The sequence below is a fragment of the Streptomyces carpinensis genome (genome assembly GCF_002154505.1).
GTDB classification, from domain to species: Bacteria; Actinomycetota; Actinomycetes; order Streptomycetales; family Streptomycetaceae; genus Streptomyces; species Streptomyces carpinensis.
The window spans coordinates 1-52,988 of sequence record NZ_MUBM01000021.1; the positions used below are offsets into that span (position 1 = coordinate 1).

At 72.5% G+C, this 52,988-nt stretch carries 48 protein-coding genes; 33 read left to right on the forward strand and 15 right to left on the reverse strand.

Going from position 1 to position 52,988, the window contains the following annotated elements; translation table 11 throughout:
- A partial coding sequence (locus BZY54_RS04045; protein ID WP_086723148.1) for a hypothetical protein occupies nt 1-467 on the reverse strand: 467 nt, incomplete at its 3' end.
- Between the two features lie 69 nt (nt 468-536).
- The gene (locus BZY54_RS04050) at nt 537-1,883 is read right to left on the reverse strand and encodes a DUF2252 domain-containing protein (protein ID WP_086723149.1); all 1,347 of its coding nucleotides are present in this window, start codon (nt 1,881-1,883) and stop codon (nt 537-539) included.
- Between the two features lie 276 nt (nt 1,884-2,159).
- On the opposite strand from BZY54_RS04050, the gene dnaE reads away from it, so the two are divergent.
- On the forward strand, nt 2,160-5,699 hold the full coding sequence (dnaE, locus tag BZY54_RS04055; RefSeq protein ID WP_086723150.1) for a DNA polymerase III subunit alpha: 3,540 nt from the start codon (nt 2,160-2,162) through the stop codon (nt 5,697-5,699).
- A 161-nt stretch (nt 5,700-5,860) separates the two neighbouring features.
- Here dnaE and BZY54_RS51540 read toward each other — a convergent pair whose 3' ends face one another.
- Nucleotides 5,861-6,034 carry a hypothetical protein gene (locus BZY54_RS51540; protein WP_167413942.1) on the reverse strand — a complete coding sequence of 58 codons (174 nt, stop codon included), beginning with the start codon at nt 6,032-6,034 and terminating at the stop codon, nt 5,861-5,863.
- A gap of 250 nt (nt 6,035-6,284) precedes the next feature.
- On the opposite strand from BZY54_RS51540, the gene BZY54_RS04060 reads away from it, so the two are divergent.
- The 4 genes from BZY54_RS04060 (at nt 6,285) to BZY54_RS04075 (ending at nt 10,396) form a co-directional block, all read left to right on the forward strand.
- Nucleotides 6,285-7,496, forward strand: coding sequence for an NYN domain-containing protein (locus tag BZY54_RS04060; protein WP_086723151.1), 1,212 nt, complete (start codon nt 6,285-6,287; stop codon nt 7,494-7,496).
- Between the two features lie 195 nt (nt 7,497-7,691).
- Nucleotides 7,692-8,666 (forward strand): ABC transporter ATP-binding protein, encoded by a 975-nt coding sequence (locus tag BZY54_RS04065; RefSeq protein WP_086723152.1) that lies wholly within the window; start codon nt 7,692-7,694, stop codon nt 8,664-8,666.
- A gap of 148 nt (nt 8,667-8,814) precedes the next feature.
- A complete protein-coding gene (locus BZY54_RS04070) occupies nt 8,815-9,642 on the forward strand; it encodes an ABC transporter permease (protein WP_167413943.1) in 828 nt (275 codons plus the stop codon).
- A gap of 34 nt (nt 9,643-9,676) precedes the next feature.
- Nucleotides 9,677-10,396, forward strand: coding sequence for a hypothetical protein (locus BZY54_RS04075; protein ID WP_086723154.1), 720 nt, complete (start codon nt 9,677-9,679; stop codon nt 10,394-10,396).
- A 52-nt stretch (nt 10,397-10,448) separates the two neighbouring features.
- Here the strand turns inward: BZY54_RS04075 and ybaK are convergent, their stop codons facing one another.
- The 4 genes from ybaK to BZY54_RS04095 all read right to left on the reverse strand — a co-directional run bounded on the left by ybaK (nt 10,449) and on the right by BZY54_RS04095 (nt 14,530).
- Entirely contained in the window at nt 10,449-10,952 is a 504-nt protein-coding gene (ybaK, locus tag BZY54_RS04080) for a Cys-tRNA(Pro) deacylase (protein ID WP_086723155.1), read from the reverse strand.
- Between the two features lie 15 nt (nt 10,953-10,967).
- Nucleotides 10,968-11,708: an LON peptidase substrate-binding domain-containing protein gene (locus BZY54_RS04085; RefSeq protein ID WP_086723156.1), complete on the reverse strand. Its 741-nt coding sequence runs from the start codon at nt 11,706-11,708 to the stop codon at nt 10,968-10,970.
- 45 nt (nt 11,709-11,753) lie between these two features.
- Nucleotides 11,754-12,740: a hypothetical protein gene (locus BZY54_RS04090; protein ID WP_425276259.1), complete on the reverse strand. Its 987-nt coding sequence runs from the start codon at nt 12,738-12,740 to the stop codon at nt 11,754-11,756.
- Between the two features lie 212 nt (nt 12,741-12,952).
- Entirely contained in the window at nt 12,953-14,530 is a 1,578-nt protein-coding gene (locus BZY54_RS04095; RefSeq protein ID WP_086723158.1) for an oxidoreductase, read from the reverse strand.
- 229 nt (nt 14,531-14,759) lie between these two features.
- Here BZY54_RS04095 and hisD point away from each other — a divergent pair, with 229 nt between their 5' ends.
- The 10 genes from hisD (at nt 14,760) to BZY54_RS04140 (ending at nt 22,621) form a co-directional block, all read left to right on the forward strand.
- On the forward strand, nt 14,760-16,085 hold the full coding sequence (hisD, locus tag BZY54_RS04100; RefSeq protein WP_086723159.1) for a histidinol dehydrogenase: 1,326 nt from the start codon (nt 14,760-14,762) through the stop codon (nt 16,083-16,085).
- Nucleotides 16,082-17,197 carry a histidinol-phosphate transaminase gene (locus BZY54_RS04105; protein ID WP_086723160.1) on the forward strand — a complete coding sequence of 372 codons (1,116 nt, stop codon included), beginning with the start codon at nt 16,082-16,084 and terminating at the stop codon, nt 17,195-17,197. Before hisD ends, BZY54_RS04105 begins: the two co-directional genes overlap by 4 nt.
- Nucleotides 17,194-17,796 carry an imidazoleglycerol-phosphate dehydratase HisB gene (hisB, locus tag BZY54_RS04110; RefSeq protein ID WP_086723161.1) on the forward strand — a complete coding sequence of 201 codons (603 nt, stop codon included), beginning with the start codon at nt 17,194-17,196 and terminating at the stop codon, nt 17,794-17,796. The genes BZY54_RS04105 and hisB overlap by 4 nt, the downstream gene beginning before the upstream one ends.
- Nucleotides 17,797-17,893: 97 nt before the next feature.
- Nucleotides 17,894-18,058 (forward strand): hypothetical protein, encoded by a 165-nt coding sequence (locus tag BZY54_RS51545; RefSeq protein WP_167413944.1) that lies wholly within the window; start codon nt 17,894-17,896, stop codon nt 18,056-18,058.
- A complete protein-coding gene (hisH, locus tag BZY54_RS04115; protein WP_086723162.1) occupies nt 18,049-18,705 on the forward strand; it encodes an imidazole glycerol phosphate synthase subunit HisH in 657 nt (218 codons plus the stop codon). Before BZY54_RS51545 ends, hisH begins: the two co-directional genes overlap by 10 nt.
- A complete protein-coding gene (priA, locus tag BZY54_RS04120; RefSeq protein ID WP_086723163.1) occupies nt 18,705-19,433 on the forward strand; it encodes a bifunctional 1-(5-phosphoribosyl)-5-((5-phosphoribosylamino)methylideneamino)imidazole-4-carboxamide isomerase/phosphoribosylanthranilate isomerase PriA in 729 nt (242 codons plus the stop codon). Before hisH ends, priA begins: the two co-directional genes overlap by 1 nt.
- On the forward strand, nt 19,430-19,822 hold the full coding sequence (locus BZY54_RS04125) for a RidA family protein (protein ID WP_086723164.1): 393 nt from the start codon (nt 19,430-19,432) through the stop codon (nt 19,820-19,822). The genes priA and BZY54_RS04125 overlap by 4 nt, the downstream gene beginning before the upstream one ends.
- Before the next feature lie 37 nt (nt 19,823-19,859).
- The gene (gene hisF, locus BZY54_RS04130) at nt 19,860-20,615 is read left to right on the forward strand and encodes an imidazole glycerol phosphate synthase subunit HisF (protein WP_086723165.1); all 756 of its coding nucleotides are present in this window, start codon (nt 19,860-19,862) and stop codon (nt 20,613-20,615) included.
- 147 nt (nt 20,616-20,762) lie between these two features.
- On the forward strand, nt 20,763-21,350 hold the full coding sequence (locus tag BZY54_RS04135; RefSeq protein WP_086723166.1) for an ArsR/SmtB family transcription factor: 588 nt from the start codon (nt 20,763-20,765) through the stop codon (nt 21,348-21,350).
- A gap of 14 nt (nt 21,351-21,364) precedes the next feature.
- The gene (locus tag BZY54_RS04140; RefSeq protein ID WP_107419657.1) at nt 21,365-22,621 is read left to right on the forward strand and encodes an MFS transporter; all 1,257 of its coding nucleotides are present in this window, start codon (nt 21,365-21,367) and stop codon (nt 22,619-22,621) included.
- 23 nt (nt 22,622-22,644) lie between these two features.
- Here BZY54_RS04140 and BZY54_RS04145 read toward each other — a convergent pair whose 3' ends face one another.
- A complete protein-coding gene (locus BZY54_RS04145; RefSeq protein ID WP_086723167.1) occupies nt 22,645-23,280 on the reverse strand; it encodes a TIGR03085 family metal-binding protein in 636 nt (211 codons plus the stop codon).
- 82 nt (nt 23,281-23,362) lie between these two features.
- Between BZY54_RS04145 and hisI the strand changes: the two genes are divergently transcribed.
- The 11 genes from hisI to lgt all read left to right on the forward strand — a co-directional run bounded on the left by hisI (nt 23,363) and on the right by lgt (nt 32,498).
- The gene (gene hisI / locus BZY54_RS04150) at nt 23,363-23,797 is read left to right on the forward strand and encodes a phosphoribosyl-AMP cyclohydrolase (protein ID WP_086723190.1); all 435 of its coding nucleotides are present in this window, start codon (nt 23,363-23,365) and stop codon (nt 23,795-23,797) included.
- Nucleotides 23,798-23,808: 11 nt separating this feature from the next.
- Nucleotides 23,809-25,287 (forward strand): anthranilate synthase component I, encoded by a 1,479-nt coding sequence (locus BZY54_RS04155; protein ID WP_086723168.1) that lies wholly within the window; start codon nt 23,809-23,811, stop codon nt 25,285-25,287.
- 95 nt (nt 25,288-25,382) lie between these two features.
- Nucleotides 25,383-26,030, forward strand: a complete 648-nt coding sequence (locus BZY54_RS04160) for a TIGR02234 family membrane protein (RefSeq protein WP_086723169.1) — start codon at nt 25,383-25,385, stop codon at nt 26,028-26,030.
- Nucleotides 26,031-26,192: 162 nt separating this feature from the next.
- Entirely contained in the window at nt 26,193-26,438 is a 246-nt protein-coding gene (locus tag BZY54_RS04165) for an HGxxPAAW family protein (RefSeq protein WP_086723170.1), read from the forward strand.
- Between the two features lie 136 nt (nt 26,439-26,574).
- Complete coding sequence (locus BZY54_RS04170; protein WP_086723171.1) at nt 26,575-27,081, forward strand: DUF2752 domain-containing protein; 507 nt, start codon at nt 26,575-26,577, stop codon at nt 27,079-27,081.
- Nucleotides 27,082-27,276: 195 nt separating this feature from the next.
- Complete coding sequence (gene trpC / locus BZY54_RS04175; RefSeq protein WP_086723172.1) at nt 27,277-28,086, forward strand: indole-3-glycerol phosphate synthase TrpC; 810 nt, start codon at nt 27,277-27,279, stop codon at nt 28,084-28,086.
- 22 nt (nt 28,087-28,108) lie between these two features.
- Complete coding sequence (trpM, locus tag BZY54_RS04180; RefSeq protein WP_086723173.1) at nt 28,109-28,357, forward strand: tryptophan biosynthesis modulator TrpM; 249 nt, start codon at nt 28,109-28,111, stop codon at nt 28,355-28,357.
- 55 nt (nt 28,358-28,412) lie between these two features.
- On the forward strand, nt 28,413-29,696 hold the full coding sequence (gene trpB, locus BZY54_RS04185; protein ID WP_086723174.1) for a tryptophan synthase subunit beta: 1,284 nt from the start codon (nt 28,413-28,415) through the stop codon (nt 29,694-29,696).
- Nucleotides 29,693-30,529, forward strand: coding sequence for a tryptophan synthase subunit alpha (gene trpA, locus BZY54_RS04190; RefSeq protein ID WP_208640546.1), 837 nt, complete (start codon nt 29,693-29,695; stop codon nt 30,527-30,529). Before trpB ends, trpA begins: the two co-directional genes overlap by 4 nt.
- Nucleotides 30,530-30,661: 132 nt before the next feature.
- A complete protein-coding gene (locus BZY54_RS04195) occupies nt 30,662-31,435 on the forward strand; it encodes a DsbA family protein (RefSeq protein ID WP_086723175.1) in 774 nt (257 codons plus the stop codon).
- A gap of 85 nt (nt 31,436-31,520) precedes the next feature.
- Entirely contained in the window at nt 31,521-32,498 is a 978-nt protein-coding gene (gene lgt, locus BZY54_RS04200; RefSeq protein ID WP_086723176.1) for a prolipoprotein diacylglyceryl transferase, read from the forward strand.
- 76 nt (nt 32,499-32,574) lie between these two features.
- Here lgt and BZY54_RS04205 read toward each other — a convergent pair whose 3' ends face one another.
- From BZY54_RS04205 to BZY54_RS04230, 6 genes are all read right to left on the reverse strand, one after another.
- Nucleotides 32,575-33,441: an HpcH/HpaI aldolase/citrate lyase family protein gene (locus BZY54_RS04205; protein ID WP_086723177.1), complete on the reverse strand. Its 867-nt coding sequence runs from the start codon at nt 33,439-33,441 to the stop codon at nt 32,575-32,577.
- Nucleotides 33,438-34,652 (reverse strand): CaiB/BaiF CoA transferase family protein, encoded by a 1,215-nt coding sequence (locus tag BZY54_RS04210; RefSeq protein ID WP_086723178.1) that lies wholly within the window; start codon nt 34,650-34,652, stop codon nt 33,438-33,440. Before BZY54_RS04210 ends, BZY54_RS04205 begins: the two co-directional genes overlap by 4 nt.
- Entirely contained in the window at nt 34,649-36,019 is a 1,371-nt protein-coding gene (locus tag BZY54_RS04215) for an ADP-ribosylglycohydrolase family protein (RefSeq protein ID WP_086723179.1), read from the reverse strand. The genes BZY54_RS04210 and BZY54_RS04215 overlap by 4 nt, the downstream gene beginning before the upstream one ends.
- Complete coding sequence (locus tag BZY54_RS04220; RefSeq protein WP_086723180.1) at nt 36,007-37,194, reverse strand: ADP-ribosylglycohydrolase family protein; 1,188 nt, start codon at nt 37,192-37,194, stop codon at nt 36,007-36,009. Before BZY54_RS04220 ends, BZY54_RS04215 begins: the two co-directional genes overlap by 13 nt.
- 8 nt (nt 37,195-37,202) lie before the next feature.
- Complete coding sequence (locus BZY54_RS04225) at nt 37,203-38,324, reverse strand: ADP-ribosylglycohydrolase family protein (RefSeq protein WP_086723181.1); 1,122 nt, start codon at nt 38,322-38,324, stop codon at nt 37,203-37,205.
- Nucleotides 38,325-38,493: 169 nt separating this feature from the next.
- Nucleotides 38,494-39,603 (reverse strand): ADP-ribosylglycohydrolase family protein, encoded by a 1,110-nt coding sequence (locus BZY54_RS04230; RefSeq protein ID WP_244216950.1) that lies wholly within the window; start codon nt 39,601-39,603, stop codon nt 38,494-38,496.
- A 272-nt stretch (nt 39,604-39,875) separates the two neighbouring features.
- Between BZY54_RS04230 and BZY54_RS04235 the strand changes: the two genes are divergently transcribed.
- The 4 genes from BZY54_RS04235 (at nt 39,876) to BZY54_RS04250 (ending at nt 47,944) form a co-directional block, all read left to right on the forward strand.
- On the forward strand, nt 39,876-40,607 hold the full coding sequence (locus BZY54_RS04235; protein WP_086723182.1) for a VIT1/CCC1 transporter family protein: 732 nt from the start codon (nt 39,876-39,878) through the stop codon (nt 40,605-40,607).
- Nucleotides 40,608-41,084: 477 nt separating this feature from the next.
- Nucleotides 41,085-45,596 (forward strand): glutamate synthase large subunit, encoded by a 4,512-nt coding sequence (gltB, locus tag BZY54_RS04240; protein ID WP_086723183.1) that lies wholly within the window; start codon nt 41,085-41,087, stop codon nt 45,594-45,596.
- Nucleotides 45,589-47,052 carry a glutamate synthase subunit beta gene (locus BZY54_RS04245; protein WP_086723184.1) on the forward strand — a complete coding sequence of 488 codons (1,464 nt, stop codon included), beginning with the start codon at nt 45,589-45,591 and terminating at the stop codon, nt 47,050-47,052. The genes gltB and BZY54_RS04245 overlap by 8 nt, the downstream gene beginning before the upstream one ends.
- A 172-nt stretch (nt 47,053-47,224) precedes the next feature.
- Nucleotides 47,225-47,944, forward strand: coding sequence for a vWA domain-containing protein (locus BZY54_RS04250; protein ID WP_086723185.1), 720 nt, complete (start codon nt 47,225-47,227; stop codon nt 47,942-47,944).
- Between the two features lie 16 nt (nt 47,945-47,960).
- On the opposite strand, the gene BZY54_RS04255 is transcribed toward BZY54_RS04250, so the two are convergent.
- Nucleotides 47,961-48,860, reverse strand: coding sequence for a hypothetical protein (locus BZY54_RS04255; RefSeq protein ID WP_086723186.1), 900 nt, complete (start codon nt 48,858-48,860; stop codon nt 47,961-47,963).
- 137 nt (nt 48,861-48,997) lie between these two features.
- Between BZY54_RS04255 and BZY54_RS04260 the strand changes: the two genes are divergently transcribed.
- From BZY54_RS04260 to BZY54_RS04270, 3 genes are all read left to right on the forward strand, one after another.
- On the forward strand, nt 48,998-49,348 hold the full coding sequence (locus BZY54_RS04260; RefSeq protein WP_086723187.1) for a chorismate mutase: 351 nt from the start codon (nt 48,998-49,000) through the stop codon (nt 49,346-49,348).
- Between the two features lie 403 nt (nt 49,349-49,751).
- Complete coding sequence (gene pepN / locus BZY54_RS04265) at nt 49,752-52,280, forward strand: aminopeptidase N (RefSeq protein ID WP_167413945.1); 2,529 nt, start codon at nt 49,752-49,754, stop codon at nt 52,278-52,280.
- 187 nt (nt 52,281-52,467) lie between these two features.
- Nucleotides 52,468-52,988: SDR family oxidoreductase (locus BZY54_RS04270; RefSeq protein WP_143667991.1), on the forward strand; the 521-nt coding region annotated here is incomplete at its 3' end.

A 52,988-nucleotide genomic window follows, 5' to 3' on the forward strand; every position in this document is an offset into this window, starting at 1 on the left:
GCCGCGAGGAGGCCGACGCCGACGTGCGCGGCGAGCAGCAGCCAGGCGGTCGCCGGGTCGGCGTGGGCCAGCAGGGCCGCGAGGCGGTCGGTGTCCGTGCCCGTCATGCGGGCCAGCGGTGTGCCGAGGGCCGTGCCGTTGCCGCACAGAACGTCCCAGCCGACCGAGCGCAGCGGCCCGGCGACCGGGCCGCCCGCGGGGCCGTAGCAGACGTGCTGGCCGGTGGTGAAGACGGTGTCGGCGGCCAGCTCCAGCGGGATCAGCAGGGCGGCGATCCGCCCGAAGCCGCGCTCGCGGCCGGCCAGGGCGTAGGCGAGCAGGAACACGGCGACCGCGACGGCGGCCACCGTGTTCAGCGGCAGCGGGACCCGGGACAGCAGCACGTGCGACGCGGTGCTGAGCGTCACGACCACGGCCGTGAACAGCGCCGCGCGTACGGCTCTGAGCTGGGTCCCGGATATGTCCATAGCGATTGAAGAGTGTGTCACGTGGGCCGGTAAGGGTCCCTTAAAGGATCCCTGTGTGCGGCCGTCTCGTCACAGACCCGGAATCCGTCCGTTGCGGAACAGGTCCAGGAAGATCTGGTGGTCACTGCGTGCGCGTGCGCCGTAGCCGTGCGCGAAGTCCACGAGCAGCGGTGCGAAGCCCTCCTCGTCGGCCGCGATCGCCGCGTCGATGGCCCGCTCGGTGGAGAACGGCACCAGGGACTCGCCCGACTGGTCGTCCGCCGCGTGCATGGTCGCCGTGGCCCGGCCGAGGTCGGCGACGACCTGCGCGATCTCCTCGGGGTCGTCGAGGTCGCCCCAGTCCAGGTCGACGGCGTACGGGGACACCTCGGCGACCAGCTGGCCCGAGCCGTCCAGCTCGGTCCAGCCCAGCCACGGGTCCGCGTGCGCCTGCAGGGCGCGCTGGGAGATCACCGTGCGGTGGCCCTCGTGCTCGAAGTAGTCGCGGATCGCCGCGTCCGTGATGTGCCGGGAGACGGCCGGGGTCTGGGCCTGCTTGATGTAGATCACGACATCGTTCTCCAGGGCGTCGCTGTGGCCCTCGAGGAGGATGTTGTACGACGGCAGGCCCGCCGAGCCGATGCCGATGCCGCGGCGGCCCACGACGTCCTTCACGCGGTAGGAGTCCGGGCGGGCCAGCGAGGTCTCCGGCAGCGTCTCCAGATAGCCGTCGAAGGCGGCGAGGACCTTGTAGCGGGTGGCCGCGTCCAGCTCGATGGAGCCGCCGTCGGGCGCGAAGCGGCGCTCGAAGTCACGGATCTCCGTCATGGAGTCCAGCAGCCCGAACCGGGTCAGCGAGCGGGCGTCACGCAGCGCGTCCAGGAGCGGCCCCTGCGCGGTGTCCAGGGTGAAGGGCGGCACCTCGTCGCTCTTGGCGCCGGTGGCCAGGGCGTGGACGCGCTCCCGGTAGGCGGCGGCGTAGACCGTCACCAGCTCGGTGATCTGGTCGTCGCTCAGCGCCTTGGCGTACCCCACCAGCGCGATGGACGCGGCGAAGCGCTTGAGGTCCCAGGTGAAGGGGCCGACGTAGGCCTCGTCGAAGTCGTTGACGTTGAAGACCAGACGGCCGTTCGAATCCATGTACGTGCCGAAGTTCTCCGCGTGCAGGTCGCCGTGGATCCACACCCGCGAGGTGCGCTCGTCCAGGTACGGCCCGCTGATGCCCCTCCCGCCGCCCCACCCGGCGTTCTCGGCGTCGAGGTCGTGGTAGAAGAGGCAGGCCGTGCCCCGGTAGAACGCGAAGGCCGAGGCCGCCATCTTCCGGAACTTCACGCGGAACGCGGCCGGGTCGGCGGCCAGGAGCTCGCCGAAGGCGGTGTCGAAGACGGCGAGGATCTCCTCGCCGCGCTGCTCGTCGCTGAGCTGGGGGACCGACATCGCTGGGTGCCTCCTGGTACAGGTGGTACGAGATGTGTGGACTGATCCTTCGCGGATCCTCCCTCACCCCAACGTCCGGTGGCGCGGTGGAGTGCCCGCGGATTCCGCTCGCACGAAGGTACGCGGCGCCGGCCTCCGAGTGTCAGTGCCGGGGCATAGACTTCGACGCTGTCCCCCAGACTGTCCGCACCCCGTCGCCGATTGCCCTCCCGTCGCCCGACCACCACCCCTCAACGAGGCGCTTCGCGCCACCGTATTGATTTTGGAGGCCGAACCGTGTCGAAGCCGCCGTTCACGCACCTGCACGTCCACACCCAGTACTCGCTGCTGGACGGTGCCGCGCGGCTGAAGGACATGTTCGACGCGTGCAACGAGATGGGCATGACGCACATCGCCATGTCCGACCACGGCAACCTCCACGGGGCGTACGACTTCTTCCACTCCGCGAAGAAGGCCGGAATCACCCCGATCATCGGCATCGAGGCGTATGTCGCCCCCGAGTCCCGGCGCAACAAGCGCAAGATCCTCTGGGGCCAGCCGCACCAGAAGCGGGACGACATCTCCGGTTCGGGCGGTTACACCCACAAGACGATGTGGGCCGTGAACAGGACCGGCCTGCACAACCTCTTCCGCCTCTCCTCCGACGCCTACGCCGAGGGCTGGCTGCAGAAGTGGCCCCGGATGGACAAGGAGACCATCTCGCAGTGGTCCGAGGGCATCGTCGCCTCCACCGGCTGCCCTTCCGGCGAGGTGCAGACCCGGCTGCGCCTCGGCCACTTCGACGAGGCCCTGAAGGCCGCCGCCGACTACCAGGACATCTTCGGCAAGGACCGCTACTTCCTGGAGCTGATGGACCACGGCATCGAGATCGAGCGCCGGGTCCGCGACGGACTGCTGGAGATCGGCAAGAAGCTCGGCATCCCGCCGCTGGTCACCAACGACTCGCACTACACCTACGCGCACGAGGCGGGCGCGCACGACGCGCTGCTGTGCATCCAGACCGGCAAGAACCTCTCCGACCCCGACCGCTTCAAGTTCGACGGCACCGGCTACTACCTGAAGTCCACGGACGAGATGTACGCCATCGACTCCTCGGACGCCTGGCAGGAGGGCTGCGCCAACACGCTCCTGGTGGCCGAGATGGTCGACACCACCGGCATGTTCGAGAAGCGCGACCTCATGCCGAAGTTCGACATCCCCGAGGGCTACACCGAGGTCACCTGGTTCCAGGAGGAGGTCCGCCGCGGCATGGAGCGCCGCTTCCCGGGCGGCATCCCCGAGGACCGCCAGAAGCAGGCCGAGTACGAGATGGACGTCATCATCCAGATGGGGTTCCCGGGCTACTTCCTCGTGGTCGCCGACTTCATCATGTGGGCCAAGAACAACGGCATCGCGGTGGGCCCGGGCCGTGGCTCCGCGGCCGGCTCGATCGTCGCCTACGCCATGGGCATCACCGACCTCGACCCGATCCCGCACGGCCTGATCTTCGAGCGCTTCCTCAACCCCGAGCGCATCTCCATGCCCGACGTCGACATCGACTTCGACGAGCGCAGGCGCGTCGAGGTGATCAGGTACGTGACCGAGAAGTACGGCGCCGACAAGGTCGCCATGATCGGCACCTACGGCACCATCAAGGCCAAGAACGCGATCAAGGACTCCGCGCGCGTACTCGGCTACCCGTACGCCATGGGCGACCGGATCACCAAGGCCATGCCCGCCGACGTCCTCGGCAAGGGCATCCCGCTGTCCGGCATCACCGACCCCGCGCACCCCCGCTACTCGGAGGCCGGCGAGGTGCGCGGGATGTACGAGAACGAGCCGGACGTGAAGAAGGTCATCGACACCGCCCGCGGTGTGGAGGGCCTGGTCCGGCAGATGGGCGTGCACGCGGCCGGCGTGATCATGTCCAGCGAGACCATCACCGAGCACGTCCCGGTCTGGGTGAGGCACACCGACGGCGTGACCATCACGCAGTGGGACTACCCGAGCTGCGAGTCGCTCGGCCTGCTGAAGATGGACTTCCTCGGCCTGCGCAACCTCACGATCATGGACGACGCCGTGAAGATGGTGAAGTCCAACAAGGGGATCGACATCGATCTCCTCAGCCTCCCGCTGGACGACCCCACGACCTTCGACCTCCTCCAGCGCGGCGACACCCTCGGCGTCTTCCAGTTCGACGGCGGCCCCATGCGCTCCCTGCTGCGCCTGATGAAGCCCGACAACTTCGAGGACATCTCCGCCGTGTCGGCCCTGTACCGGCCGGGCCCGATGGGCATGAACTCCCACACCAACTACGCGCTGCGCAAGAACGGCCAGCAGGAGATCACGCCGATCCACCCCGAGCTGGAGGAGCCGCTCAAGGAGGTCCTGGACGTCACCTACGGCCTGATCGTCTACCAGGAGCAGGTGCAGAAGGCCGCCCAGATCATCGCCGGCTACTCGCTCGGCGAGGCCGACATCCTCCGCCGCGTCATGGGCAAGAAGAAGCCCGAGGAACTGGCGAAGAACTTCACCATCTTCCAGGCCGGCGCCCGCAAGAACGGCTACAGCGACGAGGCCATCCAGGCCCTGTGGGACGTGCTGGTCCCGTTCGCCGGCTACGCCTTCAACAAGGCCCACTCGGCCGCGTACGGCCTGGTGTCGTACTGGACCGCCTACCTGAAGGCCAACCACCCCGCCGAGTACATGGCCGCCCTGCTGACCTCCGTCAAGGACGACAAGGACAAGTCGGCGATCTACCTCAACGAGTGCCGCCGCATGGGCATCCGGGTGCTCCCGCCGAACGTCAACGAGTCCGAGTCGAACTTCGCCGCCCAGGGCGACGACGTGATCCTCTTCGGCCTCTCCGCCGTGCGCAACGTCGGCACCAACGTCGTCGAGTCGATCATCAAGTGCCGCAAGGCCAAGGGGAAGTACGCATCCTTCCCCGACTACCTCGACAAGGTCGAGGCCGTGGTCTGCAACAAGCGCACCACGGAGTCGCTGATCAAGGCCGGCGCCTTCGACACCATGGGGCACACCCGCAAGGGCCTCACCGCGCAGTACGAGCCGATGATCGACAACGTGGTCTCGGTCAAGCGCAAGGAGGCCGAGGGCCAGTTCGACCTCTTCGGCGGGATGGGCGAGGAGACCAGCAGCGAGCCCGGCTTCGGACTCGACGTGGAGTTCTCCCCCGACGAGTGGGACAAGACCTACCTGCTCGCCCAGGAGCGGGAGATGCTCGGCCTGTACGTCTCCGACCACCCGCTGTTCGGCCTGGAGCACGTGCTCGCCGACAAGGCCGACGCCGGCATCTCGCAGCTCACCGGCGGCGAGCACGCCGACGGCGCGGTCGTCACCATCGGCGGCATCATCTCCGGTCTGCAGCGCAAGATGACCAAGCAGGGCAACGCCTGGGCGATCGCCACCGTCGAGGACCTGGCCGGCTCCATCGAGTGCATGTTCTTCCCGGCGACCTATCAGCTGGTCTCCACCCAACTCGTCGAGGACGCCGTCGTCTTCGTCAAGGGCCGCCTCGACAAGCGCGAGGACGTGCCGCGCCTGGTCGCGATGGAGCTGATGGTCCCCGACCTGTCCAACGCGGGCGCCAACGCGCCGGTGGTCCTCACCATCCCCGCCCTCAAGGTCACGCCGCCGATGGTCAGCCGCCTCGGCGAGATCCTCAGCCACCACAAGGGCGACAGCGAGGTGCGGATCAAGCTCCAGGGCCCGCGCAAGACGACGGTGCTGCGCCTGGACCGGCACCGGGTGAAGCCCGACCCCGCCCTCTTCGGCGACCTGAAGGTCCTGCTCGGCCCGTCCTGTCTGGCCGGCTGAGGTGTGACAAACGGCGGTCACTGATGCCTGAGTGAGCAAAGGGGCTGCAGCGCCCCGGAGGCGGACCGAGCCACAAAAACGAGGGGCGTGCCCGTGCGCATCGGGCGCGCCCCTCTTCGCTACCAGGTTCAGGGCTCAGTCAACGGCCCGTGCACCGGGCCTCAGTTGTGGCCGAAGCGCTTCTGACGCCCCTTGCGGGACATGTCCGTCGGATTGACCTGCGGGGCGTGGTGCTCGGGCTGCGACTCCGTCACGGAGTGCTCCGTCTCCCGCGGGCCGTTCGCGGCCACGGACGCCTTCTGTCGGCTGCGGTCCTGCTTACGGTTCTTGGCCATGGTGATCAGCCTCCTGTGGGGGATCTAGGGGCCAGGGCCGGGACCAGATTCACATACGCCGACAATGAACGCATGTCGGATAATTACCGTATGTAACAAGGCTCATCGGACCACGAGCCCTCGAAACGCCACGCCGAAGATCGAGTTCGGGCCGTTAACCCCGGCGAGGTCGGGCAGACTCGAACCAAGCCCGAAGCAAACCCCGAACCATCAAGCCCGAAGCAACCTCCCCGGAAAGAGGGTGGATCGCGTGGACCGCTGCATCGTCCTGGTGGACGCCGGGTATCTGCTGGGGGCCGCCGCGAGCCTCCTGGCCGGGGAGCCGTCGCGGTCCCGGATCACCGTCGACCACACCGCGCTCATCCACGGTCTGCGCGAACAGGCCGAGTCCGACACCGAGCGCCCCCTGCTGCGCATCTACTGGTTCGACGGCGCGCCCGACCGCGTCCCGCAGCCCGAACACCGCAGACTCCGTGTGATGCCCCGGGTCACCGTCCGGCTCGGCGCCCTGACCCGCAGCGACGGACGCTGGGCGCAGAAGGGCGTGGACGCCGCCATGCACGCCGAACTGACCGAGCTGGCCCGCAACCGCGCCTGTTCCGACGTCGTACTCGTCACCGGCGACGGCGACCTGCTGCCCGGCATGATGGCCGCCAAGGAGCACGGCGTGGCCGTCCATCTGTGGGCCGTGCAGGCCGCCGACGGCGACTACAACCAGTCCGAGGACCTGGTCGCCGAGGCCGACGAGCGGCGCGTGCTGGACCGTACGTGGATCACCAAGGCGGTGCGGGCCAAGGAACTCGGCGGCATCTGCGCGCCGCCGCCCGCGCCCCGCCCCGAGATCGCCGCGATCCTGTCCGCGCCGCCCGAGTCCTCCCTCTCCGCGACCGCCGAGCGCCCCGCCGAGGAGCGCCCGCACCCGGCCGCCGCGGCAGCCCGGGGCGGGGTCGAGGAGCGGATGCCCGCCAAGGGCGTCCCCACCCCCAAGGACCTCGCCGCCCTGCGTGCCCCCGGCGCCCACGCCGCCCAGCACCCCACCACCGCGACCCTGCGCTGGTCCTCCGACAAGGGCTGGGTCGACCGCCCCGGCGTCGCCGCCGAGCCCCCCGAGGCCGCCTCCATGCCGACCCTCGCCCAGCTGACCACGGCCGAGCAGCGGTGGGCGGACCGGGAGGAGGACATCACGACCGTCGGGGGCGACCCGTACGAGGTCGGGCAGGTCTTCGCCCGGCGCTGGGTGGAGCGGCTGGGCGACCCCACCCAGTTGCAGAGGTTGTCGTCGATGTACCCGCGCGTCCCGCACCGCATCGACGGCGAGCTGCTGCGCTACGCCGTCCGGTTCGGGCTGCTCGCGCACAAGGACGACCAGATCGACGAGCACGACCGGTACGCCATCCGGGCCGGCTTCTGGCGGGAGATCGACGTGCGCACGGGCGCCGAGCACTCCCCGGCGGGCGACTGAGCCCCGAACGAGGGCGGACGAGGCCGCGAGGGCGGACGGGGTCCGGACAGGGGCGGATGCGGTTGGCCGTCCCGACGGGCGGCCGGGAAGAGCCGGGAGAGGTCGCCCCAAGGACGAGTAAAGCCCACGGACCCCGTACTCTCGTCCTTTGTGAGTACGCGCGCGGGACAGGCACTTCGACACGGAGACGACGTCGTGTGCGCGGTGCGCGGACTGACCAAGACCTACCCGGCGGCCCGCGGCCGGCGCGGCGCTCCCGCCACGCCCGAGGTACGGGCCACCGACGACGTCGAGCTCGACGTCCGGCGCGGCGAGATCTTCGGGCTGCTCGGCCCGAACGGCGCCGGCAAGTCCACCCTCGTCAGGCAGCTCACCGGGCTGATGCGACCCGACCGCGGCACCGTCGAGATCCTCGGCCACGACATCGTGGCGCACCCCGAGCGGGCCGCGCGGATCCTCGCCTATCTCGGGCAGGAGTCCAGCGCCCTCGACGAGCTGACCGTCTCGCTGGCCGCCGAGACCACCGGACGGCTGCGCGGCCTGGACGTCCGGCGGGCGCGGGCCGAGCGGGACGCCGTCCTCGACGAGCTGGGCCTCGCGCCGATCGCCGACCGCCCGCTGAAGAAGCTCTCCGGCGGCCAGCGGCGGCTCGCCTGCTTCGCCGCCGCGCTGGTCGGCGATCGACCCCTGCTCGTCCTGGACGAGCCGACCACCGGCATGGACCCCGTGGCCCGGCGAGCGGTGTGGTCCGCCGTGGACCGGCGGCGCGCCGAGCGCGGCACCACGGTCCTGCTGGTCACCCACAACGTCATCGAGGCCGAGACCGTCCTCGACCGGGTCGCCGTCCTCGACCGGGGCCGGGTCATCGCCTGCGACACCCCGGCCGGCCTCAAGGAGCGCGTCTCCGGTGAGGTGCGGGTCGAGCTGGTGTGGCGGGAGAGGGCGCCGCTGGAGGTGGCGGAGATCGCCGCGCTGCGGGAACGGGCGGTGGAGTCCGGGCGCCGCTGGACGCTGCGGCTCGCCCCCGAGGAGGCCCGAGCCGCCGTCGCCACCGTCACCGGCGGTGCCGCCTTCGCCGCCCTGGACGACTTCACCCTCGCCACGCCCAGCCTGGAGGATGTGTACCTGGCGCTGGGCGGCGCGGCCCGGCAGGGACTGGTGAAGGCGTGAACGGCGCGTGGAGCGGCCCCGGCGGGCACGACGGAGGCGGTGACGCTGTGGGCGTACGGGCCGCAGACGGTGAGTGGGTGAGCGTGCGGACCGGCGTGTCCGTACGGTCCGTGGGGCAGTACGCCGTAGCGAAGAGGAGCAGTTCGACGTGAGTGTCGTACCCGCCGACGTGCTGGCCGGCGCGACGGCCGTGCAGGAACGCGGCGCCGGTCGGACGGCGGCCGCCGAGCTCGGGCCGCGGGCACGGCTGTGGCCGTCCCTCGCGGCCGTGTACCGGGCGCAGCTGTCCCGGGCGCGGGTGGCGCGGATCCCGCTGCTGTTCGTGGCGACCTTCCAGTCCGTCGGCATCATGATCATGATGCGGGGCGTGGTCGGCGGCGGCGGCGAGGCCCGGTCCGTGGTGGCCGGCGCGTCGATCGTCGTCGTCGCCTACGTCGCCCTGAACCTGCTCGCCCAGTACTTCGGCCAGCTGCGGGCCAGCGGCGGGCTCGACCACTACGCGACGCTGCCGGTGCCGCCGGCGGCCGTGGTGCTGGGCGCGGCGGCCGCGTACGCGTCCTTCACGGTGCCGGGGACCCTGGTCACCGCGGTCTTCGGCTGCGTGCTGTTCGGGCTGCCGCTGGGCAACCTGTGGGTGCTGGTGGCGGTGATCCCGCTCGCCGGCGCCGCGCTCTCCGGGCTGGGCGCCGCCTGCGGACTGCTCGCCCCACGGCCGGAACATGCGACCCTGCTCGGTCAGTTGGGCATGTCGGCGGCCCTGCTGCTGGGCGTGCTGCCGCCCGACCACATGCCGGGAGTGGTACGGCTCGCCCGCGATCTGCTGCCGTCGACGTACGGCGTGGAGGCCTACGCGCGCACCTTCGCCCCCCGGCCCGACTGGGCGTTCGTGGGCATCGACATGGCGGTGTGCGCCGGGGTCGGGGTGGTCTCGCTGGCCGTGGCCACCTGGGCGTACCGCCGGGCCGCCGTCCGATGACGCGGCTGACAGACTCACCTGGCACGATGACAGGGTGACCTCACCGTTGACTCCACCACCACCGCCGCATCGGCGGCCTTCGCAGGCCTCCCGGCCCGGCGAGGCCGCGCAGCCCCAGCAGCCCCCTCAGCCGGTGCCGGGCGCGCAGCCCGCGCACGGGCAGGCCTGGCAGATGCCGGCCGCAGGGGCAGGAGCGACGGGAACCGCGTACGGACAGGACGGCCCCGGGATGAAGACCGAAGTCCGGGAGGCCTCCGTGATCACGGTGGCCGTGGCGCTCGGCGGCGTGCTGCTGGGCCTGCTGTGGCTGTGGCTGGCACCGCGGGTGCCGCTGGTCGGGGACGTCACCGGGAACAGCTGGGTGGTCTATCTCAAGGACTCCGAGGGCGAGCAGGCGATCGGCGTGGACGGAACGTTCACGCTGCTGGCCCTGGCCTTCGGGGTGCTCAGCGCGGTGGCCGTGTTCCTGCTGCGGCGGCGCGGGGGAGTGCCGCTGGTGGTGGCGCTGGGTGTCGGCGGGCTGCTCGGGTCGCTGCTGGCGTGGCGCCTCGGGGTGTGGCTCGGACCCCAGCAGGACGTGATCGCGCACGCCAAGGCCGTGGGCAAGGGGGCGACGTTCTCGGCGCCGCTGAAGCTGGGGGCCAAGGGGGCGCTGCTCGCGTGGCCGGTGGCGGCGCTCGTGGTGCATCTCGGCATCACGGCACTGTTCGGGCCGCGGGATCCGGAGCCGTACGGGGAGTCTCCGGCGGCCTGAGGCCGTACCTCCCGGGTGTCGGGCACCGGGGGAGAGGCACGCCGGCCCGCGGTTACGAGGCCCGTCCGATCGGGGCCAGGACCGCCTCCGTCAGCTTCGCCAGGTCCTCCGGGGCCAGCTCGACCTCCAGGCCCCTGCGGCCCGCCGAGACGCAGATCGTGCGGTGGTTCGTGGCGGAGGCGTCGAGGACCGTGGGCAGCTTCTTGCGCTGGCCCAGGGGACTGATGCCGCCGCGCACGTAGCCCGTGGTGCGTTCGGCGAGCGCCGGGTCCGCCATCGCCGCGCGCTTGCCGCCCACCGCCGACGCCAGGGCCTTCAGGTCCAGGGAGCCCGCGACCGGGACCACGGCCACCGTCAGCGAGCCGTCGACGTCCGCGACCAGCGTCTTGAACACCCGCTCCGGCGAGACGCCCATCGCCTCGGCCGCCTCCTCGCCGTAGGAGGGGTGGGAGGGGTCGTGGTCGTAGGAGTGGACGGTGTGGTCGACGCCCGCCGCGGTCAGGGCCACCGTCGCGGGGGTTCCCCCGTACTGCTGCTTCTTCGTCTTCTTCGCCATCCCGCCCTGCTCTCCTCAGTTGAAGCTCGTCGGCGCGCGTGTCAGGTCCTGCGCCGGCAACGACGGCAGACTACGGATGATCGCCGTCTCCGAGCGAAGCAGTTTCAGCTCGTCACGCAGGCGCGAGGAGGTGTCGGGCGCCTGGAGCAGGCGCTGCTTGGTCGGCGTGTCCAGCACCATCGCCGCCGCCACCAGGTACGACACCACACTCGGTTCGTCCGGCAGCTCGGCGCCCGTGGACAGGGACCGCTCCCGCGCGCCCGCCAGCCGTTTCTGGTACTGCCGGAAGGACCGCAGCACCCCCTGGGCCAGAGCGCCCGCCTCGTCGCCGGGCTCCTCGGTCAGCTCCTGGAGCTCCGCGGTGAGGAACGGCCCGGAGGAGTCCACCGACAGCAGCCGCACCCGGGTCGTGCCGGTCGCCAGCACCTCGAAGGTGCCGTCGGCCCGCTCCCGTATGGTCGCGGCGTCGGCCACGCAGCCCACGCCGTGGAACGCCCTGGCCGGGTCGGGGCCGAACCCGGCCGCGGGGCCGCGTTCGGGCCGGGCCGTCGGATCGGGCATGCCGGGGGCGCTCGGTGCCACCTCGTGGCCGTCGCGGATCGCCACGACGGCGAACCGGCGCGGTTCGTCCTCGGGCGTCTTCAGCAGGGCGCGCATCATGGCGCGATAGCGCTCCTCGAAGATGTTCAACGGGAGCACCAGCCCCGGGAACAGCACCGAGTTCAGCGGAAAGAGCGGGAGCCGGACGGTCGTCACGGCGCAAAAGCCTAATGGTCGCGCGGACCGGCACGTCCGCCGCGCTCACTTTCGGGGGCGAGGGGACCGCTGTGCGAGCGGTGCCGCGTGCACGTCGGCGCGCAGCTTGAGGAACAGGCCCAGCGGGTCGTCCGACACCCGGTCCCAGGGGAAGGACGTGGCGAACGGGCCGATGAGGCGCAGCTGGACACGGGCGTCCTCCCGGCGGTCGAGCCGGATCAGGACGTACGTCAGCAGGTTGCGGATCTCCGCCGGCCAGGGCGTGGCCGTGGGGAACCGGACGGAGAGCGCGATGGCCCGGTCCGCCGCCGCGTCCAGCCGCTCGCGCGGCACCTCGGGCCCGCAGCCGTCGGTCAGGTAGGAGAAGGCGGCCCGCACGGGCAGGGCCTGCACCAGCGAGTCGGCGGGGGCGTCCTGGGCGGCCCGGTCGGCGAAGTCGAAGCACTCGTGGTGGGAGCCGTGCCAGGAGGCGGCCAGATACCGCAGGGCCGCCACGTGGCAGCCGTAGTGGTGCGGGGCGCGGCGGACCGCGGCCTCCCACAGCTCCTCGAAGTAGGTGTGCCCGGCGCGGCTGCCGCGCGCGTGGTCCAGCGCGACCCGCCACGGCACCGGGTCCCGGTCGTCGGCGCGGGCGGCGGCCGTGATCAGCGGGCTTACCTCGCGCAGCAGCTCGGTCCGGCCCGGCGAGGGCCAGGCGCGGTCCACGGCGAGCTGGGCCGCGACCAGCAGCGCGTCCGGGTCGTGCGGGGCGGCGGCGCGCCAGGCGTCCAGCCACTGTGCGCGGGAGCGCGCGAACGCGGCCAGCCGCAGCGCGTACCGGTCGCGGTCCTCCCACCGGGCCCCCTGCCGGGTGGCGGCGAGCAGCTCGGCGGCGGGCCCGTAGGTGCCCTGGGCGGCCGCGACCAGCGCCGGGCCCAGCCGTTCGTCGGGCGCGTCGAGCAGCACCTCGTCGTCGGCGGGGAGTCCGGCGAGGGTATGGGGGGCGGTTCTTGCCATCCGGGTGGGGCGGATGAAGGGGGGCAGCAGAGCCATGGTGCGGACCATTGAAAGTCCGCAGGTCGGGGGAGCGCCAGAGGGTGCGGGCACGCCGGGGAAAGTTGTACGCCGCCCGGTCAAGGTCGAGTAAAAAGATGAGACTTCAACAATGTCTCTCCCGGCGTCCGTGGCCACATCGGCCGCTCGGGACCCGCTGAACACGCCTGCCTCCGCCGCGGTGGCCGGGTGAGCTCCGCCGCGCGGCCGGGTCAGCTGCGCCGCAGCAGCCGGGTGGCGCCCGCCGCCACCGTCGTGGCCAGGGTCCATCCCAGCAGGACCAGCACCGCCGCCAGCCACTGCCAGCCGCCGGTCAGCTGCCACTGGCCGGCCTGGCCCAGGTCGACGACCGGCAGCAGCAGGTCCAGGGCGAACAGCGCGGGGTTCCACTGCGGGTGCTGACCGGGGGTGACCGGGGGATGGGCGGCGTGCGCGAAGGCGAGCGAGCCGGCCGCCCACAGCACCGCCATCCACACCGCGGCCCGGCCCGGCCGGTACCCGTAGGCCACGGCGCCGTCCTGGACGTACCCCCAGAGCTTGCCCGCCGGCGGCAGGGTCTCGCGGCGGCGGCGCTGCTTGGCGAGGAGCACCTCGCGCGCGTCCTCGTCCTCACCGGCCTCGCGCAGCACCGCGGCCAGTCGCTCGTACGGCTCCGGGTTGTACTCGGCGGTCGCCGCCGCCACCCAGTTCAGGCGCTCGACGAGCGGGAACGGGCCGCGCGGCACCAGGTTCTCGTAGACGAAGCCGCCCATGTGCAGACCTCCCGGACCGGGCCAGCTGGTCGCCCGGTCGACGAGGGTGACGATCCGCGCGCCGGACAGCAGCACCTGGCCCCGCCGTGGCCGTTCCCCGAGGAAGCGCAGTTCGGGGGCCTGCATCCGGCGCAGCGACAGCACCTGCTCGTCGGTGAAGGAGAACCGGGCGCGGTCCAGGTCGACCGCGTCGCCGAACCGCCCGTCGTCCAGCCGCACCCCGCCCTGGCACTCGAAGTTCTCGATCCGCGTCCCGCGCGCCGGGGTCACCCCGCTCAGCAGGGTGCTGCCGACCCCGGCGGGCGTGAGGTACAGCGTGCGTTCCACGGTCAGCTGCGGGGCGTTCAGCGCCCACGGCGTGTACGGGCTGGCGAGCTTCGCACCGCGCAGGCTCAGTGACACGCCGATCTTGGCGCCGCGCAGGCTCACCTCGCCGTGCGACCGGAGCAGCTCCGCCTGGAGGTCCTGGCCCACCGTCATCCCGTCCGCGGCGATCGACCGGCCGGTGCGGTCCCGGTGCACGATCGCCTGGTTGAGCAGCAGGTCCGTGCCGATGTGCGCGTCGGTGAGCCGTATCCCGCCCAGGAAACGGCAGCGGGGCAGGTGCAGGTCGCCCTCCGTGTGCACCCGGGCCGCCTCCAGCCGGGGCACCGAGCAGTCCACCAGCCGCACGGTCGTGAAGTGCGCCTCCGGCAGCCGGACCTCCTGCTCGAACCGGCAGCCCTTCAGCTCCACGTACGGCACCACCGTGCCCCCGGCCAGGTCCACGGTCCCCGCTATCCGCAGCCCGGTCAGCTTCAGTGACGACACCCGCCCGGCGAGCGCGGGCGGCCCGTCCAGCAGCAGCCAGCACACGACCCGCGCCCGGACCGTCCGCTCGGGCCCCCACGGACGCCCGCCGTGCGGATCGTCCACCGCCGTGTCCCCGCTGCGCAGGTCGTACACGCTGCCGTTGCGGAAGGCCTGCCACATCCCGGCCTCGACGTCGGTCAGGTCGTCCGGCAGGTCCCCGGCGCGGCCGCCGGTCCCCTCGGTCACGGATCTTCCCTTCTTCCCCAGCTACTCGTGGGTCAGGTCGTTTGTACAACCGGTGATGCCCGTTGCGTGACGGTCTGAACGCGCAAGGTGAAGAGAGTCCTCCGCCGTGACGGCGGACGGCCGGAACGCGGCGGCCGCAAGGTTCCGTATCGGCCATTGACGCGACGTTCTGTATCAGCCATTGATACAGGCGGACGGGGCTCGTGTGCGGTCTGAGAGAATTGGAACCGTGATCTCCCGAATCGATCTGCGCGGCGACGCCCTTCCCGAGGGCCCCGCCCTGCGCGACCTGCTGCCCCGAGCCGACTTCGACGTCGCGGCCGCCCTGGAGAGGGTGCGTCCGATCTGCGAGGCCGTGCATCATCGTGGCGACGCGGCGCTGATCGACTTCGCCGAGAAGTTCGACGGAGTGCGCCTGGAATCGGTACGGGTTCCGGTCCAGGCCCTCAAGGACGCGCTGGAGCAGCTGGACCCGGCCGTGCGCGCCGCCCTGGAGGAGTCCATCCGCCGCGCCCGCCTCGTCCACCGCGAGCAGCGCCGCGCCACGCACACCACCCAGGTCGTGCCCGGCGGAACGGTGACCGAGAAGTGGGTGCCGGTGGAGCGCGTCGGGCTGTACGCGCCCGGCGGCCGGTCGGTCTACCCCTCCTCTGTGGTCATGAACGTCGTGCCCGCCCAGGAAGCCGGTGTCGAGTCCATCGCGCTCGCCTCCCCGGCCCAGGCCGAGTTCGGCGGCCTGCCGCACCCGACGATCCTGGCCGCCTGCGCCCTGCTGGGCGTCGACGAGGTGTACGCCGCCGGCGGCGCGACCGCCGTCGCGATGTTCGCCCACGGCACCGAGTCCTGCCCGCCCGCGAACATGGTCACCGGCCCGGGCAACATCTGGGTCGCCGCCGCCAAGCGCTACTTCACGGGCAAGATCGGCATCGACGCCGAGGCCGGCCCGACCGAGATCGCGATCCTCGCCGACTCCACGGCCGACCCGGTGCACGTCGCCTCCGACCTGATCAGCCAGGCCGAGCACGACCCGCTGGCCGCCGCCGTCCTCGTCACCGACTCCGTCGACCTCGCGGACGCGGTGGAGAAGGAGCTGGAGCCCCAGGTCGCGGCCACCAAGCACATCGAGGACCGGATCCGTCCGGCCCTGTCCGGCAAGCAGTCCGCGATCGTCCTGGTCGACGGCATCGACGAGGGCCTGCGCGTGGTCGACGCCTACGGCGCGGAGCACCTGGAGATCCAGACGGCCGATGCCGCGGCGGTCGCCGACCGCGTCCGCAACGCCGGTGCGATCTTCATCGGCCCGTGGGCGCCGGTCTCCCTCGGCGACTACGCGGCCGGCTCCAACCACGTGCTGCCCACCGGCGGCTGCGCCTGCCACTCCTCCGGCCTGTCCGTCCAGTCCTTCCTGCGCGGCATCCACGTCGTCGACTACACGAAGGACGCCCTGGCCGAGGTCGCCCACCATGTGGTGACGCTGGCGGAGGCGGAGGACCTGCCGGCGCACGGCGCGGCGGTCAAGGCCAGGTTCGGGTGGAAGGTACCGACGAGCAAGTGAGCTTCGGAATCGACGATCTTCCCGTACGGGACGAGCTGCGCGGCAAGTCCCCCTACGGCGCGCCCCAGCTGGACGTCCCCGTACGGCTGAACACGAACGAGAACCCCTACCCGCTGCCGGAGCCGCTCGTCGAGCGGATCGCCGAGCGGGTACGCGAGGCGGCCCGCGGCCTGAACCGCTACCCGGACCGGGACGCGGTCGAGCTGCGCACCGAACTCGCCAAGTACCTGACGAAGACCGGCGGCCACCGGGTCGGCGTGGAGAACGTCTGGGCGGCCAACGGCTCCAACGAGGTCATCCAGCAACTGCTGCAGGCCTTCGGCGGGCCGGGCCGCACCGCGATCGGCTTCGAGCCGTCGTACTCGATGCACGCGCTCATCGCGCGCGGCACGGGCACCGGCTGGATCTCCGGTCCGCGGGGCGAGGACTTCACGATCGACCTCCCCGCCGCCCGGCGGGCGATCGCGGAGCACAAGCCGGACGTGGTCTTCATCACCACCCCCAACAACCCCACCGGCAACGCGGTCGCGCCCGAGACGGTCCTCGCCCTGTACGAGGCCGCACAGGCGGCCAAGCCGTCCATGGTGATCGTCGACGAGGCGTACATCGAGTTCAGCCACGGCGCCTCGCTGCTGCCGCTGCTGGCGGGCCGGCCGTACCTCGTCGTCTCGCGCACCATGTCGAAGGCGTTCGGCGCCGCCGGCCTGCGCCTGGGCTACCTCGCCGCGCACCCGGCGGTCGTGGACGCCGTCCAGCTGGTGCGGCTGCCGTACCACCTGTCGGCGATCACCCAGGTCACCGCGCTGGCCGCCCTCGAGCACACCGACACGCTGCTGAAGTACGTCGAGCAGCTCAAGTGCGAGCGGGACCGGCTGGTGGCCGAGTTGCGGGCGATCGGCTACGCGGTCACCGAGTCGGACGCGAACTTCATACAGTTCGGACGGTTCACGGACGCCCAGGCGGCCTGGCGGCAGATCCTCGACCGGGGCGTCCTCGTCCGCGACAACGGCGTGCCGGGATGGCTGAGGGTCACCGCCGGCACCCCGGCCGAGAACGACGCGTTCCTCGATGCGGTACGCGATCTCAAGAAGGAACAGGAGCAGAGCGGATGACTCGCGAGGGACGCCTTGGAAGGGTCGAGCGCACCACCAAGGAGACCTCCGTCCTGGTCGAGATCGACCTCGACGGCACCGGGAAGACCGACATCGCCACCGGTGTCGGCTTCTACGACCACATGCTCGACCAGCTCGGCAGGCACGGTCTGTTCGACCTGACCGTGAAGACCGACGGCGACCTGCACATCGACTCCCACCACACCATCGAGGACACCGCCCTCGCGCTCGGTGCCGCCTTCAGGCAGGCGCTCGGCGACAAGGTGGGCATCTACCGCTTCGGCAACTGCACGGTCCCGCTGGACGAGTCCCTCGCCCAGGTCACCGTCGACCTCTCCGGCCGCCCCTACCTCGTGCACACCGAGCCCGAGAACATGGCGCCGATGATCGGCGAGTACGACACGACCATGACCCGGCACATCCTGGAGTCCTTCGTCGCCCAGGCGCAGGTCGCGCTGCACGTGCACGTGCCCTACGGACGCAACGCCCACCACATCGTTGAGTGCCAGTTCAAGGCACTGGCACGGGCACTGCGCTACGCCAGCGAGCGGGACCCGCGCGCGGCGGGCATCCTCCCCTCGACGAAGGGCGCGCTGTGAGCGACGCGCGCGCGGCCGCCGGGCCGCAGACGACGATGGCAGCACCTCTGCGCCGCGCGGGCGGAGAAGCGAACGAAGAATTGAACGGAGAAGCGCTGTGACCGGGCTGTCGACCCTGCTGATCGTCGTCGGCCTCTTCCTGGTCGGCGGCATCGTCTCCTTCGTCAAGCAGCAGATGCCGAGGAGCCTGATCGTGCTGCTGTCCATCGGCGCGGCGATGTGCCTCGTCGCGGGCGTGATGCGGCTGGAGGTGTGGAATTGAGCAGCCCCGCCAAGGCCAAGAAGGTCGTCGTCTTCGACTACGGCTTCGGCAACGTCCGCTCCGCCGAGCGCGCCCTGGCCCGTACCGGTGCCGAGGTCGAGATCACCCGGGACTTCGACACGGCGATGAACGCCGACGGTCTGCTGGTGCCGGGCGTGGGCGCCTTCGCCGCCTGCATGCGCGGCCTGAAGGAGGCCCGCGGCGACTGGATCATCGACCGCCGGCTGTCCGGCGGGCGCCCGGTCATGGGCATCTGCGTCGGCATGCAGATCCTCTTCGCGCGCGGCATCGAGCACGGCGTGGAGGCCGAGGGCCTGGACGAGTGGCCGGGCACGGTCGCGCCCCTGGAGGCCGACGTGGTGCCGCACATGGGCTGGAACACCGTCGACGCCCCGGCCGACTCGGAGCTGTTCGCCGGCGTGGGCGGCGACGCCCGCTTCTACTTCGTGCACTCCTACGCCGTGCACGACTGGCAGCTTCAGGCGCACCACCCGGCGATGCACGCCCCCAAGGTCACCTGGGCCACGCACGGCAAGCCCTTCGTGGCGGCCGTGGAGAACGGCGCCCTGTGGGCCACCCAGTTCCACCCCGAGAAGTCCGGCGACGCCGGAGCGCAGCTGCTGAACAACTGGATCGGAACCCTGTGATGGCTTCGAAGCTCGAACTCCTCCCCGCCGTCGACGTCCGTGACGGCCAGGCCGTCCGTCTCGTGCACGGCGAGTCCGGGACCGAGACCTCCTACGGCTCCCCGCTGGAGGCCGCGCTGGCCTGGCAGCGCTCGGGCGCCGAGTGGCTGCACCTGGTGGACCTGGACGCCGCGTTCGGTACCGGCGACAACCGGAAGCTGATCGCCGAGGTCGCCAAGGCGATGGACATCAAGGTGGAGCTGTCCGGCGGCATCCGCGACGACGACACCCTCGCCGCCGCCCTGGCCACCGGCTGCACCCGGGTCAACCTCGGCACGGCCGCCCTGGAGTCCCCCGAGTGGGTCGCCAAGGTCATCGCCGAGCACGGCGACAAGATCGCGGTCGGTCTCGACGTACGCGGCACGACCCTGCGCGGCCGCGGCTGGACCCGCGACGGCGGCGACCTGTACGAGACGCTGGAGCGCCTGAACAAGGAGGGCTGCGCCCGCTACGTCGTCACCGACATCGCCAAGGACGGCACGCTTCAGGGCCCCAATCTGGAGCTGCTGAAGAACGTCTGCGCGGCCACCGACCGCCCGGTGGTGGCCTCCGGAGGCGTCTCGTCCCTCGACGACCTGCGGGCCATCGCCGACCTCGTCGCGCTCGGTGTCGAGGGGGCCATCGTCGGGAAGGCCCTGTACGCGGAGGCGTTCACTCTGGAAGAGGCCCTGGAGGCAGTGTCGTCATGACGTCCGATGCCGTACGGCGGGTGCAGAGCGGAGTTCCCTGGGAAGAGACGTTCGGCTTCGCACGCGCCGTGGCGGCGGGCGACCGGGTCCTGGTGGCGGGCACGACCGCCTTCCGGGGCGACGTCCTGTACGGCGAGGGCGACCCGTACGAGCAGGCCAAGGTGGCCTTCAGCAGCGCGATCGAGGCGATCGGCGAGTTCGGGCTCGGCGTGGGCTCCGTGATCCGCACGCGGATGTACCTGAGCCACGCGCGGGACGTGGACGACGTGGGCCGGGCCCACAAGGAGCTGTTCGACGCGGTGCGCCCGGCGGCGACCCTGCTGGTCGTGGAGGGCTTCGTCGACCCGCGCGTGCTGGTGTCGGTGGAGCTGGAAGCCTACAGAGGCTAGAAGATTTCCCAGAATGTTGTTGAGGAGCCGTGGAGTCATGACCCTGGCGGTCCGAGTCATCCCCTGCCTGGACGTGGACAACGGCCGGGTCGTCAAGGGTGTCAACTTCCAGAACCTGCGCGACGCGGGCGATCCCGTCGAGATGGCGAAGGTGTACGACGCCGAGGGCGCCGACGAGCTGACGTTCCTGGACATCACCGCGTCCTCGGGCGACCGGGAGACGACGTACGACGTGGTGCGCCGCACCGCCGAGCAGGTGTTCATCCCGCTGACGGTCGGCGGCGGCGTCCGCACGGCCGAGGACGTGGACCGGCTGCTGCGGGCGGGCGCCGACAAGGTGGGCGTCAACACGGCCGCGATCGCCCGCCCGGACCTGATCCGGGAGATCGCGGAACGTTTCGGCCGCCAGGTGCTGGTCCTGTCGGTCGACGCGCGCCGGACCCCGTCCGGGAGTTTCGAGGTGACGACCCACGGCGGCCGGCGCGGCACCGGTATCGACGCGGTGGAGTGGGCGCACCGGGCGGCCGAGCTGGGCGCGGGCGAGATCCTGCTGAACTCCATGGACGCGGACGGCACGAAGGACGGCTACGACCTGGAGATGATCAGCGCCGTCCGCAAGCACGTCACCGTCCCGGTCATCGCCTCGGGCGGCGCCGGCAAGCTCGCCGACTTCCCCCCGGCGATCGCGGCGGGCGCGGACGCCGTCCTGGCGGCCTCGGTCTTCCACTTCGGCGATCTGCGCATCGGCGAGGTGAAGGGGGCGCTGCGGGAGGCGGGCCACCCGGTGAGGTGACGCCTCAGCCATGAGGTGACCGCGCGCCGGTTCGCGGGCGAGCCCTGGTCTCCCTGGAGGGGGCCGGGGCTTTCTCCTGGGCAGATGGGAAAGAGAAGTTGCGCAAAATCAATTGTGCAACTTTCCTTTTGTATCTAGCCTGGGTGCATGGCCGAGCAACAGGACCGCCGGATCACGGACGTGGGCACCCTCAAGGCGCTGGCCCATCCGCTGCGGATGAAGCTGTACCGGGCGCTCTACCTGGAGCGCGCGGCGACCGCCTCGCGGCTGGCCGACATCGTCGACGAGGCCGTGTCCCTGGTCAGCTACCACCTGCGCAAACTCGCCGAGCACGGCCTGATCGAGGAGGCCGAGGGGCAGAGCGAGGACGGGCGGGAGCGCTGGTGGCGGCCGGCCTCGGAGGGCGTCACCATCCACGACGAGGACTTCCGGGACGCACCCGAGAAGGCGGCCGCGCACACCGCCGCCTCCCGCCTCTTCTACCAGCAGCGCAGCGAGCTGTACCACCGCCACCTCGACGAGCGGGCCCACTGGAGCCCCGAGTGGAACGGCGCCTCCTTCGACTCCGAGTACCTGGCCCAGCTGACCGCGCCCGAACTGGCCGACCTCTGCGGCGAGATGCATGCACTGATCAAGAAGTACGAGGCGAAGGGGCGCGCCGCCGAGGAGGCCGGGGACACCGAGGGGCGCGAGCACGTCGCGCTGCACGTGTACGGATTCCCGTTCCACGTCTGAGAGAGGCCACCGCAGTGACCACCGTGTCCGCGACACCCGCCGACGCAGCAGCCGCCGAACGACCCGCGCACCGCGACACCAACGTGCTGCGCTGGCTGTCCGCCTACACCGCGTCGATGGTGGGCGACAACGTCTACTACCTCGCGCTGTCCTGGGCGGCGGTCCGGGCCGGATCGCCCGCGCAGGCCGGAGCCGTGATGGCGGTGAGCGCGCTGCCCAGGGCCCTGCTGATGCTGGGCGGGGGAGTGGTCGCCGACCGGCTCGGACCGCGCAGGGTCGTCATAGGCAGCGACGCGGTGCGGTGCGCCGCCGTCCTCGCCGTGGCCGCCCTGCTGGCGTTCACCAGCCCCGGGCTGTGGCCGCTGGCCCTGCTCGCCCTCGTCTTCGGCACCGTCGACGCGGTGTTCATGCCCGCCGTGGGCGCCCTGCCCGCACGCGTGACCAACCGGGGCCAACTCGCCCGCGTGCAGGGCATGCGGGGACTGGCGATCCGGTTCGCGAGCGTCGTCGGCGCCCCGCTCGGCGGCCTCGGCGTCGCGCTCGGCGGCGCGGCGGCGGCGTTCGGGATCGCGGGAGTACTGATCGCCGTGTCCGTGCCGCTGCTGGTGTGCGTACGGATGCGCGACCTGCCCCCGGACGACACCGCCGGCAGCGGCGACACCACCGCCTGGCGCGACCTGGTGGGCGGCCTGCGCCACATCCGGCGGCACCGGGTCCTGGCCCCGCTGATGCTGGCCATCGCCCTGGGCGACCTCGGCTTCGTCGGCCCGCTCAACGTCGGGCTCACCCTCCTGGCCGACGAACGGGGCTGGGGTGCCTCCGGCATGGGCTGGGTGATGGCCGGGTTCGGCACCGGGGCCGGCGCCGCCTCCCTGCTGCTCACCGTGCGCGGACGCCTGCCGCATGCCGGTCACCTGGCCGCGTACGCGATCCTCGCGAGCTCCGTGGCCATCGGCGCGCTCGCCTATGCCCCGGGCGTTCTCGCCGCCGTCGCGGTGGCCCTGCTCATCGGCCTGCTCGCCGGGCTCAGCGGCGCCCTGTGCGGCGCGCTGCTGCAGACCCAGGCCGAACCGGCCTACCTCGGGCGGGTCACCGCCGTCGCCGGTCTGGTCAGCCTCGGTTTCGCCCCGCTCAGCATGCCGATGTCCGCCGCCGCGATCGGGGCGTGGGGAACCGGACCGGTGTTCGTCGTCAGCGCGGCGGTGTGCGCCCTGGGCGGCGTCGTCGCCCTGGCCGCCCCCGGTCTGCGCCGCGCCGAACTGCCCCACTGACCGCCGGACACCGGCCCCCGGCTTCAGAACCCCAGCTGCTTCGTCTCCGACACCTTCGCGATCGCCTCCTGCTCGCCCTCCAGCTCCACGCGCGCCGCGTTCTGCCGGCCGAACGCGAACAGCAGCAGCTCCGACGGCTCGCCCGTCGCCGTCACCACCGGCGTGCCCCGGTGCGCGACGGCCGTCTGACCGTTGGGCCGGCGCAGGACCAGACCCGTCGGAATGCCCCGGCCCAGCAGCCGGGCGGTGCGCTCCAGGCGGGACCACAGGGCCTCCTGGAAGACGGGGTCGAGCTCGCGCGGTGTCCAGTCCGGCTGGGCGCGCCGTACGTCCTCCGTGTGGACGTAGAACTCGACGGTGTTGGCCGCCTCGTCGACCTGCTTGAGCTGGAAGGGGGAGAAGCGCGGCGGGCCGGTACGGATCAGCTGGATCAGCTCCTCGTACGGCTTCGCGGCGTACTCCTGGAGCACCTTCTCCAGGCGGGACGCCAGCGGCTTGATCAGCGCGCCCCCGGCCGCGTCGGGACGCCGCTCGCGCACCACCACGTGCGCGGCGAGATCACGGGTGAGCCAGCCCTCGCAGAGGGTGGGCGCCTCCGGGCCGGCGGTCTCCAAGAGGTCGGCGAGGAGAAGCCGTTCACGCTTGGCAAAGGTCGACATGAAGTCAGCCTACGACCACACAGAGCGTCCGCCCACCGGACCGAGGGCCTGCCTGTCGCCCCCGCGCGGCACAATGGCACCCATGACCAGCACGCCCGGCACTCCCGCCCGTCACCCGACTGTTCCCTCCAGCAGCCTCGACCCCGAGATCGCCGCGCGACTCAAGCGCAGCGCCGACGGACTCCTCCCCGCGATCGCCCAGCAGTACGACACCGGAGAGGTACTGATGCTGGGCTGGATGGACGACGAGGCGCTGCACCGCACGCTGACCACCGGCCGCTGCACCTACTGGTCGCGCAGCCGCCGTGAGTACTGGGTCAAGGGCGACACCTCCGGGCACGTCCAGCACGTCAGGTCCGTCGCGCTCGACTGCGACGCCGACACCGTGCTGGTCAAGGTCGACCAGGTCGGCGCCGCCTGCCACACCGGCGCGCGCACCTGCTTCGACGCCGACGTGCTGCTCGAGGACGCCGACTTCGGCGCCCCGAAGGCCCACTCGGGCGACACGGCTCAGTAAGGTCGGCGGCCATGGACCTCGAGACCTTCCGCAAGCTCGCCACCGACCGGCGCGTCATCCCGGTCACGCGCAAGCTCCTCGCCGACGGCGACACCCCGGTCGCGCTCTACCGCAAGCTCGCCGCCGAGCGGACCGGCACCTTCCTCCTGGAGTCCGCGGAGAACGGCCGCTCCTGGTCCCGGTACTCCTTCGTCGGCGTCCGCAGCGCCGCCACGCTCACCACGCGGGACGGCCAGGCCCGCTGGCTCGGCACCCCGCCCGTCGGGGTCCCCCTCGACGGCGACCCCCTGGCCGCCCTGCGCGCCACGATCCAGGCCCTGCACACCCCGCACCAGGAGGGCCTGCCGCCCTTCACCGGCGGCATGGTCGGCTACCTGGGCTACGACATCGTGCGCCGCCTGGAGAAGGTCGGCCCCGGCGAGCGGGACGACCTGAAGCTGCCCGAGCTGACCATGTTGCTCACCTCCGACCTCGCCGTCCTCGACCACTGGGACGGCACCGTGCTGCTGATCGCCAACGCGATCAACCACAACGACCTCGAGACGGGCGTCGACGAGGCCTACGCGGACGCCGTCGCCCGCCTCGACGCCATGGAGGCCGACCTCTCCCGCCCGGTCGCCCAGCCGCCCGCCGCGCTGCCGCCCTCGGAACTGCCCGAGTACACCGCGCTGTGGGGCGGCAAGGACTTCCAGGCGGCCGTCGAGGACGTCAAGGAGCGCATCCGCGCGGGCGAGGCCTTCCAGGTCGTCCCCTCACAGCGCTTCGAGACGCCGTGCACGGCGAGCGCGCTGGACGTCTACCGGGTGCTCAGGGCCACCAACCCCTCGCCGTACATGTACCTGTTCCGTTTCGACGGCTTCGACGTCGTCGGCTCCTCGCCCGAGGCCCTGGTCAAGGTCGAGGACGGGCGGGCCATGGTCCACCCCATCGCCGGCACCCGTCCCCGCGGCGCCACCCCGCAGGAGGACCAGGCGCTCGCCGAGGAGCTGCTCGCCGACCCCAAGGAACGCGCCGAGCACCTGATGCTCGTCGACCTCGGACGCAACGACCTGGGCCGGGTCTGCGAGCCGGGCTCCGTCGAGGTCGTCGACTTCATGTCCATCGAGCGCTACTCGCACGTGATGCACATCGTGTCCACCGTGACCGGACGGGTCGCCGAGGGCCGTACCGCCTTCGACGTGCTGACCGCCTGCTTCCCGGCGGGCACCCTGTCCGGCGCGCCCAAGCCGCGCGCCCTGCAGATCATCGACGAACTCGAGCCGTCCCGGCGGGGGTTGTACGGCGGCTGCGTCGGCTACCTCGACTTCGCCGGCGACTCCGACACCGCGATCGCCATCCGCACCGCCCTGCTGCGCGACGGCACGGCGTACGTCCAGGCGGGCGCCGGGATCGTCGCCGACTCCGACCCGGTGGCCGAGGACACCGAGTGCCGCAACAAGGCCGCGGCCGTGCTGCGCGCGGTGCACACCGCCAACCGGCTGGGGCAGTAGGCGGCCGTCGGAGAGCAGTTGGGCACGGGCGTCCGGGCGGGTGGGGTGTTTCTCACGGAACCCCGGGTGACGGTTCGCCCCGGGTTCACGCGATAGTGGACTACGTGACTGCCGTACCTCACCCCCGCACCGAAGCCGCCGCCACCGCCCGGTCCGGCCGCCGCAGCCTCGCCGTAGCCCTGCTGTGCGGCGCGCTCGGCGCGGCCGTGGCGCTGCTGGCCTCCCGGCAGCGCTGGGCGGAGGGCACCGCGGCGGTGGCCGGCGGCGCCTTCCCCCTGACCGCCAAGGGCAGCGACGTCACGGGCGTGCCCGCGGCGCTCGCCATAGTGGGCCTGGCCGCGCTCGTCGCCGTCTTCGCCGTCCGCCGCTCCGGCCGCCTGCTGGTCGCCCTCCTGCTCGCGCTCTCCGGCGCCGGCACGATCGCCGCCGCCCTGGCCGGTGCCTCCGACGGCGGAGCGCTCGACGAGAAGGCCGCCCAGGCCTCCGGCGACACCGCCGCGACCGCCGCCTCGCTCAGCCATACCGGCTGGCCCTACGTCGCGGCCGCCGGCGGGGCGCTGATCCTCCTCGCCGGACTGCTCGCCCTGCGCTTCGGCCGCCTGTGGCCGGCCATGTCAGGCCGCTACGAGCGCTCCGGCGCGCCCCGCACGCGCGCGTCCCGTCCCGTCGACCCCGACCGCCCCGAGGACCTCTGGAAGGCCCTCGACCGAGGCGAGGACCCGACCGGCACCGAACCGTCCTGAGGGCGGCCCGCCCCGGCCCGGCGGGGGCGGCCCTCACCCCACGCCGACGCCACGGCGAAACGGGTACGCCGGGAGCCACCCCCGCTCACATCGCGTGCACGCGTACGGGACAATGGGTGCGAGCGTCCGGCTCAGACACGTACAAGCAACGAGGAGCAAGTCATGGCGGGCAGCAGCCACGGTCACACCCCGGCCGCCTGGACCGGTGTCATCATCGCTTTCATCGGTTTCTGTGCCGCGGGCGCCTTCATGGTGGCGGCTCAGCCAATCGGCTTCTGGGTCAGCATCGCCGTCGTGCTGCTCGGCGGTGTCGTCGGCGGCATCATGCGCATGATGGGCCTCGGCCAGAAGAACGAGCACCCGGTGCACCAGGTCGCCAAGAGCGAGCCGGCCGGCGCCAAGAGCTGACGACCCGGCGACGCCGGCCGCCCGGCCGGCCCGCGCGACCCGGCACGAGGGGCGGCCCACTGCCGCCCCTCACGCGCACCCGGGCCCCCGCGCACCCGCCCGGCCGCCCGCGCGCGTGCGGACCGTGCACGGCAGAATGCGTGGTGTGAACGCCGACAGTCGCAGAGGGACGCGCGGCCGCACGGCCGTGCCCGGTCCGAGGCGCGCGTACGACGACCCGGTGGTGGCACCGCCGATGCGCCCGGGGGCCGTCCTGGGGCGGCTCGCCGTGCCCGCCGCCGTGCTGGCCGCCGTCGCCGGGTCCTTCGCCTACGTCGGGGCCGTGGACCCCAACGAGCCCGGCCACTACCCCGTCTGCCCGCTGCTGCGCTACGCCGGCCTGTACTGCCCCGGCTGCGGCGGACTGCGCAGCGCCCACGCCTTCGTCCACGGGGACCTCCTCACCGCCCTGCACGACAACGCCCTGGCCGTCGCGGGCTATCTCGCCTTCGCCGTGCTGTGGATCGCGTGGGCGGCGCGCGCGGCGCGCGGGCGGACGCCGCGGATCGCTCTCGGCACCATGCACCTGTGGAGCCTGGGCGTGCTGCTCGCCGTCTTCACCATTGTCCGGAACCTGCCGTTCGGTGGCCTGCTCCACCCTTGAAGGACCGGCGTCTGTCCAGGTAGTGGGACCGCCCTCGACCGGATGCGAGGCCTGGGCCCTCCTCCGGATACCATCGCAGTGACCGCCGGTTCCGATCCGCTTGATCCGCTTGATCCACCCGATCCGCTTCAGGCGGGCCGCCGGGGGCCGCTCGACCCGCTGGAACATTCCACCGTCTGGAAGGGGGCCGCTCGCGTGAGTGTGCTCGACGAGATCATCGACGGAGTCCGTGCCGACCTTTCGGAGCGGCAGGCGCGCGTCAGCCTCGACGAGCTCAAGGAGCGCGCGGCGAAGGCTCCGGCCGCCAAGGACGGGTTGGCCGCGCTCAAGGGCGACGGTGTCAAGGTGATCTGCGAGGTCAAGCGCTCCAGCCCGTCCAAGGGCGCCCTCGCCGCGATCGCCGACCCGGCGGGACTCGCCGCGGACTACGAGGCGGGCGGCGCGTCCGTCATCTCGGTCCTGACCGAGCAGCGGCGTTTCGGCGGCTCGCTGGCCGACCTGGAGGCGGTCCGCGCCCGCGTGGACATCCCGATCCTGCGCAAGGACTTCATCGTCACGTCGTACCAGCTGTGGGAGGCCCGGGCCTACGGCGCCGACCTCGCCCTGCTGATCGTCGCCGCCCTCGACCAGCCGGCCCTGGAGTCGCTGATCGAGCGGGCGGTGTCCATCGGACTCACCCCGCTCGTCGAGGTGCACGACGAGGACGAGGTGGAGCGCGCGGTCGACGCGGGCGCCAAGGTGATCGGCATCAACGCGCGCAACCTGAAGACCCTGGAGGTCGACCGCGACACGTTCGACCGGGTGGCGCCGGAGATCCCGGACAGCGTCGTCAAGGTCGCCGAGTCCGGTGTCCGCGGCCCGCACGACCTGATCGCCTACGCCAACGCCGGCGCCGACGCCGTCCTGGTCGGCGAGTCGCTCGTCACCGGCCGCGACCCGAAGACGGCGGTCGCCGACCTGGTGGCGGCCGGGGCCCACCCCGCGCTGCGGCACGGCCGGAGCTGAGACGCCGGTAGAGTTGGCCCCGATGACGCTTGCTACCACCGTGACGGCCACGGACCGCTACGCCCGCCTCGCGCGCGGCTGCCGGCCCCGTGGCTGCCGCGCGCCCGCACGCCGGGTGCACGGACGGCGGGTGCGGTACGTCATCGGCGACGAGCCGGGCCAGGTGAACGGCATGCGATGGCAGCGCCCCGGCAGGGGCGCAGGGCTGTGCCCGAACACGCGGCTCGGCCGCTTCGGCGCGACAGGCCACAGCCGGCTCGCGGCCGCCTGAACAGTCCGGCCCCCACGGCGATTCGTCATCACACCGCTCACCGTGAGGTTTCCGCATGCCCAGCGAGTTCTTCATCCCCGACCCCGAGGGCCGGGTTCCCAGTGCCGACGGCTACTTCGGCGCCTACGGCGGCAAGTTCATCCCGGAGGCGCTCGTCGCCGCCGTGGACGAGGTCGCCGTCGAGTACGACAAGGCCAAGGGCGACCCCGAGTTCGCCCGCGAACTCGACGACCTGCTGGTGAACTACACCGGCCGGCCCAGCGCCCTGACCGAGGTGCCGCGGTTCGCCGAGCACGCCGGTGGCGCCCGCGTGTTCCTCAAGCGCGAGGACCTCAACCACACCGGCTCCCACAAGATCAACAACGTTCTCGGCCAGGCCCTGCTCACCAAGCGGATGGGCAAGACCCGGGTGATCGCCGAGACCGGCGCCGGCCAGCACGGTGTCGCGACCGCCACGGCGTGCGCGCTCTTCGGCCTCGAGTGCACGATCTACATGGGTGAGATCGACACCCAGCGGCAGGCCCTGAACGTGGCCCGCATGCGCATGCTCGGCGCCGAGGTCGTCGCCGTGAAGTCCGGCAGCCGCACGCTGAAGGACGCCATCAACGAGGCCTTCCGCGACTGGGTCGCCAACGTCGACCACACCCACTACCTGTTCGGCACCGTCGCCGGGCCGCACCCCTTCCCGGCCATGGTCCGCGACTTCCACCGGGTCATCGGCGTCGAGGCCCGCCGCCAGCTCCTGGAACGCGCCGGACGCCTGCCCGACGCCGCCGTCGCCTGCGTCGGCGGCGGCTCCAACGCCATCGGCCTCTTCCACGCCTTCATCCCGGACGAGGGCGTACGCCTGATCGGCTGCGAACCCGCCGGACACGGCGTGGAGACCGGTGAGCACGCGGCCACCCTGACCGCCGGCGAGCCCGGCGTCCTGCACGGCTCCCGCTCCTACGTCCTCCAGGACGACGAGGGCCAGATCACCGAGCCGTACTCCATCTCGGCGGGCCTGGACTACCCGGGCATCGGCCCCGAGCACTCCTACCTCAAGGACTCGGGCCGCGGCGAGTACCGCGCGATCACCGACGACGCCGCGATGCAGGCGCTGCGCCTGCTGTCGCGCACCGAGGGCATCATCCCGGCCATCGAGAGCGCCCACGCGCTGGCCGGCGCCCTGGAGGTCGGGCGGGAGCTCGGCCCGGACGGGCTGATCGTGGTCAACCTCTCCGGCCGCGGCGACAAGGACATGGACACCGCCGCCCGCTACTTCGGCCTGTACGACACGGACGCCGAGGTGGCCGCCGACGAAGCCGCCACCGCCGAGATCGAGGGGGACGCCAAGTGAGCGGCGCTGCACTGACCGGTGGCAAGGGCCACCTTCTGTCGGACACCCTCGCCGCGGCCAAGGCCGAGGGACGGTCCGCGCTCATCGCCTACCTGCCCGCGGGCTTCCCGACGGTGGACGGCGGCATCGAGGCGATCAAGGCCGTCTTCGACGGCGGCGCCGACGTCGTCGAGGTCGGGTTGCCGCACAGCGACCCGGTGCTGGACGGGCCGGTCATCCAGACCGCCGACGACATCGCCCTGCGCGGCGGTGTCAGGATCGCCGACGTCGTGCGCACGGTCCGCGAGGCCCACGAGGCCACCGGCAAGCCGGTGCTCGTCATGACGTACTGGAACCCCATCGACCGCTACGGCGTCGAGCGGTTCACGGCCGAGCTCGCCGAGGCGGGCGGCGCGGGGTGCATCCTGCCGGACCTGCCGGTCCAGGAGTCGGTCCTGTGGCGGGAGCACGCCGACAAGCACGGCCTAGCGACGGTCTTCGTCGTCGCCCCGAGCAGCAAGGACGAGCGGCTCGCCGAGATCACCGCGGCGGGTTCCGGCTTCGTCTACGCCGCCTCGCTGATGGGCGTCACCGGCACCCGCGAGTCGGTCGGCGCGCAGGCCGAGGACCTGGTGCGGCGCACCCGCGCCACCGGCACCGACCTGCCCGTCTGCGTCGGCCTCGGCGTCTCCAACAGGGCCCAGGCCGCCGAGGTCGCGCGCTTCGCCGACGGCGTGATCGTCGGCTCGGCGTTCGTCAAGCGGATGCTGGACGCCCCGGACCGGGTGGCCGGCCTCGCGGCCGTCCGTGAGCTCGCGGGCGAGCTGGCGAGCGGGGTGCGCGGACAGGCGTAGCGCCTGCCGCGACGGGCGGCGGCAGCACACGCGGCGGGCCGCTGGGCCGTCACATCAGAACACGTGGTCATCCGAACGGGTGGACCTGCGGCCGGGGAGGCGCATTGCGCCTCCCCGGTTCGTTCTGGTGGTGTGAGCGAGAAGAACCATGACGGAAAGCGCGCCGCCCGTCAGCGGCTGGCGGTCGAGCGCGAGAAGCAGAAGGCCTCGGAGCGGCGGCGACGCACGCTGATCGTGGCCGTCAGCGTGGTCTGCGTACTGGGCCTGGCGACGGTGATCGGCGTGTACGCCGCGAACTCCGGCAAGAAGAAGAGCGCAACTCCGGGCCCGGTCGTGGCCCCGTCCGGGGCGCAGGGCAAGGACAGTCTCGCGATCCCGGTCGGCAAGGACGGCGCCAGGTCGAGGCTCACGGTGTGGGAGGACTTCCGCTGCCCGGCCTGCCAGGCCTTCGAGGCGGAGTACCGCCCGACGATCCACGAGCTGACCGACTCCGGAAAGCTCCGGATCGAGTACCACCTGGTCCGGCTGATCGACGGAAACCTCGGCGGCACCGGCTCGCTGCGCGCGGCCAACGCCGCCGCCTGCGCCCAGGACGCCGGGAAGTTCCGGGCCTACCACGACGTGCTGTTCGAGAACCAGCCCAAGGAGACCGACGACGCCTACGCCGGCAACGACAAGCTGATCGAGCTGGCCGGCAAGGTGAGCGGCCTGAAGACCCCGGCCTTCACGCAGTGCGTGAACAAGGGCACACACGACGCCTGGGTCGACAAGTCCCACCAGGCGTTCAAGGCCGGCGGCTTCTCCGGCACGCCGACCGTGCTGCTGAACGGCAAGAACATCGCCGAGGACCGCACGATGACCCCGGCGAAGTTCAAGCAGATGGTGGAGTCGGCCGCCAAGGGCTGACAGCCGGAGCCGGCCGCCTGTTATGGAGCCGTGTCCGGGCCGCCCCGCGTGGCTGCGCTCCGGCTGCGGTAGCGTCGACCTTGCCATGGAACTTGCCTACATTCCCAGCCCGTCGCGCGGGGTGCTGTACCTCGGACCGATTCCGCTGCGCGGCTATGCGTTCTGCATCATCATCGGCGTCTTCGTTGCCGTCTGGCTCGGCAACAGGCGCTGGATCGCCCGCGGCGGGCGGGCCGGCACGGTGGCCGACATCGCCATCTGGGCGGTGCCGTTCGGCCTGGTCGGCGGCCGGCTCTACCACGTGATCACGGACTACGAGCTGTACTTCAGCGCGGGCCGTGACTGGGTGGACGCCTTCAAGGTGTGGGAGGGCGGCCTCGGCATCTGGGGCGCGATCACGCTCGGTGCGCTGGGGGCGTGGATCGGCGCCCGGCGCCGGGGCGTCCCGATGCCCGCCTACGCCGACGCCGTCGCGCCGGGCATCGCCTTCGCGCAGGCGATCGGCCGCTGGGGCAACTGGTTCAACCAGGAGCTGTACGGGCGCGAGACGCACGTTCCATGGGCGCTGCACATCACCTCGGCGGCCGACGGCCGCGTACCGGGGTACTACCACCCGACCTTCCTCTACGAGTCCCTGTGGTGCGTCGGCGTGGCCCTGCTGGTCATGTGGGCCGACCGCCGCTTCCGGCTGGGCCATGGCCGGGCGTTCGCCCTGTACGTCGCCGCCTACTGCGTGGGCCGTGGCTGGATCGAGTACATGCGCGTCGACGACGCCCACCACATCCTCGGCCTCCGCCTGAACGACTGGACCGCGATGATCGTGTTCCTGCTCGCGGTGACCTACATCGTGGTGTCGTCGAAGAAGCGGCCGGGCCGGGAGGCCACGGTCGAGCCGGCCGCGGCGGGCACCGGGGAGGGCACCGAGGCGCCGGCCGCGACGGACACCGACGCGAAGGAAGCCGACGCGACGGACAAGGCGGCATCGCAGGACGAGGACGCCGACAACCCCGATTCCGAGGGCGCGGACCTGAAGGACGGGGCCGGGTCGGCCAAGAAGGGCTGATGTACGGTCGTGCGCGCACGAGGGCGCCCCCGGCATCCGGGGGCGCCCTCGTCGCCTGCGGGCGGGCATCGCGCCGTCAGCATCTGCGGGCCAGCGCCAGGGTCCGCCGCGCCGCCGCCACCACCGCCGCGTCGATGAACCGCCCGTCGGCGAGGGCCTGCGCGCCCTGGTCCACGGTGGCCGCCTTGATGATCGTCTCGGCCTCCTCCAGCTCCCGGTCGGTCGGCAGATAGGCGCGCTCGATGATCGGCAGCTGACGGGGATGGATGGCCGCACGGCCGAGGAAGCCCAGGGCCCGGCCGTGGGCGCAGGAGGCCGCGAGCCCCTCCAGGTCCCGGATGTCGGGGTGGACGGACTGGGCGGGCGGCGCGAGACCGGCCGCACGCGCGGCGACGACGATCCGGGCCCGGCACCAGTCGAGGCCCGCGTCCTGCCGTACCCCGAGGTCGGCCCGCAGATCCGCCTCACCGAGCGAGACACCGCGCAGCGCCGGATGCGCGCGGGCGATGGCGTAGGCGTGCTCGACGGCCAGGGCGTTCTCCAGCAGGGCGTACAGCGGCGGCCCCGAGCCGGCGCAGGCCGGGGCGCCGTCCGCGGCCTCCGCCTGCTCGGTGCGCTGCGCGATCCGCACCACCTGCCGTGCCGACGTCACCTTCGGCAGCCGCAGCCCGGCCAGGCCCGGCCGGGACGCCACCGCGTCCAGGTCGGCGTCGGCCAGCGGTCCGTCGACGGCGTTGACGCGCACATGGACCGGGACCGGCGGCGGCTCGGTCAGCAGCTCGGCCGTGGCGGCGCGGGCGTACGCCTTGCGGTGCGGGTCGACCGCGTCCTCCAGGTCGATCACCACCACGTCGGCACCCGAGGCCAGGGCCTTGCTGACCACGTGCGGGCGGTCGCCGGGGGCGTAGAGCCAGGTGAGCGGGAAGGGGGCGGTGGCCGTCACAGCGCGCCCTCCGCGCGCAGCGCGGCCAGCTCCTTCGGGGTGAGGCCCAGCTCGGTGAGCACCGCGTCCGTGTCCGCGCCGTGCGGGCGGCCCGCCCAGCGGATCGCGCCCGGCGTGGCGGAGAGCCGGAAGAGGACGTTCTGCATGCGCAGGCGGCCCAGCTCCGGGTCGTGCAGCGTGGCGAAGGTGCCGAGGGCCTGGTACTGCGGATCCGCCACCACGTCCCGGACGTCCTGGATCGGCGCGATGGCCGCCTCGGCCTTCTCGAAGGCTGCCAGCACCTCGGCGCGGGTGTGCCGGGCGATCCAGCCGCCGACCGCCTCGTCCAGGAGGTCGGCGTGGGCCGCCCGTCCGGTGCCGGTCGCGAACCACGGCTCGCCGACCAGCTCCGGTCGGCCCACCAGGCGCATCACACGCTCCGCCACCGACTGGGCGGAGGCGGACACGGCGACCCAGGTGCCGTCGGAGGTCCGGTAGGTGTTGCGCGGGGCGTTGTTCTGGGTGCGGTTGCCGGTGCGGGGCTGGATGTAGCCGAGCTGGTCGTACCAGAGGGGCTGCGGGCCGAGGGCGGTCAGGATCGGCTCGATGATCGCCATGTCGACGATCTGGCCGGCGCCGGTGCGCTCCCGCGCGGCCAGTGCGGTCATCACCGCGTACGCCGTGGCCAGGCCCGCGATCGAGTCCGCGAGCCCGAACGGCGGGAGCGTCGGGGGTGCGTCCGGCTCGCCGGTGATCGCGGCGAACCCGCTCAGCGCCTCGGCCAGGGTGCCGAAGCCGGGCCGGGACGCGTACGGGCCGAACTGCCCGAAGGCGGTGACCCGGGCGAGGACCAGGCGCGGGTTGGCCGCCGACAGTTCCGGCCAGCCCAGCTCCCACCTCTCCAGGGTGCCGGGACGGAAGTTCTCGACGATCACGTCGGCACCGGCGGCCAGCCGCAGCAGGGTGGTGCGGCCACCGGGCGTGGACAGGTTCAGGGTGATGGTGCGCTTGTTGCGGCCCAGCAGCTTCCACCACAGGCCGACGCCGTTCTTCGCCGGGCCGTGTCCTCGGGCGGGGTCGGGCTTGGCGGGGTGCTCGACCTTGATGACCTCGGCGCCGAAGTCGCCGAGCATGGTGGCGGCGATCGGCCCGGCGAAGAGGGTGGCGAGGTCCAGGACGCGGAGACCGGCGAGGGGCGCGGCGGCCTCCGTCTCGGGGGTGTGCGGCGTCATGGGCGGGACGCCTCCAGATGGGTGAGGTGGGCCAGGGTGTCGAAGCCGGTGCCGTGGAACTCCCCGACCGACGTGGCCAGCCGGTTCTTGAGCGGGGCCGTCCAGCGCTCGGGCAGCGCGGTGGGGGAGCCGGCGAGGAGAGCGGCGATGGACCCGGCCGTGGCGCCGTTGGAATCGGTGTCCCAGCCGCCGGAGACCGCCCGGCAGACGGCGCCCGGGAAGTCGCCGTCCGCGTGGGTGAGGGCGGCGGCGATCAGGGCGGTGTTGGGCACGGCGTGGACCCAGTGGTAGGTGGCGGCGTGGGCGGCGTGCAGCGCGTCCACGACCGTGTCGAAGTCCTCGTGGGACCGCGCCAGCCGGATGGCGTGCCGGACCGCCCGGGCGAGCCGGGAACCGGGCGGCACGACGGTCAGGCCGGTGGCCAGGCAGGCGTGCACGTCGTGGGTGCCGGTGGCCGCGGTGGCGACGGCGGCGGCGGTGAACATCGCCGCGTAGACGCCGTTCGCGGTGTGGGTGAGGGTGGCGTCGCGGTGTGCCTGCGCGGCGGCGGCGGCCGGGTCGCCCGGGTTGGTCCAGCCGTGCACGTCGGCGCGGATCAGGGCGCCGATCCACTCGCGGAAGGGGTTGCGGTGGCGGGCGGTGCGCGGGGGTTCGATACCGAGGAGGAGGTTGCGGTAGGCGACGCGTTCGGCGGTGAAGGTGCGTCCGGCGGAGAGTTCGTCCAGCCAGAGCCGGGCCACGTCGGTGGTGGTGAAGGCCCTGCCGTGACGTTGCAGCAGGAGCAGGTTGATCAGCGGGTAGTCGAGGTCGTCGTCCTCGGGCATGCCGTCGATGTTCTCGGCGAGGCAGGTGGCCGCGGAGCGGCGGTTCCAGGGGTACTGCGCCGCCAGGTCCTCGGGGACGCCGCGGGCGGTGAACCACGTGTTCAGGGGCCAGTTGCCGGTGACGCGGGCGAGTTGGCGGATGCCTTCGAGGGGGAGCTTCTCCACGGGTTTGCCGAGCAGGCAGCCCGCGGCCCGGCCGAGCCAGGCGGCCTCGAAGCGGGCCGGGCCGGTCGCCGTGGGGTGGTCCCGGCCGGCCGGTGCCGGCCAGTTCGGGCACAGCGCCCTGATCGCGGCCAGATCCGTCGGTTCCGCGTCCGCCAGCCGGCTCGGCAGCTCGGCCAGTTCGTCCAGGAGGTCCTCCGCGAGCAGGCGCAGGTAGCGTGAGGCGGGCTCCGGGGAGGCGCCCGCGCGGGCCGGGGCCTCGGGCCCGCCCGCGGCCCGCCACCGTGCCGCGATCGCCGACGGTTCGCGGCCGTCCTGCAGCGCCTGGCGCAGCTCGTGACCCAGCAGGTCCTCCGGCTGGACCCAGGTCAGTCGGAGCATCCCGGACCTCCCATCCGGGCGAACGCCCGCTCGTGGGCGCGCCGCCGTCGTACGTCCCTGTCGAAGATCTCCCGAGTCACCGCGGTCAGCGTGCGCGCCGGCTCCCACAGGTCCAGCCGGCTGGCCTCCGCCACCGTCTTCGCCCAGTCCTCCGGGACCGGCGAGCCCAGTGCTCCCGCCAGCGCCCCAGCCATCGTCGCGATGGAGTCGCAGTCGCGGCCGTAGTTCACCGCACCGAGGACGGCCTGGCGGAAGTCGCCGCGCGCCACCGTCAACATGCCCAGCGCCACGGGCAGTTCCTCGATGGCGTGCAGCCGGGACGGCCGGCGGGCGCCGAGCGAGGGGCTGCGGTAGTCCGGCCCCACGGTGTCGTACGGCGCGACCGCCGCCCGCAGCGGGCCCAGCGCCGACTCGAAGTCCGTGTGACGGGCGGCGACTTCGCACACCGTCTCGATGGCCGCCCGGGTGCCGTCCTTCGCCAGCGACAGACACGCCGTCACCACCGAGTCCGGCGTCGCCCCGGGCGTGCACGCCGCCGCCACCCCGGCGGCGAGGACACCCGCCGCCTCCCGCCCGTACGAGGACTGGTGGGCGCCCGCGACGTCCAGGGCCTCGGCGTACGCGGCGGCCGGGTCGGCGGCGTTGACCAGGCCGACCGGCGCCATGTACATCGCGGCACCGCAGTTGACGATGTTTCCGACCCCTGCCTCGCGCGGGTCCACATGGCCGTAGTGCAGCCGCGCCACCAGCCACTTCTCCGCCAGGAACACCCGGTGCAGAGGCAGCGCCTCCGCCTCGAGCTCCGGGATCCAGCGCGGGTTCGTCATCAGGTCGGGGACCAGGTGGTCGGCGACGGCGTACGCGTCGAGGTGGTCTCGGACGCGGGCGTACACGCGCACCAGCGCGTGCGTCATCAGGGTGTCGTCGGTGACGTGGCCGTCCCCCTTGTGGTACGGCGCGACGGGACGGGCGGTGCGCCAGTCCTCGCCGTGCCAGGGGCCGACGACGCCGTGGATCCGGCCGCCGTGGCGCTGGAGGATCTGGTCGGGGGAGTAGCCCTCGACGGGGCCGCCGAGGGCGTCGCCGACCGCGGCTCCGACGAGCGCCCCGGCGATCCGCTCGTCCAGACGCGCATCGCGGCCACCTCCGCGGGTTTCTTCTCCTGTGGGCGTCATGCCCCGAATCATCCCCCTGGCGGTGCCGGTTGTGCGGCTTCCAGGAGCCCGGCGAGTTCCACCAGATCGGTGCCGGTGAGGCGGGGCAGCACACAGCCGGCCAGGGTGCGGCAGGCGTCCCGCCAGGATTCCGGGATCGTCTCGCCGCCGCCGAGGGCCCCGGTGAGGGCGCCCGCCAGGGCCGGGGCGGAGTCGGCGAGGCGGGACAGGCAGGCCGCGGCGGGCACGGCCTCCGCGATCCGGCCGCCCGCGGCCGTGGCCAGGGCCAGGGCGACCGGCACCGTCTCGGCGGCGGCGATGCCGTAGCTGTAGACGTGGTCGACGATCTGGTGCTCCAGCAGCGGCACCAGCGCGAACGCGCCGGGGCTGTCCGCGGCCAGCTTCAGCGCGTGCCGGGTGTTGCGGCCGATCTCCGTCTCCTCGGGGAGTTCGGCCAGCGCGGCGGTGACGCAGTGTTCGACGCCGGCGCCGGCGAGGGCCGCCGCGAGCGCCGCCGCCATCGCCCGGGCGCCGTGCACGCCGTCGCCGTCCTGGGTGTAGCGGGCGTCGAACTCGGCCAGTTCGGCGGCGCGGCGGGGGTCGCCCGGATGGGCCACGGCCAGCACACAGGAACGAACGCAGGCCGCGTCGTCGAAGTAGTGCGGGTTGTCGTGCCCGGTGGCGGGCGGGCGCAGGCCGGTGGCCAGGTTGCCGAGGCCGGCCCGCACGGAGATGCGGGCGCGCAGCGGCAGCACCGCCGACTCGACCTCGGGCGCGCGTTCGGCCGCCGCCGCGACCTCGCTCGCCACCGCGTTCCAGGTGAGGTCGATCGCGGCCCGCACCCGCCGCTCCCGGCTGAGGTCGCCGAGCGCGTCGTCGTCCCCGGCCCGCAGCACGGCCTCCGCCGCGAAGACCGCCCACTCGGCGTCGTCGGAGGGGCCGAGGCGCAGCGGTTCGGGCGGCTGGTTGAGCGCGATGGGGACGGGCAGCGTGGTCGTCGCGTTCTGCTCGGCGAAGGTGTCCAGCTCACGGGTGAGCCGTCGCGTCCATTCGGGCATCCGCGCGGCCCGGTGCCGTCCGGCGGGCCACCCCGCGGCGTCTCCCGCGGCCAGCCCCAGCAGCAGCCCTTCGATCCGTCGCCGGGCTCTCATGCGCCCACCTCTCGTCGTCGGGCTGTCATGCGCCCACCTCCCGTCGCCGGGCCCTCATGCGCCCACCTCCCGTCGCATGCCCCTCCATACGCCCACCTCCCGTCGCCCGGCCTCATCGCGCACCTCCCGTCGCCGGACCCCCATACGTCAACCTCCCGTCGCCGGGCTCTCATGCGCCCACCTCGCTCTCGTCGCCGGTGAGGACTCGGGCGGCGGGCCAGAGGAGGGGGGCGCGCCGCAGAGAGGCGTCGGGGCGCAGGAGGTCCTGGCGTGCTGCCCGCCCGGCTCCCCGCGCCCCGCTCCCGGCCCTGTCCACCAGCAGATCCGCCAGGTCCAGCACGTGCTGTCCCGCCATCGACGGCAGGCAGCTGCCGCGTGCGGGGCCGACGGCCGCCGCCCAGTCGGCCGGGATGGCGGCGACCCCCTGCGTCGCCCCGGCCAGGGCGCCGGCGACCGCCGCCGTGGTGTCGGCGTCCCGGCCCATGTTGACGGCCGTGAGGACCGCGTCCCGGAAGTCGCCGTCGGCGGCGGCGTACGCGCCGAAGGCGAGGGCCACCGCCTCGGGGGCCAGGTCGGTCCAGGGGTAGCCGCCGATGACCACCGCGCGGCGGACCGCACGTTCGCCGCCGTGGGCGGCTGCCGTGGCCCGGCGCAGCGAGCGGGCCGTCCAGGAGTCGTCCGGTACGACGGCGAGGGCGGCGGCCACGACCGCGACCGGCGGCGCGCCCGCCATGGCCGCCGCGACCCCGGCCGCCACCGCCCGGCCGCCGTGGATGCCCTCGCCCTCGTGGCTGACCGAGCCGTCGATCGCGACCAGCCGGGCCGCCTCGGCGGGGCGCCCGGCGGCGAACACCCCGAACGGCGCCGCCCGCATGGCCAGGCCGTCGCTCCAGGCGTGCCGGTGCTGGGCGGAGATGGGTGCGGCCAGGCCCCGGCGGAGGTTCTCCAGCGTGCCCCGCTCGCTGAAACCGGCACCGCGGAAGGGACCCTCGGCGCGGTCGGCGATGTGCTCGTGCCAGGCCGCCTCCGCGTCGGCCGGGGTGAGCGCACCGCCGTGCCGGGCGAGCAGGAGCCCGGAGAAGAGGGCGTACTCGGTGTCGTCGGTGCCGGCCGGGTGCTCGCTGACGTAGCCGGTGATCCGGCCCCAGCGGGCGCGGATCTCGGAGGGCTTCAGGTTCTCCGCGGGCGCCCCGAGGGCGTCTCCGACGGCGAGGCCGAGCAGCGCGCCGCGCGCCCGGTCGCGAAGGGCGGCCGGAGGATCACCGGCACTCGATGCCATCGCGGGCTCTCCTCTCCAGGGCGCCGATGCCGGCGCAGAACCCTTTGCGGAACTGTCCCCGGTCCGGGGCTCGACGCAGCCTCGCCGACCGCACCATCACCCGTACGACATCTGTGCAGTGAATGACTCGTATGAGCGAAACGATGCAAAGTCGCAGGTTAGCCCAGCCTTCCCTTGCTGGCGGAGGCGGAATGCCAGGCGTAGATTCGGTGTTGTCGAAAAGTAGAACTCGTCCAAAAGCAAGCCTTGCCTAAGCAATGTGGGGGACTCACATGGCCATCCTCGACACCGAAGCGACGCTGCACGAGGCGCACCGCGACAACCACACGCACCGCGACGTGAACGGCGGCTGGCTGCGCCCGGCGGTCTTCGGCGCGATGGACGGCCTGGTCTCCAACCTCGCCCTGATGACCGGTGTGGCCGGCGGTTCGGTGAGCCAGCAGACCATTGTCCTCACCGGGCTCGCGGGCCTGGCCGCCGGTGCCTTCTCCATGGCGGCCGGCGAGTACACCTCCGTCGCCTCCCAGCGCGAGCTGGTCGAGGCCGAGCTGGACGTCGAGCGGCGCGAGCTGCGCAAGCACCCGCAGGACGAGGAGGACGAGCTGGCCGCGCTGTACGTGGCGCGGGGCGTCGAGCCGCAACTCGCCCGCGAGGTGGCCCGGCAGCTGTCGAAGGATCCGGAGCAGGCCCTGGAGATCCACGCCCGCGAGGAACTGGGCGTCGACCCCGGTGACCTGCCCTCGCCGCTGGTCGCCGCGGTGTCGTCCTTCGGCTCGTTCGCTCTGGGCGCGCTGCTTCCCGTGCTGCCCTACCTGCTGGGCGCCGGCGTCCTGTGGCCGGCCGTGCTGCTCGCCCTGATCGGGCTGTTCGCCTGTGGTGCGGTGGTGGCCAAGGTGACCGCGCGGACCTGGTGGTACAGCGGTTTGCGGCAGCTTGTCCTGGGCGGTGCCGCCGCCGGTGTGACGTACGCCCTGGGCACCCTGTTCGGCACGGCCGTAGGATGATGTGACTGGAACTTATGCATCCCTTCGCATAAGTAGCCGTTACCCGCTGGTTTCGACCGCATGACCACCGGGCATGAGCCGTAAGCGCTGCAGGCAATGAGGCCCGCCGTGCACCCCCGCGGGGCGGGCGACGATGCCGCCCTCCCCGTCCTCCACAGGCCGATGGGCGAGGCATCCGACCGATCCCGCCCGCGCCGGCCCCCACAGAAGCCTTCACCGCCGGGCGCGGAAACCCCCCGCCGTCGACCCCGCGGTGTCCGCATGTTGGAACGGAGTATCCGGTTCCCGAGAACCGCTCCATCATGTAACCTGCACGAAATTTCGCACTTACGCAGAGGGCCAACGTCGTCCCTCGGCACCAGCACATGCCAGATGACGACGACGGGAGAGCCGATGCGTACGCCGCGCCAGCCGTCCCAGCACTCCGCGAATGGCCAGAACTGGTCGTTCATGGATGCTCGCCCTGCTGCGCAGGGTATGTACGACCCCCGCAACGAGCACGACGCCTGCGGCGTCGGCTTCGTGGCCACCCTCACCGGCGAGGCGAGCCACGCGCTGGTCGAGCAGGCACTCACGGTTCTGCGCAACCTGGAGCACCGCGGCGCCACCGGCTCCGAGCCCGACTCCGGCGACGGCGCCGGCCTGCTCTCCCAGGTCCCCCACGCGTTCCTGCGCGAGGTGGCCGGATTCGAGCTGCCCGCCGCCGGCGCCTACGCCGTCGGCATCGCCTTCCTGCCGGAGGACGGCACCGAGGACGTCGTCTCGCAGATCGAGACGATCGCGGCCGAGGCGGGCCTGACCGTCCTCGGCTGGCGCGAGGTCCCGGTCGCCCCCGAGCTGCTGGGCGCCACCGCCCGCTCCACGATGCCCGTCTTCCGCCAGCTGTTCGTCGCCGACGGCACGAGCGAGGGCATCGCCCTGGACCGCAAGGCGTTCGTGCTGCGCAAGCGCGCCGAGCGCGAGGCCGGCGTCTACTTCCCCTCGCTGTCGGCCCGCACCCTCGTCTACAAGGGCATGCTGACCACCGGCCAGCTGGAGCCGTTCTTCCCGGACCTGTCCGACCGCCGCTTCGCCTCGGCCATCGCGCTCGTCCACTCCCGGTTCTCCACGAACACCTTCCCGAGCTGGCCGCTCGCGCACCCCTACCGCTTCGTCGCGCACAACGGCGAGATCAACACCGTCCAGGGCAACCGCAACTGGATGCGCGCCCGCGAGTCCCAGCTGGCCTCCGACCTGTTCGGCGGCAAGGACAGGCTGGAGCGGATCTTCCCGGTGTGCACTCCGGGCGCCTCCGACTCGGCGTCCTTCGACGAGGTGCTGGAGCTGCTGCACCTCGGCGGCCGCTCGCTGCCGCACTCCGTGCTGATGATGATCCCGGAGGCGTGGGAGAACCACGACTCCATGGACCCGGCCCGCCGCGCCTTCTACGAGTTCCACTCCACGATGATGGAGCCCTGGGACGGCCCGGCCTGCGTCACCTTCACCGACGGCACCCAGGTCGGCGCCGTGCTCGACCGCAACGGCCTGCGCCCCGGCCGCTACTGGGTCACCGACGACGGCCTCGTCGTCCTCGGCTCCGAGGTCGGCGTCCTCGACATCGACCCGGCCAAGGTCGTCCGCAAGGGCCGCCTGCAGCCCGGCCGCATGTTCCTCGTCGACACCGCCGAGCACCGCATCATCGAGGACGACGAGATCAAGGCGACCCTCGCCGCCGAGCAGCCCTACGCCGAGTGGGTGGAGGCCGGCGAGATCGAGCTGGGCGACCTGCCCGAGCGCGAGCACATCGTCCACACCCACGCCTCGGTCACCCGCCGCCAGCAGACCTTCGGCTACACCGAGGAGGAGCTGCGCGTCCTCCTCGCGCCGATGGCCAAGACCGGCGCCGAGCCGATCGGCTCCATGGGCACCGACTCGCCGATCGCCGCGCTCTCCGAGCGTCCGCGTCTGCTCTTCGACTACTTCACCCAGCTGTTCGCGCAGGTCACCAACCCGCCGCTGGACGCCATCCGCGAGGAACTGGTCACCTCCCTGCGCTCCTCGCTGGGCCCGTCGGGCAACCTGCTGGAGCCGACCGCGGCCTCCTGCCGCAGCGTCGTCCTGCCCTTCCCGGTGATCGACAACGACGAGCTGGCCAAGCTCATCCACATCAACGCCGACGGCGACATGCCCGGCTTCAAGGCCGCGACCCTCTCCGGCCTGTACCGGGTCTCCGGCGGCGGCGAGGCGCTGGCCGCCCGCATCGACGAGATCTGCGCCGAGGCCGACGCCGCCATAGCCAACGGCGCCCGGCTGATCGTCCTGTCCGACCGCCACTCCGACGCCGAGCACGCGCCGATCCCGTCGCTGCTGCTCACCGCGGCCGTCCACCACCACCTCATCCGCACCAAGCAGCGCACCCAGGTGGGCCTGCTGGTCGAGGCCGGCGACGTCCGCGAGGTCCACCACGTCGCCCTGCTCATCGGCTACGGCGCCGCCGCCGTCAACCCCTACCTGGCGATGGAGTCCGTCGAGGACCTGGTCCGCGCGGGCACCTTCCTGCCGGGCGTGGAGTCCGAGAAGGCCATCCGCAACCTGATCTACGCCCTCGGCAAGGGCGTGCTGAAGGTCATGTCCAAGATGGGCATCTCCACCGTCGCCTCCTACCGCGGCGCCCAGGTCTTCGAGGCCGTCGGCCTGGACGACACCTTCGTCGAGAAGTACTTCAACGGCACCACCACCAAGATCGGCGGCGTCGGCATCGACGTCATCGCCAAGGAGGTCGCCGCCCGCCACGCCAAGGCCTACCCGGCCTCCGGCATCGCTCCCGCGCACCGAGCGCTGGAGATCGGCGGCGAGTACCAGTGGCGCCGTGAGGGCGAGCCCCACCTGTTCGACCCGGAGACGGTCTTCCGCCTCCAGCACTCCACGCGCACCGGCCGCTACGACATCTTCAAGAAGTACACCTCCCGCGTGAACGAGCAGTCCGAGCGTCTGATGACGCTGCGCGGCCTGTTCGGCTTCACGTCCGACCGGCAGCCGATCCCCGTCGACGAGGTCGAACCGGTCTCCGAGATCGTCAAGCGCTTCTCCACCGGCGCCATGTCGTACGGCTCCATCTCCAAGGAGGCGCACGAGACCCTCGCCATCGCCATGAACCAGCTGGGCGGCAAGTCCAACACCGGTGAGGGCGGCGAGGACCCCGACCGTCTGTACGACCCGGCGCGCCGCTCGGCGATCAAGCAGGTGGCCTCCGGCCGCTTCGGCGTGACCTCCGAGTACCTGGTCAACTCCGACGACATCCAGATCAAGATGGCCCAGGGCGCCAAGCCCGGCGAGGGCGGCCAGCTGCCCGGCCACAAGGTGTACCCGTGGGTGGCGAAGACCCGGCACTCGACGCCGGGGGTGGGGCTCATCTCCCCGCCGCCGCACCACGACATCTACTCCATCGAGGACCTGGCCCAGCTGATCCACGACCTGAAGAACGCGAACCCGCAGGCGCGGATCCACGTGAAGCTGGTCTCCGAGGTCGGCGTCGGCACGGTCGCCGCGGGTGTCTCCAAGGCCCACGCGGACGTCGTCCTCATCTCCGGCCACGACGGCGGCACGGGCGCGTCCCCGCTGACCTCGCTGAAGCACGCTGGCGGCCCCTGGGAGCTCGGCCTGGCCGAGACCCAGCAGACCCTGCTGCTCAACGGGCTGCGCGACCGCATCGTCGTCCAGACCGACGGCCAGCTGAAGACCGGCCGCGACGTCGTCATCGCCGCGCTGCTGGGCGCCGAGGAGTTCGGTTTCGCGACCGCCCCGCTGGTCGTCTCCGGCTGCGTGATGATGCGCGTGTGCCACCTGGACACCTGCCCGGTCGGCATCGCCACCCAGAACCCGGTGCTGCGTGAGCGGTTCTCCGGCAAGGCCGAGTTCGTCGTGAACTTCTTCCGGTTCATCGCCGAGGAGGTCCGCGAGCTGCTGGCCGAGCTGGGCTTCCGCTCCATCGAGGAGGCCGTCGGCCACGCCGAGGTCCTCGACGTCACCCGCGCGGTCGACCACTGGAAGGCGCAGGGCCTGGACCTGGAGCCGCTGTTCCACGTGCCCGAGCTGCCCGAGGGCGCGGTGCGCCACCAAGTCGTCGGCCAGGACCACGGCCTGGAGAAGGCCCTCGACAACGAGCTGATCAGGCTCGCCGCCGACGCCCTGGCCGCACCCGGCGCCACCGAGGCACAGCCGGTGCGCGCCCAGGTCGCCATCCGCAACATCAACCGCACGGTCGGCACCATGCTCGGCCACGAGGTGACCAAGAAGTTCGGTGGCGCGGGCCTGCCCGACGACACCATCGACATCACCTTCACCGGTTCCGCCGGCCAGTCCTTCGGCGCCTTCGTCCCGCGCGGCATCACGCTGCGCCTGGAGGGCGACGCCAACGACTACGTCGGCAAGGGCCTGTCCGGCGGCCGGATCGTGGTCCGCCCGGACCGCGCGGCCGACCACCTCGCCGAGTACAGCGTCATCGCGGGCAACACCCTCGCCTACGGCGCCACCGGCGGCGAGATGTTCCTGCGCGGCAAGACCGGCGAGCGGTTCTGCGTCCGAAACTCCGGCGCACTGGTCGTCTCCGAGGGCGTGGGCGACCACGGCTGCGAGTACATGACCGGCGGCCGTGCGGTCGTCCTCGGCGAGACCGGCCGCAACTTCGCGGCCGGCATGTCCGGTGGCATCGCCTACGTGATCGACCTGAACCGCGACAACGTCAACGTCGGCAACCTCGGCTCGATCGAGGCGCTCGACGAGAGCGACAAGCAGTGGCTGCACGAGGTGGTGCGCCGCCACCAGGAGGAGACGGGCTCCACCGTCGCCGAGAAGCTGCTCGCCGAGTGGGACACCGCGGTGGACCGCTTCAGCAAGATCATCCCCAGCACGTACAAGGCAGTGCTCGCCGCCAAGGACGCCGCCGAGCGAGCCGGTCTGTCCGAGACCGAGATCACCGAGAAGATGATGGAGGCGGCGATCAATGGCTGACCCGAAGGGCTTTTTGAACCACGGCCGCGAGGTCGCCACCTCCCGCCCGGTCGAGGAACGCGTCAAGGACTGGAACGAGGTCTACGTTCCCGGTTCCCTGCTGCCGATCATCAGCAAGCAGGCCAGCCGGTGCATGGACTGCGGCATCCCGTTCTGCCACAACGGCTGTCCGCTCGGGAACCTGATCCCCGAGTGGAACGACTACGCCTACCGCGAGGACTGGGCCGCCGCCTCCGAGCGCCTGCACGCGACCAACAACTTCCCGGAGTTCACCGGTCGCCTCTGCCCGGCCCCCTGCGAGTCGGCGTGCGTGCTCGGCATCAACCAGCCGCCGGTCACCATCAAGAACGTCGAGGTCTCGATCATCGACAAGGCCTGGGAGGACGGCAACGTCGCCCCGCAGGCGCCCGAGCGCCTGTCCGGCAAGACGGTCGCCGTCATCGGCTCGGGCCCGGCGGGCCTGGCCGCCGCCCAGCAGCTCACCCGGGCCGGCCACACCGTCGCCGTCTACGAGCGCGCGGACCGCATCGGAGGCCTCCTGCGGTACGGCATCCCCGAGTTCAAGATGGAGAAGCGGCACATCAACCGCCGTATCGAGCAGATGCGCGCGGAGGGCACCCGCTTCCGCACCGGCGTCGAGATCGGCCGCGACATCAAGGCCACCGACCTGAAGAAGCGCTACGACGCGATCGTGATCGCCGCCGGCTCCACGACCGCCCGTGACCTGCCGGTGCCCGGCCGCGAACTCAAGGGCATCTACCAGGCCATGGAGTACCTGCCGCTGTCCAACAAGGTCCAGGAGGGCGACTACGTGGTGTCGCCCATCTCGGCCGAGGGCAAGCACGTCGTCGTCATCGGCGGCGGTGACACCGGCGCGGACTGCGTGGGCACCGCCCACCGCCAGGGCGCGGCCTCCGTCACCCAGCTGGAGATCATGCCCCGCCCGAACGACGAGCGGCACCCGGCCGACCAGCCCTGGCCGACCTTCCCCATCCTCTACAAGGTCACCTCGGCCCACGAGGAGGGCGGCGAGCGGATCTACTCCGCCTCGACGACCCACTTCGAGGGCGACCAGGACGGCAACGTGCAGTGGCTGCACCTGGCCGAGGTCGAGTTCGTCGACGGCAAGCTGACCCAGAAGCCGGGCACGGAGCGCAAGATCCCCGCCCAGCTGGTCACCCTCGCCATGGGCTTCACCGGCACCGACCGGGTCAACGGCCTGGTCGAGCAGTTCGGCCTGGAGCTCGACGAGCGCGGTAACATCGCCCGCGACGCCGACTTCCAGACCAATGTGCCGGGCGTGTTCGTCGCCGGTGACGCGGGCCGCGGCCAGTCTCTCATCGTGTGGGCGATCGCCGAGGGCCGCTCGGCCGCCCGCGGAGTCGACCGCCGTCTGACGGGCGCCAGCGACCTGCCGGCCCCGATCCGCCCGACGGACCGCGCGCTGACGGCCTGACGCGCGGCCACGAGACGTCCCGTACAACGGCGTACGGAACACCGCCGGCGCCTGCCCGCCCGTCCCCGACCGGACACCAGGGCAGGCGCCGTCGCATGTCGTCGCACGTCCCGGAAACCGAGTGACCCCTCCCCGGCGTCCCCGTCCCCGACCGACAGGGGAGGAGCGGGACATGGCCGCGATCAGTCTGAGCAAGGTGGAGGAGACCGCGCCCGCGCTGGTCAGCCTCTACAAGAGGGCCGGGGCCTCGCTCATCGAGCACGGCCTCGACGAGCAGCGGGCCGCCGTGTACCTCGTGCTCGACCACTCCGGCTCCATGAGGCCGTACTACCGCGACGGCAGCGTGCAGGCGCTCGCCGACCGGGTGCTGTCGCTCTCCGCGCACCTCGACGACGACGGCCGCGTCCCGGTGGTGTTCTTCTCCACGGACGTCGACGCCGTCGGCGAGATCTCCCTCGACGACCACCGGGACAGCATCCGGCGCATGGCGGCCGGCCTCGGCCACATGGGCCGCACCAACTACGAGGCCGCCATGGAGGCCGTGATCGACCACTACCTCGACTGCGGCGCCACGGACCCGGCCCTGGTCGTCTTCCAGACCGACGGCGCCCCCTCCGGCAAGGCCGCCGCCGAACGCCACTTGTGCAAGGCCGCGAAGCTCCCCCTCTTCTGGCAGTTCGTCGGCTTCGGCAGCGCCCGCAGCCACCAGTTCGACTTCCTGCGCAGACTCGACGAACTGGCGGTGCCGGGCAGACGCGTCGTCGACAACGCGGGCTTCTTCCCCGCCGGCCGCGATCCGCGGCGCCTGTCCGACGCCGAGCTGTACGACCGCCTCCTCGCCGAGTTCCCGCTGTGGCTGGCGGCGGCCCGGGCGCAGGGCATCGTCGCATAGGCGGACCGGCGACCGCCTACGTGTCGCACTCCAGGACCGTCCGGCACAGCGCACACCGCGCACGCACCCTGCCCCGCACCGGCACCCTGATCCGCTGGTGACAGGTCGGGCAGGGGAACGACACCCGCAACGGCTCCGGCCCCGACGAGGTGAAGGAGTACGGCGCTCCCGGCTCGGCGAGCGGCTCCCGGCCGTGTTCCTGGGCATGCCGCCGGTCACGGGCGTAACGGCGGCGGCCCGCCCAGCCGGCGGCCGTCAGCGGCGGCTGCTGCCCGTCACGGCGGGCCCGGGCCAGCCCCTTCTCATACGCCTCGTAGCCCTGCGGGCTGGTGAACCACGTCGAAGGATCCTCGCCGAAGAACAGCGCCCGCTTGGCCAGGACGTACCCGAACTCCTCCGGCGTGAGATAACCGAGCTTCTGCGAGGACCTGCCGTGCTCGCGGAACGCGTCCAGCAGCAGCCAGCCGGCGCCCAGGTACGTCGCCGCCGTGTCCGTGAGGATCTCGTTGTCCCGCAGGCCCGGGAAGGACAGGTCCAGGCGGTGCAGATAGACGTGCATCACCTCGTGGGCGAGGGCCGCGCCGATGTCCCGGCGGTGGGTGCGGAAGCGGTCGTTCAGCTCGACGAAGTACTCCGGGCCGGCCGTCAGCTCCACGTTCGCCGCGTGCTTCATCTCGCGGAAGCTGACGACCAGGCGCGCGTCCGGCAGCCCGTAGTGGCGCACCAGCTCCCGGGCCACCCGCTGGGCACCCAGATGCAGGTCGTCGGTGTCGCAGAACGCCACGTCGGCGGGGGCCACACTGGTCGCGAACGTCTGGACGGTCTCGTACGACAGCCGCTTGTACAGCGCCGTGATCGCGGTACGCACCGTCTCCAGATGCGGAAAGCCGTGCTCGACCGGTCCGTCGTTCGCCACGTCCGTACCCCCAAAGACGCCCGGAACCCCTTCCCACTCTATGCGGAGCCGAGCGCCGTGCGGAGCCGAGCGGATTCTCCCGGACGGATCACCACCGGGGCCGTCCGCGCACGCCGGGCCCCGTAAGGTGGATCCCCATGACCACCAGCAGCACCGGTACCGGCGACGTCGACCCCGCCGTCCACAAGGAGCTCGCGCGGCTGCGCGACAGCATCGACAACATCGACGCGGCCGTCGTCCACCTGCTCGCCGAGCGGTTCAAGGCGACCCAGCAGGTGGGCCACCTCAAGGCCGCCCACCAGCTGCCGCCCGCCGACCCGGCGCGGGAGGCCCGCCAGATCGCCCGCCTGCGGGCCCTGGCCGAGGACGCCAAACTCGACCCGGGGTTCGCCGAGAAGTTCCTGAACTTCATCATCGCCGAGGTGATCCGCCACCACGAACGCATCGCCGAGGACTCCGCCGACGGCGACCCGGCGGCGACGAGCTGACCTCCCCCGCCCGATCCACGGCACTGCGCCGTCCCACGGGCCCGGCCCGGCAGCTCTACGCCGGCACCTCGTTCCGCCGCTACTCCGGCCGGCCTCGTACCGCCGTCCCCAGGCCCTCGCCCGCCTCGTCCCGCCGTCCCGGCGCCCGCCCTGACCCGGTCGCCCGCACCCGCTCCCGGGGGGCGGGCCGGGCACCCACCGGTCCCGAGCGTGCGGGAGGCGACCCGCGTGCACGCAGCACCGGATCCCGCACAGGACCCGCCCCGCGCACGGTACCGGCCCGAGGACAGCACCCGCCCCGCGCGCCGTACCGGCCCCGCGCGCGGACATGCGCCGGAGCACCCCGCGTCCGTCCCCGGAACCCCCTCGTGCCCAGCCGGTGCCATCAGGCAGCATGGCGTCCATGTCCGTACTGACGCGCGACGAAGCGCAGACCCGTGCCCAGCTCCTCGACGTCCACCACTACACCGTCGACCTCGACCTGACCGGTGGAGAGGACACCTTCGACTCCCGGACCGTCATCCGGTTCACCGTACGCACCACCGGCACAGGCCCCGGCACGGGCACCGGCCAGCAGGCCACGGACACCTTCGTCGAGCTCAAGCCCGCCGAGCTGCGCTCCGCCACCCTCGACGGACAGCCCCTCGCCCCCGACAGCCTCACCGACAACCGCCTCCCCCTGAAGAACCTCACCCCCGGCGAGCACGAGCTGCGCATCGACGCCGCCATGCGCTACTCCCGCACCGGCGAGGGCATGCACCGCTTCACCGACCCCTCCGACGGCGAGACCTACGCCTACACCCAGCTGTTCATGGACGACGTCCAGCGCGTCTTCGCCGCCTTCGACCAGCCCGACCTCAAGGCCGTCTTCGACCTCACCGTCAAGGCACCCGAGGGCTGGACCGTGCTCGCCAACGGCATCACCGAGCACACCGGGGACGGTGTCTGGACGGCCGCCACCACCCCGCCCATCTCCACCTACCTCGTCGCCGTCGCCGCAGGCCCCTGGCACTCCGTGCGCACCGAGCACCGCGGCCTGCCCTTCGGCATCCACTGCCGCCGCTCCCTCGCCCCCCACCTCGACGCCGACGCCGACGAGATCCTCGACGTCACCCGCGCCTGCTTCGACCGCTACCACGAGAAGTTCGACCAGCCCTACCCCTTCGACTCCTACGACCAGGCCTTCGTCCCCGAGTTCAACGCCGGCGCCATGGAGAACCCCGGCCTGGTCACCTTCCGCGACGAGTTCGTCTTCCGCTCCGCCGTCACCGACACCCAGCGCCAGACCCGAGCCATGGTCATCGCCCACGAGATGGCTCACATGTGGTTCGGCGACCTCGTCACCCTCCGCTGGTGGGACGACATCTGGCTGAACGAGTCCTTCGCCGAGTACATGGGCTACCAGACCGCCGCCGAAGCCACCCGCTTCACGAACACCTGGACCGAGTTCGGCGTCTCCCGCAAGGCCTGGGGCTACGACGCCGACCAGCGGCCCTCCACCCACCCGGTCGCCCCCGAAGCCGTCGACGACACCGCCTCCGCCCTGCTCAACTTCGACGGCATCTCCTACGCCAAGGGCGCCTCCGCGCTGCGCCAGCTCGTCACCTGGCTCGGCGAGAAGGACTTCCTCGCCGGCATCAACACCCACTTCGAACGGCACCGGTTCGCCAACGCCGGCCTCGCCGACTTCATCGACTCCCTCGCCTCCGCCACCGACCGCGACGTCCACGCCTGGGCCGAGGCATGGCTGCGCACCACCGGCGTCGACATCCTCACCCCGCGCGTCGCACCCACCACCGACGGCACCCGCGCCCTCACCGTCGACCACCACGGCAGCCGCCCGCACCGCATCGCCGTCGGCCTGTACGACCACGACCTGACCGACGAGGGACGCCTCACCCTGCGCTCCCGCCACGACATCGACGTCCCGCAGACCGACCCGCACCCGATCGGCAAGCCTCCCGCGCTGCTCCTCCTCAACGACGGCGACCTCACCTACGCCAAGATCCGCTTCGACGCCGACTCCTTCCAGGCCGTCCGCGAGGGCCTGTCCGGCCTGCCCGAACCGCTGACCCGCGCGGTGGTGTGGAACGCCCTGCGGGACGCCGTCCGCGACGGCGAGCTGCCCGCCACCGACTACCTCGAGACCGCCCGCGCCCACCTGCCGTACGAGACCGACCTCGCCCTCGTCGAAGCCGTCCTCGCCTTCGCCCACGCCCACGTCGCCGACCGGCACCTCACCGCCGACCGGCGGCCCGCCGCCCTCGCCACCCTCGCCGACCTGTGCCGCGACCTCATCCGCCGCACCGAGGACGGCGACAACCCCGGCCTGCGGCTGATCGCCGTACGCCACTTCATCGACGTCGCCGCCCACCCCGACACCATCGCCGCCTGGCTCGCCGACGGCATCGTCCCGGGCGGGCCCGAACTCGACCCCGAGCTGCGCTGGCGCGTCCTCGCCCGGCTCGCCGTCCTCGGCGCCACCGACGAGACCGCCATCGCCGCCGAACTCGCCCGCGACCCCTCCGCCACCGGCCAGGAGGGCGCCGCACGCTGCCGCGCCGCGCTGCCCGACCCGGACGCCAAGCGCGCCGCCTGGGAGGCGATGTTCGCCACCGACGAGCACACCGACCTGTCGAACTACCTCTTCAAAGCCACCGCCCAGGGCTTCTGGCAGCCCGAACAGGCCGACCTCGTACGGGACTACGTGCCACGCTTCTACGAGGACGCCGTCGCCGTCGCCGCCCGCCGCGGCCCCGCCATCGCCCGCGCCGCCGGCCAATGGGCCTTCCCCGCACACGCCGTCGACGCCGACAACCTCCGCCTCGGCGAGGCCTGTCTGCGCGACGCCGACCCGGTCCCGGCCCTGCGCCGCACGCTCGCCGACCAACTCGACGACCTCGCACGGGTGCTCCGCGTGCGCACGTCTTAGACGCGCGGGACGGCGGAGGAGGGCGGGCCCGCCGGGCCCGGGAGGCGGAGAGGGCAGGGCAGAGGGGGTGGCGTAGGACCCGGGACGTACGCCACGCCTGGACCGCGACGACGATGCGCCAGGCCGATCGTCCTTCCTAGGCTCGGATCCCTCGAAGGACGATCAGCCCGAGCCACGGAGGAATCCCGTGATCGTAGTCACCGGCGCGACCGGCAACGTCGGCCGTGCCCTCGTCGACCGCCTCCTCGCCGCCGACCGGCCCGTACGCGCGCTGACCCGCGACCCGCGGCGGGCCGCACTGCCCGAAGGCGCCGAAGTGGTGCGCTTCAGGGCGGACGACCCGGCCGCCCTGTTCACGGGGGCCCGCAAGCTGTTCCTCTACGTCCAGGCCGCCGGGGACCGGACCGCCGCACTCCTCGCGGCGGCCCGCGACGCCGGCGTCCGGCACGTCGTCCTGCTCTCCTCCGCGATCATCACGCAGGGCGCCGACGAAACCCACCCCATCCACGTCATGCACGCCACCGCCGAACGGCAGATCCGGGACAGCGGACTCGACTGGACCTTCCTGCGGCCCGGCGCCTTCGCCACCAACTCCCTCCAGTGGGCCCCGCAGATCCGCGCCGGGAACACCGCCGTCCGCGGAGTCTTCGCGGACGGCCTGACCGCGCCCATCCACGAGGACGACATCGCCGCCGTCGCCGAACGAGC

Bases quoted from the DNA above. Each gene is read 5' to 3' on its own strand.
- BZY54_RS04050 (WP_086723149.1), bottom strand. From the start codon at position 1,883: ATGTCGGTCCCCCAGCTCAGCGACGAGCAGCGCGGCGAGGAGATCCTC.
- BZY54_RS51540 (WP_167413942.1), bottom strand. From the start codon at position 6,034: ATGGCCAAGAACCGTAAGCAGGACCGCAGCCGACAGAAGGCGTCCGTG.
- ybaK (WP_086723155.1), bottom strand. From the start codon at position 10,952: ATGGCGAAGAAGACGAAGAAGCAGCAGTACGGGGGAACCCCCGCGACG.
- BZY54_RS04090 (WP_425276259.1), bottom strand. From the start codon at position 12,740: ATGGCTCTGCTGCCCCCCTTCATCCGCCCCACCCGGATGGCAAGAACC.
- hisB (WP_086723161.1), top strand. From the start codon at position 17,194: ATGACTCGCGAGGGACGCCTTGGAAGGGTCGAGCGCACCACCAAGGAG.
- priA (WP_086723163.1), top strand. From the start codon at position 18,705: ATGGCTTCGAAGCTCGAACTCCTCCCCGCCGTCGACGTCCGTGACGGC.
- BZY54_RS04125 (WP_086723164.1), top strand. From the start codon at position 19,430: ATGACGTCCGATGCCGTACGGCGGGTGCAGAGCGGAGTTCCCTGGGAA.
- hisF (WP_086723165.1), top strand. From the start codon at position 19,860: ATGACCCTGGCGGTCCGAGTCATCCCCTGCCTGGACGTGGACAACGGC.
- BZY54_RS04135 (WP_086723166.1), top strand. From the start codon at position 20,763: ATGGCCGAGCAACAGGACCGCCGGATCACGGACGTGGGCACCCTCAAG.
- BZY54_RS04145 (WP_086723167.1), bottom strand. From the start codon at position 23,280: ATGTCGACCTTTGCCAAGCGTGAACGGCTTCTCCTCGCCGACCTCTTG.
- hisI (WP_086723190.1), top strand. From the start codon at position 23,363: ATGACCAGCACGCCCGGCACTCCCGCCCGTCACCCGACTGTTCCCTCC.
- BZY54_RS04155 (WP_086723168.1), top strand. From the start codon at position 23,809: ATGGACCTCGAGACCTTCCGCAAGCTCGCCACCGACCGGCGCGTCATC.
- BZY54_RS04165 (WP_086723170.1), top strand. From the start codon at position 26,193: ATGGCGGGCAGCAGCCACGGTCACACCCCGGCCGCCTGGACCGGTGTC.
- BZY54_RS04170 (WP_086723171.1), top strand. From the start codon at position 26,575: ATGCGTGGTGTGAACGCCGACAGTCGCAGAGGGACGCGCGGCCGCACG.
- trpM (WP_086723173.1), top strand. From the start codon at position 28,109: ATGACGCTTGCTACCACCGTGACGGCCACGGACCGCTACGCCCGCCTC.
- trpB (WP_086723174.1), top strand. From the start codon at position 28,413: ATGCCCAGCGAGTTCTTCATCCCCGACCCCGAGGGCCGGGTTCCCAGT.
- lgt (WP_086723176.1), top strand. From the start codon at position 31,521: ATGGAACTTGCCTACATTCCCAGCCCGTCGCGCGGGGTGCTGTACCTC.
- BZY54_RS04210 (WP_086723178.1), bottom strand. From the start codon at position 34,652: ATGACGCCGCACACCCCCGAGACGGAGGCCGCCGCGCCCCTCGCCGGT.
- BZY54_RS04215 (WP_086723179.1), bottom strand. From the start codon at position 36,019: ATGCTCCGACTGACCTGGGTCCAGCCGGAGGACCTGCTGGGTCACGAG.
- BZY54_RS04220 (WP_086723180.1), bottom strand. From the start codon at position 37,194: ATGACGCCCACAGGAGAAGAAACCCGCGGAGGTGGCCGCGATGCGCGT.
- BZY54_RS04225 (WP_086723181.1), bottom strand. From the start codon at position 38,324: ATGAGAGCCCGGCGACGGATCGAAGGGCTGCTGCTGGGGCTGGCCGCG.
- BZY54_RS04230 (WP_244216950.1), bottom strand. From the start codon at position 39,603: ATGGCATCGAGTGCCGGTGATCCTCCGGCCGCCCTTCGCGACCGGGCG.
- BZY54_RS04235 (WP_086723182.1), top strand. From the start codon at position 39,876: ATGGCCATCCTCGACACCGAAGCGACGCTGCACGAGGCGCACCGCGAC.
- gltB (WP_086723183.1), top strand. From the start codon at position 41,085: ATGTACGACCCCCGCAACGAGCACGACGCCTGCGGCGTCGGCTTCGTG.
- BZY54_RS04245 (WP_086723184.1), top strand. From the start codon at position 45,589: ATGGCTGACCCGAAGGGCTTTTTGAACCACGGCCGCGAGGTCGCCACC.
- BZY54_RS04250 (WP_086723185.1), top strand. From the start codon at position 47,225: ATGGCCGCGATCAGTCTGAGCAAGGTGGAGGAGACCGCGCCCGCGCTG.
- BZY54_RS04260 (WP_086723187.1), top strand. From the start codon at position 48,998: ATGACCACCAGCAGCACCGGTACCGGCGACGTCGACCCCGCCGTCCAC.
- pepN (WP_167413945.1), top strand. From the start codon at position 49,752: ATGTCCGTACTGACGCGCGACGAAGCGCAGACCCGTGCCCAGCTCCTC.